53 protein-coding genes and 1 pseudogene (1 of these 54 running past the window's edge) are annotated in these 56,116 nt (G+C 71.5%); 29 read left to right on the top strand and 25 right to left on the bottom strand.

Annotation, left to right across the window (positions count from 1 at the left end; genetic code table 11):
- The 4 genes and pseudogenes from KIS93_RS26440 to KIS93_RS26425 all read right to left on the bottom strand — a co-directional run.
- A pseudogene (locus KIS93_RS26440) lies at positions 1–914 on the bottom strand (class II fumarate hydratase); it reaches 471 nt to the left of the window's first position.
- 55 nt (positions 915–969) lie between these two features.
- A complete protein-coding gene (locus KIS93_RS26435; RefSeq protein ID WP_186404451.1) occupies positions 970–1,449 on the bottom strand; it encodes a hypothetical protein in 480 nt (159 codons plus the stop codon).
- A 425-nt stretch (positions 1,450–1,874) separates the two neighbouring features.
- Positions 1,875–3,017 (bottom strand): serine/threonine-protein kinase, encoded by a 1,143-nt coding sequence (locus tag KIS93_RS26430; RefSeq protein ID WP_186404450.1) that lies wholly within the window; start codon positions 3,015–3,017, stop codon positions 1,875–1,877.
- 35 nt (positions 3,018–3,052) lie between these two features.
- Positions 3,053–4,159, bottom strand: a complete 1,107-nt coding sequence (locus KIS93_RS26425; RefSeq protein ID WP_080045149.1) for a serine/threonine-protein kinase — start codon at positions 4,157–4,159, stop codon at positions 3,053–3,055.
- Between the two features lie 701 nt (positions 4,160–4,860).
- On the opposite strand from KIS93_RS26425, the gene KIS93_RS26420 reads away from it, so the two are divergent.
- Positions 4,861–5,049 (top strand): DUF5999 family protein, encoded by a 189-nt coding sequence (locus KIS93_RS26420; RefSeq protein ID WP_080045150.1) that lies wholly within the window; start codon positions 4,861–4,863, stop codon positions 5,047–5,049.
- A gap of 94 nt (positions 5,050–5,143) precedes the next feature.
- Here KIS93_RS26420 and KIS93_RS26415 read toward each other — a convergent pair whose 3' ends face one another.
- Positions 5,144–6,796 carry a fumarate hydratase gene (locus KIS93_RS26415; RefSeq protein WP_080047487.1) on the bottom strand — a complete coding sequence of 551 codons (1,653 nt, stop codon included), beginning with the start codon at positions 6,794–6,796 and terminating at the stop codon, positions 5,144–5,146.
- Between the two features lie 100 nt (positions 6,797–6,896).
- Positions 6,897–7,784, bottom strand: coding sequence for a DMT family transporter (locus KIS93_RS26410; protein WP_230465788.1), 888 nt, complete (start codon positions 7,782–7,784; stop codon positions 6,897–6,899).
- 68 nt (positions 7,785–7,852) lie between these two features.
- Between KIS93_RS26410 and pdxR the strand changes: the two genes are divergently transcribed.
- Positions 7,853–9,262, top strand: a complete 1,410-nt coding sequence (gene pdxR / locus KIS93_RS26405) for a MocR-like pyridoxine biosynthesis transcription factor PdxR (RefSeq protein ID WP_080045152.1) — start codon at positions 7,853–7,855, stop codon at positions 9,260–9,262.
- Positions 9,263–9,314: 52 nt separating this feature from the next.
- Entirely contained in the window at positions 9,315–10,253 is a 939-nt protein-coding gene (locus KIS93_RS26400) for a Gfo/Idh/MocA family protein (RefSeq protein WP_080045153.1), read from the top strand.
- Between the two features lie 83 nt (positions 10,254–10,336).
- Here the strand turns inward: KIS93_RS26400 and KIS93_RS26395 are convergent, their stop codons facing one another.
- Positions 10,337–11,497, bottom strand: a complete 1,161-nt coding sequence (locus KIS93_RS26395) for an MFS transporter (protein ID WP_080045154.1) — start codon at positions 11,495–11,497, stop codon at positions 10,337–10,339.
- A 94-nt stretch (positions 11,498–11,591) separates the two neighbouring features.
- On the opposite strand from KIS93_RS26395, the gene KIS93_RS63605 reads away from it, so the two are divergent.
- Both KIS93_RS63605 and KIS93_RS63600 read left to right on the top strand, forming a co-directional pair.
- On the top strand, positions 11,592–11,909 hold the full coding sequence (locus KIS93_RS63605; protein ID WP_222107628.1) for a TetR/AcrR family transcriptional regulator: 318 nt from the start codon (positions 11,592–11,594) through the stop codon (positions 11,907–11,909).
- The gene (locus tag KIS93_RS63600) at positions 11,858–12,181 is read left to right on the top strand and encodes a TetR family transcriptional regulator C-terminal domain-containing protein (protein WP_222107627.1); all 324 of its coding nucleotides are present in this window, start codon (positions 11,858–11,860) and stop codon (positions 12,179–12,181) included. The genes KIS93_RS63605 and KIS93_RS63600 overlap by 52 nt, the downstream gene beginning before the upstream one ends.
- On the opposite strand, the gene KIS93_RS26385 is transcribed toward KIS93_RS63600, so the two are convergent.
- Together KIS93_RS26385 and KIS93_RS26380 are read right to left on the bottom strand one after the other, a co-directional pair.
- Positions 12,145–12,909, bottom strand: coding sequence for a DUF998 domain-containing protein (locus KIS93_RS26385; RefSeq protein ID WP_186404449.1), 765 nt, complete (start codon positions 12,907–12,909; stop codon positions 12,145–12,147). The genes KIS93_RS63600 and KIS93_RS26385 overlap by 37 nt on opposite strands.
- Positions 12,910–12,983: 74 nt before the next feature.
- Positions 12,984–13,697 carry an SDR family oxidoreductase gene (locus KIS93_RS26380; protein ID WP_155129076.1) on the bottom strand — a complete coding sequence of 238 codons (714 nt, stop codon included), beginning with the start codon at positions 13,695–13,697 and terminating at the stop codon, positions 12,984–12,986.
- Between the two features lie 74 nt (positions 13,698–13,771).
- Between KIS93_RS26380 and KIS93_RS26375 the strand changes: the two genes are divergently transcribed.
- Together KIS93_RS26375 and KIS93_RS26370 are read left to right on the top strand one after the other, a co-directional pair.
- Complete coding sequence (locus tag KIS93_RS26375) at positions 13,772–14,323, top strand: TetR/AcrR family transcriptional regulator (RefSeq protein WP_080045158.1); 552 nt, start codon at positions 13,772–13,774, stop codon at positions 14,321–14,323.
- 54 nt (positions 14,324–14,377) lie between these two features.
- Positions 14,378–15,028: a DUF1707 SHOCT-like domain-containing protein gene (locus tag KIS93_RS26370; protein WP_186404448.1), complete on the top strand. Its 651-nt coding sequence runs from the start codon at positions 14,378–14,380 to the stop codon at positions 15,026–15,028.
- A 17-nt stretch (positions 15,029–15,045) separates the two neighbouring features.
- On the opposite strand, the gene glpX is transcribed toward KIS93_RS26370, so the two are convergent.
- Positions 15,046–16,080 (bottom strand): class II fructose-bisphosphatase, encoded by a 1,035-nt coding sequence (glpX, locus tag KIS93_RS26365; RefSeq protein WP_080045160.1) that lies wholly within the window; start codon positions 16,078–16,080, stop codon positions 15,046–15,048.
- Between the two features lie 289 nt (positions 16,081–16,369).
- Here glpX and KIS93_RS26360 point away from each other — a divergent pair, with 289 nt between their 5' ends.
- The 3 genes from KIS93_RS26360 (at position 16,370) to KIS93_RS26350 (ending at position 17,918) form a co-directional block, all read left to right on the top strand.
- A complete protein-coding gene (locus KIS93_RS26360; RefSeq protein WP_080045161.1) occupies positions 16,370–16,981 on the top strand; it encodes a TetR/AcrR family transcriptional regulator in 612 nt (203 codons plus the stop codon).
- An 11-nt stretch (positions 16,982–16,992) separates the two neighbouring features.
- A complete protein-coding gene (locus KIS93_RS26355) occupies positions 16,993–17,523 on the top strand; it encodes a DUF4245 domain-containing protein (RefSeq protein ID WP_080045162.1) in 531 nt (176 codons plus the stop codon).
- Positions 17,524–17,672: 149 nt separating this feature from the next.
- On the top strand, positions 17,673–17,918 hold the full coding sequence (locus KIS93_RS26350) for an exodeoxyribonuclease VII small subunit (protein WP_080047488.1): 246 nt from the start codon (positions 17,673–17,675) through the stop codon (positions 17,916–17,918).
- Positions 17,919–17,949: 31 nt separating this feature from the next.
- On the opposite strand, the gene KIS93_RS67605 is transcribed toward KIS93_RS26350, so the two are convergent.
- Both KIS93_RS67605 and KIS93_RS26345 read right to left on the bottom strand, forming a co-directional pair.
- Positions 17,950–18,072 (bottom strand): hypothetical protein, encoded by a 123-nt coding sequence (locus KIS93_RS67605; RefSeq protein ID WP_268966914.1) that lies wholly within the window; start codon positions 18,070–18,072, stop codon positions 17,950–17,952.
- A gap of 205 nt (positions 18,073–18,277) precedes the next feature.
- Positions 18,278–18,691, bottom strand: a complete 414-nt coding sequence (locus tag KIS93_RS26345; RefSeq protein WP_080045163.1) for a nitroreductase family deazaflavin-dependent oxidoreductase — start codon at positions 18,689–18,691, stop codon at positions 18,278–18,280.
- Between the two features lie 91 nt (positions 18,692–18,782).
- Here KIS93_RS26345 and KIS93_RS26340 point away from each other — a divergent pair, with 91 nt between their 5' ends.
- Positions 18,783–19,388 (top strand): TetR/AcrR family transcriptional regulator, encoded by a 606-nt coding sequence (locus tag KIS93_RS26340; protein WP_080045164.1) that lies wholly within the window; start codon positions 18,783–18,785, stop codon positions 19,386–19,388.
- A gap of 7 nt (positions 19,389–19,395) precedes the next feature.
- Here KIS93_RS26340 and xseA read toward each other — a convergent pair whose 3' ends face one another.
- Positions 19,396–20,607, bottom strand: coding sequence for an exodeoxyribonuclease VII large subunit (gene xseA / locus KIS93_RS26335; protein ID WP_080045165.1), 1,212 nt, complete (start codon positions 20,605–20,607; stop codon positions 19,396–19,398).
- A gap of 27 nt (positions 20,608–20,634) precedes the next feature.
- Positions 20,635–21,603 (bottom strand): hypothetical protein, encoded by a 969-nt coding sequence (locus tag KIS93_RS26330; RefSeq protein ID WP_080045166.1) that lies wholly within the window; start codon positions 21,601–21,603, stop codon positions 20,635–20,637.
- Between the two features lie 101 nt (positions 21,604–21,704).
- Here KIS93_RS26330 and KIS93_RS26325 point away from each other — a divergent pair, with 101 nt between their 5' ends.
- On the top strand, positions 21,705–22,670 hold the full coding sequence (locus tag KIS93_RS26325; protein WP_080045167.1) for a 4-hydroxy-3-methylbut-2-enyl diphosphate reductase: 966 nt from the start codon (positions 21,705–21,707) through the stop codon (positions 22,668–22,670).
- 22 nt (positions 22,671–22,692) lie between these two features.
- On the opposite strand, the gene KIS93_RS26320 is transcribed toward KIS93_RS26325, so the two are convergent.
- On the bottom strand, positions 22,693–23,205 hold the full coding sequence (locus tag KIS93_RS26320; RefSeq protein WP_230465790.1) for a DUF6542 domain-containing protein: 513 nt from the start codon (positions 23,203–23,205) through the stop codon (positions 22,693–22,695).
- A gap of 14 nt (positions 23,206–23,219) precedes the next feature.
- The gene (locus KIS93_RS26315; RefSeq protein WP_186404447.1) at positions 23,220–24,476 is read right to left on the bottom strand and encodes a DNA recombination protein RmuC; all 1,257 of its coding nucleotides are present in this window, start codon (positions 24,474–24,476) and stop codon (positions 23,220–23,222) included.
- Between the two features lie 95 nt (positions 24,477–24,571).
- Here KIS93_RS26315 and KIS93_RS26310 point away from each other — a divergent pair, with 95 nt between their 5' ends.
- The 12 genes from KIS93_RS26310 (at position 24,572) to KIS93_RS26255 (ending at position 39,088) form a co-directional block, all read left to right on the top strand.
- Entirely contained in the window at positions 24,572–25,288 is a 717-nt protein-coding gene (locus tag KIS93_RS26310) for a hypothetical protein (protein ID WP_155129079.1), read from the top strand.
- An 11-nt stretch (positions 25,289–25,299) separates the two neighbouring features.
- A complete protein-coding gene (gene ychF / locus KIS93_RS26305; protein ID WP_186404446.1) occupies positions 25,300–26,376 on the top strand; it encodes a redox-regulated ATPase YchF in 1,077 nt (358 codons plus the stop codon).
- A gap of 219 nt (positions 26,377–26,595) precedes the next feature.
- Positions 26,596–26,895: a hypothetical protein gene (locus KIS93_RS26300; protein ID WP_080045168.1), complete on the top strand. Its 300-nt coding sequence runs from the start codon at positions 26,596–26,598 to the stop codon at positions 26,893–26,895.
- Positions 26,896–27,532: 637 nt separating this feature from the next.
- Positions 27,533–28,252 (top strand): conjugal transfer protein, encoded by a 720-nt coding sequence (locus KIS93_RS26295; protein WP_230465791.1) that lies wholly within the window; start codon positions 27,533–27,535, stop codon positions 28,250–28,252.
- 81 nt (positions 28,253–28,333) lie between these two features.
- Entirely contained in the window at positions 28,334–28,585 is a 252-nt protein-coding gene (locus KIS93_RS26290) for a hypothetical protein (protein WP_206066822.1), read from the top strand.
- Positions 28,586–28,639: 54 nt separating this feature from the next.
- A complete protein-coding gene (locus tag KIS93_RS26285; protein ID WP_186404445.1) occupies positions 28,640–31,312 on the top strand; it encodes a TcpE family conjugal transfer membrane protein in 2,673 nt (890 codons plus the stop codon).
- On the top strand, positions 31,195–32,067 hold the full coding sequence (locus tag KIS93_RS26280; protein WP_186404444.1) for a MinD/ParA family ATP-binding protein: 873 nt from the start codon (positions 31,195–31,197) through the stop codon (positions 32,065–32,067). Before KIS93_RS26285 ends, KIS93_RS26280 begins: the two co-directional genes overlap by 118 nt.
- Positions 32,068–32,114: 47 nt before the next feature.
- A complete protein-coding gene (locus KIS93_RS26275) occupies positions 32,115–34,589 on the top strand; it encodes an ATP-binding protein (RefSeq protein WP_080045172.1) in 2,475 nt (824 codons plus the stop codon).
- Entirely contained in the window at positions 34,586–36,985 is a 2,400-nt protein-coding gene (locus KIS93_RS26270; protein WP_080045173.1) for a type IV secretion system protein, read from the top strand. The genes KIS93_RS26275 and KIS93_RS26270 overlap by 4 nt, the downstream gene beginning before the upstream one ends.
- Before the next feature lie 2 nt (positions 36,986–36,987).
- Positions 36,988–37,608 (top strand): hypothetical protein, encoded by a 621-nt coding sequence (locus tag KIS93_RS26265; RefSeq protein ID WP_080045174.1) that lies wholly within the window; start codon positions 36,988–36,990, stop codon positions 37,606–37,608.
- A complete protein-coding gene (locus KIS93_RS26260) occupies positions 37,605–38,699 on the top strand; it encodes a C40 family peptidase (protein ID WP_080045175.1) in 1,095 nt (364 codons plus the stop codon). Before KIS93_RS26265 ends, KIS93_RS26260 begins: the two co-directional genes overlap by 4 nt.
- Entirely contained in the window at positions 38,696–39,088 is a 393-nt protein-coding gene (locus tag KIS93_RS26255; protein WP_080045176.1) for a (deoxy)nucleoside triphosphate pyrophosphohydrolase, read from the top strand. The genes KIS93_RS26260 and KIS93_RS26255 overlap by 4 nt, the downstream gene beginning before the upstream one ends.
- Positions 39,089–39,113: 25 nt before the next feature.
- On the opposite strand, the gene KIS93_RS26250 is transcribed toward KIS93_RS26255, so the two are convergent.
- Positions 39,114–39,752, bottom strand: a complete 639-nt coding sequence (locus tag KIS93_RS26250) for a hypothetical protein (RefSeq protein WP_080045177.1) — start codon at positions 39,750–39,752, stop codon at positions 39,114–39,116.
- 1,236 nt (positions 39,753–40,988) lie between these two features.
- Here KIS93_RS26250 and KIS93_RS26245 point away from each other — a divergent pair.
- The gene (locus tag KIS93_RS26245) at positions 40,989–42,449 is read left to right on the top strand and encodes a hypothetical protein (protein ID WP_080045179.1); all 1,461 of its coding nucleotides are present in this window, start codon (positions 40,989–40,991) and stop codon (positions 42,447–42,449) included.
- Between the two features lie 54 nt (positions 42,450–42,503).
- Here KIS93_RS26245 and KIS93_RS26240 read toward each other — a convergent pair whose 3' ends face one another.
- The 7 genes from KIS93_RS26240 to KIS93_RS26210 form a co-directional block, all read right to left on the bottom strand.
- The gene (locus KIS93_RS26240; RefSeq protein WP_080045180.1) at positions 42,504–43,253 is read right to left on the bottom strand and encodes a succinate dehydrogenase/fumarate reductase iron-sulfur subunit; all 750 of its coding nucleotides are present in this window, start codon (positions 43,251–43,253) and stop codon (positions 42,504–42,506) included.
- Entirely contained in the window at positions 43,250–45,151 is a 1,902-nt protein-coding gene (locus tag KIS93_RS26235; RefSeq protein ID WP_080045181.1) for a fumarate reductase/succinate dehydrogenase flavoprotein subunit, read from the bottom strand. The genes KIS93_RS26240 and KIS93_RS26235 overlap by 4 nt, the downstream gene beginning before the upstream one ends.
- A gap of 12 nt (positions 45,152–45,163) precedes the next feature.
- Positions 45,164–45,949 (bottom strand): hypothetical protein, encoded by a 786-nt coding sequence (locus KIS93_RS26230; RefSeq protein ID WP_080045182.1) that lies wholly within the window; start codon positions 45,947–45,949, stop codon positions 45,164–45,166.
- A 202-nt stretch (positions 45,950–46,151) separates the two neighbouring features.
- A complete protein-coding gene (locus KIS93_RS26225; protein ID WP_080045183.1) occupies positions 46,152–46,592 on the bottom strand; it encodes a response regulator in 441 nt (146 codons plus the stop codon).
- Positions 46,589–47,728, bottom strand: coding sequence for a sensor histidine kinase (locus tag KIS93_RS26220; RefSeq protein ID WP_080045184.1), 1,140 nt, complete (start codon positions 47,726–47,728; stop codon positions 46,589–46,591). The genes KIS93_RS26225 and KIS93_RS26220 overlap by 4 nt, the downstream gene beginning before the upstream one ends.
- A complete protein-coding gene (locus KIS93_RS26215) occupies positions 47,725–48,861 on the bottom strand; it encodes a PP2C family protein-serine/threonine phosphatase (protein WP_080045185.1) in 1,137 nt (378 codons plus the stop codon). Before KIS93_RS26215 ends, KIS93_RS26220 begins: the two co-directional genes overlap by 4 nt.
- A gap of 32 nt (positions 48,862–48,893) precedes the next feature.
- Complete coding sequence (locus KIS93_RS26210) at positions 48,894–49,823, bottom strand: LysR family transcriptional regulator (protein WP_080045186.1); 930 nt, start codon at positions 49,821–49,823, stop codon at positions 48,894–48,896.
- 132 nt (positions 49,824–49,955) lie between these two features.
- Here KIS93_RS26210 and KIS93_RS26205 point away from each other — a divergent pair, with 132 nt between their 5' ends.
- Genes KIS93_RS26205 through KIS93_RS26195 form a run of 3 tightly spaced genes read left to right on the top strand, consistent with a single transcriptional unit; the run spans position 49,956 to position 53,367 of the window.
- Complete coding sequence (locus KIS93_RS26205) at positions 49,956–50,711, top strand: succinate dehydrogenase cytochrome b subunit (protein ID WP_080045187.1); 756 nt, start codon at positions 49,956–49,958, stop codon at positions 50,709–50,711.
- Complete coding sequence (locus KIS93_RS26200; protein WP_080045188.1) at positions 50,708–52,630, top strand: fumarate reductase/succinate dehydrogenase flavoprotein subunit; 1,923 nt, start codon at positions 50,708–50,710, stop codon at positions 52,628–52,630. The genes KIS93_RS26205 and KIS93_RS26200 overlap by 4 nt, the downstream gene beginning before the upstream one ends.
- A complete protein-coding gene (locus KIS93_RS26195) occupies positions 52,627–53,367 on the top strand; it encodes a succinate dehydrogenase/fumarate reductase iron-sulfur subunit (RefSeq protein ID WP_080045189.1) in 741 nt (246 codons plus the stop codon). The genes KIS93_RS26200 and KIS93_RS26195 overlap by 4 nt, the downstream gene beginning before the upstream one ends.
- A 404-nt stretch (positions 53,368–53,771) precedes the next feature.
- Here KIS93_RS26195 and KIS93_RS26190 read toward each other — a convergent pair whose 3' ends face one another.
- Positions 53,772–54,110, bottom strand: coding sequence for a DoxX family protein (locus tag KIS93_RS26190; protein ID WP_080045190.1), 339 nt, complete (start codon positions 54,108–54,110; stop codon positions 53,772–53,774).
- Between the two features lie 149 nt (positions 54,111–54,259).
- On the opposite strand from KIS93_RS26190, the gene KIS93_RS26185 reads away from it, so the two are divergent.
- The gene (locus KIS93_RS26185; protein WP_080045191.1) at positions 54,260–55,729 is read left to right on the top strand and encodes an AAA family ATPase; all 1,470 of its coding nucleotides are present in this window, start codon (positions 54,260–54,262) and stop codon (positions 55,727–55,729) included.
- The last annotated feature ends 387 nt before the right edge of the window (positions 55,730–56,116 follow it).

The following is a 56,116-nucleotide window of genomic DNA, read 5'->3' as shown; positions in this document are numbered from 1 at the left end:
CAGGTTGATCTCCCCGAGCCCGGCGCGCGGCCCCGAGCCCATCCACCGCAGATCGTTGGCGATCTTGGTCAGCGACACCGCCACCACCTTGAGCTGCCCGACAGCTCCACGATGGAATCCTGCGCGCCCTGAGCCTCGAAATGGTCGGCCGCCTCCTGGAACGGGATGCCCGTCGCCTCACGCAGCTTGGCGATGGCCTCCTGCGCGAAACCCTGCGGCGTGTTGATGCCCGTGCCCACCGCCGTGCCGCCCAGCGGCAGCTCCAGCACGTGCTCCAGAGCCGCCGACACCCGGACGACGCCGTGCTCCACCTGCGTGGCGTACCCGCCGAACTCCTGGCCCAGCGTCACCGGCGTCGCGTCCATCAGATGCGTGCGCCCCGACTTCACCACGCCGTCGAACTCGATCGCCTTCTCCCGCAGCGCCGCCGCCAGATGCCTGAGTGAGGGCAGCAGGTGGAAGGTCACCTCCGTCGCCGCCGCCACGTGGATCGACGTCGGGAACACGTCGTTGGACGACTGCGAGGCGTTCACGTGGTCGTTGGCGTGCACCGGGCGGCCCAGCCGCTCCTCGGCCAGCGTCGCGATCACCTCGTTGGCGTTCATGTTCGACGAGGTGCCCGAACCCGTCTGGAAGACGTCGATCGGGAAGTCGGCGTCGTGCTCGTTCTCCGCCACGTCCGCGGCGGCCTGCGCGATCGCCTCGGCCATGTCCTTGTCGATCACGCCCAGCTCGCCGTTGACCTCCGCCGCGACCGCCTTGATCAGGCCGAGCGCGGCGATGTGCGACGGCTCCAGCGGCCGGCCTGAGATCGGGAAATTCTCCACTGCCCGCTGGGTCTGCGCCCGCCACTTGGCGCCGGACGGCACGCGTACCTCGCCCATCGAGTCATGTTCGATCCGGAACTCGCTCATGACTTCCAGTCTGACCCACGAGCCCCCGGACGGCCGGAAGGCCCCCCGGCTCCCTTCAGCTCGAGAACAGGGCCACGATCAGCACGGCGATCACCACGGCGGCCGCGGCGGCCACCGCCATGAGCACCAGCATGCCGTTGCGGTTGCCCGCCGGGCGCTTCTCCTCGGGGCCCGCGATCGCGAACAGGTCCGTACCGAGGCCGTGCCCGCCGAACTGCGGCCCAGGACCGCCCTGCTGCTGCGGCTGGGGGCCCGACGGGGGCTGAGGGTGCGGCTGCGGCGGCTGGCCGGGCGGGGGAGCGGGCACCGGGTAGACCTGCTGGCCCGGCGAGCCCTTCGGGATGCGGGTCGTCGCGTTCGAGCTGTCGTCGGTGAGGTGCTGCGCCGGCCGGCCGCCCTGCTGCTGCGCCCCGGGCAACGGGCCCTTGGGGCGGGAGATGCTGACCGTCCGCTCGGGGTCGTAGTCGCCCTCCGGCTCGGCGGGCGCGCCGGCGTGCGGCCCCTGCGGGTAACCGCCGGAGGCGGCCTGCGGCACGGTCGGCGCGTTCGCCCCACGCCCCGGCCCCTGCGGTCCGGCCGGTCCCGGCGCTCCGTGCGGCCCGGTCGGCCCCTGAGGCCCGGTCGGTCCCTGAGGCCCGGTCGGTCCTTGCGGGCCTGGCCGTGCACCGGGCCCTGTCGCGGCGTGCGGCCCCGATGGGCCGCCGGGCCCTGCCGCCCCCTGCGGTCCGGATGCGGCGCCGGGTCCTGCGGCCTGCGGTCCGGACGCGCCGCCCGGTCCTGCTGCCTGCGGCCCCGTCGGGGCACCCGGGCGCGGTGCGGCCTGCGGTCCCGTGGGGGCGTTCGGGCCTGAGCCGGCGGGGCCCTGGGCTCCTGGCGGCCGCTGTCCAGGGCCGAAGGCGCCCGGCCCGTTGAACGCGTTGGGGCCGCTGAAGGCGTTCGGCCCGGTGGGCTGCGGCCCGCTCATGCCCTGCATCGCGTGCCCCACAGCAGGGCCGCCCGGCCCGCCGGCGCCCGCGGGCACCGGACCGCCCGGCCCCTGCCCAGGACCGCCGGGTCCTTGTCCGGGGCCGCCCGGGCCCTGACCAGGAGCCCCTGCCCGCTGTCCAGGCGGCCCGTAGGGGCCTGCCCGGCCGGGGCGCGGCCTCCGGGGCCCTGACCGGGCGCGCCGGGGCCTGCGGGGCCCTGAGGGCCTCCGGGGTTCTGCTGGGCGGCGAACGGATCGGGCAAAGCGGCCTCCTGCGCCATAAGAGCCTCGGCCGTCAGCACCGGCATCTCGCTCGTCGGGGTGTCGGCGACCATGCGCAGCAGGGTCTCCGCCTTGGCAGCGCTGAGCCGCTGCCGGTAGTCCTTGTTCAGCAGCCCGTTCAGAGCGGGCCTGAGCTGGCCCGCCCGCGTGGGCGGGTCGGCGCTCTCGGTGAGCAGCGCCGCCAGCGTCTCCGCGATGGTGGAGCGCTCGTACGCCGGCCGCCCCTCGACGGCGAAGTAGAGGGTGGCGCCGAGCGACCAGAGGTCGGACTCGGGGCCGGTGTACTCGCCCCTGGCACGTTCCGGGGCGGTGTAGCCGGGTGAGCCGATCACCATGCCGGTCTTCGTCAGCCGGGAGTCGCCCTCGGCCTTGGCGATGCCGAAGTCGGTCAGCACCACGCGCCCGCTCTCGGTGATGAGCACGTTGCCGGGCTTGACGTCGCGGTGGGTGATGCCTTGGGCGTGCGCGGCGCGCAGCGCCCCGAGCAGGTCGACGCCGATCTCGGCCACGAGCCGGGGCGGCAGCGGCCCCTCCTCCTCGATGACCTGCTCCAGCGAGCGGGCCTCGATGAGCTCCATGATGATCCAGGGGCTGTTGTCCTGGATCAGCACGTCGTGGATGGAGGCCACCGACGGGTGGCTGATGCGGGAGGCGAGGCGGCCCTCGCGCACCATACGTTCGCGCAGCTCGGCCCGCTGTTCCTCGGTGAGACTCGAGTCTTGGCGGATTTCCTTGACCGCCACCTCGCGCCCGAGCGCGCGGTCGCGGGCGCGCCACACCGTGCCCATCGTGCCCCGCCCGAGCGGGGTGATGAGCTCGTAGCGCTCCGCGAGCAGGCGTGTCTGCTGTTCCGGCATGAGAAGAAGATATCGATTCTCGCTTGGGAAGTGCTTTACCCTCGCTTGCGAAGTTCTCTTGGCCAGAACCGCCGAGGAAGGCACAACTTTATCACCGTCGCTTTGAAACGGGCATAAGCCGACGGTGCGGGCCGGGGCTCGACGCGCTTCCTGTGGACGCCTTCACCGGCCTTGCGTTCCTGCCGGGGCGGGGGCACGTTCACGGCGCCCGCGGGCGGGTCGGCCCGGTGCAGCCCGCGGTGCGCGGGCCTGCGCACGAAAGGGCCTTGCGGGATGGGGATCGGCGACGCGGGCCTGCGCGGGGTCAGCGGCTCCTCGGCGGAGCCGCCGGCGGCGACCCTGGTCAGCATGAGCGAGGCACGCACGGAGTCGAGCCTGGTGGCGGGGTCGATGCGGAGCAGCGCGTCGAGCACGGGCGCCAGCGGGCCCGCCTTGGTCATCGGGATCGGCTCGCCGCTGGTCAGTGCCGCGAGCGCGGCGGCGGCCGTACGCCTGCCGTGCAGGCCCCTGCCCTCGACGGCGGTGTAGAGGGTCGCGCCGAGCGACCACAGGTCGGCGGCGGGGCTGGCCTTCGCGCCGAGCACCCGCTCTGGAGCGATGTATCCGGCGGATCCGAGAACGATGCCCGCCTGGGTGATGGAAACGTCACCTTCGAGCGCGGCCAGGCCGAAGTCGGTGAGCACCGCGCGGTCCTCCGTCACCAGCACGTTGCTGGGCTTCACGTCGCGGTGCAGGATGCCCTTGGCGTGCACGGCGCGCAGCGCGCCGAGGATCTGCCGGCCGATCTCGGCGGCCCGGCGCGGGTGGAGCGGTCCTTCCTCCTGGATGAGCTGCTCAAGGGACTTGGCGCGCAGCAGCTCCATCACGATCCACGGCCGGTCGTCCTCGGTGACGACGTCGAAGACGGTGATCACGGACGGGTGCGCGACCATCGCGGTCGCGCGGCCCTCGCGCTCGGTGCGCGCGCACAGCTCGGCGCGCAGCTCCTCGTCGAGCACGGTCGGCAGCCGCACTTCCTTGACCGCAACGTCGCGGTCGAGCAGCTCGTCATGTGCCCGCCAGACGGTGCCCATGCCGCCGCGACCGACCGGCTCCATCAGCCGATAGCGCGCGGCGAGGAGGTATCCGGAGGGCGCACGCATGGCAGGCAGCTTACCTATTTGTGTAAACCGACCAGTAGAGGCGGGGCCGATAATTTGTTGCGAACTTAAGTCAACCCGTCTGACTCGTCACGTCAGCAAACCACCTGGCCGCATCCTCCCTGTTGGTGAGGCCATGCGCTTTCGCGACGGACTCTTGGGGCGGACGTTGCGACACCGAAGGTAGTACGCGGGCCGCGCCGCGTCGAGCGGATGCGGTCATCCGGAAGTCCGCACCCGTTCGGCAGCCGTGTTCCCGCCGACCACTCTCAGCGCGTTTCCGCAGCTCATCGGCCGTTTGTGCCGCTCAGCACAACTGCCTGCCGAATATTTGTGCATGATGCCTGGTAGGGGACATTCAGGTGTACGGCAGGCTGACTGACAGGAACCACGGGGCGCCGTCAGCGACTTGTAAGGGTGCCGTAAGGGGACGGGGGCATGGTTAGGAACAGGAAAGAAGGCGAGCTTCCGCGCCGGCCGTCATCCACGAAAGTGTCGGTGGCGAAGGTCAGACTGAGAGCAGCACGCCTGAGGTCCCGACCACTGAAGACCGACCACTGAGGACGTGATGAGGATGCGCCAGACCCAGGTTCGCCGCCGGCCGAAGAAGCCGACCAGAGCCGCCCTGGACCTCCGCACACCGTCAGGGCGCACGCTGCCCTTTTGAAGACCCGCAACCCGGAGCGCAATCTGAGAGGTGCGCCATGTGCAGCCACTACCCCGCTTGCCCCAGTGCCGACTCCCTCGACCGTGAGCGGTCGCACGTGATCTCGGCCCACCCCGACCAGGGCTGGAGCCTTCTCTGCAACGGCGTCGTGCTGTTCGACGACACCGGGCTGCTGCTGCCCGACGGCACCGTCGTGGCGCCGCACCGGGCCCCGGTGGCCGCGTGATCGTCTCTCGGGCCACCGGGCCTGAGCGCAGCCGGGAGACCCCGGCCGGCGGGGTCGAGCCAGCCCCTGCCCCCCACCTGTCCTGCCGCGCCCCTCAGCGACGGCCGATCGTGAGCACCGGCCCCGTCTTGTCGGTGAAGAAGTCGTCACCCTTGTCGTCCACGACGATGAACGCGGGGAAGTCGACCACCTCGATCTTCCACACCGCCTCCATCCCCAGCTCGGGGTATTCGAGCACCTCCACCTTCTTGATGCAGTCTTGAGCCAGCCGGGCGGCGGGGCCGCCGATGGAGCCCAGGTAGAAGCCCCCGTACTTCTGGCAGGCCTCGGTGACCTGCTTCGAGCGGTTGCCCTTGGCCAGCATCACCATCGAGCCGCCCGCCGCCTGGAAGCGCTCCACGTACGAGTCCATCCGGCCGGCCGTCGTCGGGCCGAACGAGCCCGAGGCGTAGCCCTCGGGAGTCTTGGCCGGGCCGGCGTAGTAGACCGCGTGGTCCTTGAGGTACTGCGGCATCTCGCCGCCGTTGTCCAGCAGCTCGGCGATCTTCGCGTGCGCGATGTCGCGGGCGACGACCAGCGGGCCCGTCAGCGACAGCCGGGTCTTCACCGGATACTTCGTGAGCTCGGCCAGGATCTCCGGCATCGGCCGGTTGAGGTCGATCGAGACGACGTCGTCCGACAGGTGCTCGTCGGTGGTCTCCGGCAGGAACCGCGCCGGGTCCGTCTCCAGCTTCTCCAGGAACACGCCCTCCGGCGTGATCTTCGCGAGGGCCTGGCGGTCGGCCGAGCAGGAGACGGCGATCGCGACCGGGCAGGACGCGCCGTGCCGGGGCAGGCGGATCACGCGCACGTCGTGGCAGAAGTACTTGCCGCCGAACTGCGCGCCGATGCCCAGCTTCTGTGTCAGCTCGAAGACCTTGGCCTCCATCTCCAGGTCCCTGAACCCGTGCCCGGACGGCGAGCCCTCCGTGGGGATCGAGTCGAGGTAGCGGGCGCTGGCGTACTTGGCGGTCTTGAGCGCGTACTCGGCGGAGGTGCCGCCCACGACGACGGCCAGATGGTACGGCGGGCACGCCGCCGTGCCGAGCGAGCGGATCTTCTCCTCCAGGAAGGCCATCATGCGCTTCTCGTTGAGCACGGCCTTGGTCTCCTGGTACAGGAACGACTTGTTGGCCGAGCCGCCGCCCTTGGCCATGAACAGCAGCTTGTACTCGTCGGGGTGCCCGTGCGGGTCCTCGGCGTACAGCTCGACCTGGGCCGGGAGGTTGTTGCCGGTGTTCTTCTCCTCCCACATGGTCAGCGGGGCCATCTGGGAGTAACGCAGGTTGAGCTTGGTGTAGGCGTCGTAGACGCCGCGTGAGATGTGCTCGGCGTCCTGCCCGTCGGTCAGCACGTGGCGGCCGCGCTTGCCCATGACGATGGCGGTGCCGGTGTCCTGGCACATCGGCAGCACGCCGCCGGCCGAGATGGAGGCGTTCTTCAGCAGGTCGAGGGCGACGAAGCGGTCGTTGCCGCTCGACTCGGGATCGTCGACGATCTTCCTGAGCTGGGCGAGGTGCGAGGCGCGCAGGAAGTGCGAGATGTCGTGGATGGCCGTCTCCGTCAGCAGGCGCAGCGCCTCGGGGTCCACTTCGAGGAACGTCCGCCCGGCCGCCTCGACCTTCCGCACCCCCTCCGCGGTGATCAGCCGGTATTCCGTCTCGTCGGCTCCGAGCGGCAGCAGGTCGGTGTAGTCGAAGTCGGCCATGTCCATCCTTTCGGTCGCTCAAGAGATTACGCGCACCGGATGGAGGGCAAGGCCGCCAGGTGTTCGGAGGGTCGGCCGGCAGGCGTTCGAGGATCGGCCGTCAGGCTTCGGACGGCCGTACCGCCGCTTTCGCGCCCGCCCGTTCCGCGCTGAGGCCGATCAGGATGCCGGCGACCACGAGCCCGGCGCCCAGCAGGTCGTACGCGCTGGGCATCGCCACCCCGAGCACGGCCCCCGTGACGATGGCCGCCACCGGGATGAGCCCCGCGAACAGCCCGGCCCGCCCCGGCCCCAGCTTGGGCAGCGAGTTGTACCAGAGGAAGAACGCGACCACGGTCACCACGACCGCCAGGTAGGCGAACCCGAGCGCCTCCGCGACCGTCGGCACCCTGAGCATGCCGGTGCCCGCGTCGATCAGCCCGACCACGGCCAGCATGGGCACGGCCAGCGTCGTCGAGTACGCCGACACCCGGATCGGCCCCAGCTTCGGCAGCAGCGGGATGGCCAGCAGGGAGAAGCTCACCTCGCCCACGAGCGCGCCCAGCGCCCACAGCAGGCCCTCGGGGGTGCCGCTGCCGAGCCCCGTGGCCAGCGTCGCTCCGGCCACCACCACGCCGGCCCCGAGCAGCAGCCGGGGCGCCGGACGGCCCCCGGCCAGCGCGAGGGCCAGCGGCACGGTGCCGAGCACGGTGCCCACCAGCGCGGGCCCGGAGGCGCGCGTGGACTCCACCACGGCCACGTTGAAGAACACCAGGCCCAGCAGCGTCAGCCCGAGCAGGCAGAGCACCTCGCGCCCGGTCATGCGGACGAACCGCAGCCCCATCACCCTCGTGATGATCAGCAGGATGACGGCGGCCACGAGATACCGGACCGCCTGGCCGCCGTATATGGGGTAGGCACCGACGAGCCCGGAGACCCCCGCCAGCGTCCCGACCAGGAACATGGCGGCGGCGGCGCCCATGATGCCGTTTTTCATGCCGTTTCTCATGCGATGAAGGCTAGGGAGACAATGGTTCGCGTAAACAGTCCAATGTCCGGCCGGGAGACAGGACCAATATGGCCGACCTCCACATCCAGATAGACCGCGGCAAGGGTGGCATCGCCGGGCAGATCGCCTCCGAGCTGCGCGCCTCCATCCGGGGCGGCCGGCTCACGCCGGGCACCCGCCTGCCCGCCACCCGCGACCTCGCCGCCGACCTCCAGGTCTCCAGGGGAGTGGTCGTGGAGGCGTACGAGCAGCTGGTCGCCGAGGGTTTCCTGGTCTCCAGGGTGGGCGTCGGCACCCAGGTCGCGCCCAAGAGCCCCGTCCCCAAACCACCGCCCGAGCCCGCGCGGCTCCAGGCTCCGCCCGCGCCCCGGCGGGCGCCGATGGGTCAGATCTGCTACTCGTACTACGGCCATCGCCCTACCTCCCCCGACCTCGGCCACTTCCCCCGTGAACGCTGGCTCGCGGCCGTCAGGCATGTCCTGACCACCGTACCTTCGGACGCCTTCGATTACGGGGACCCTGGCGGCGTGCCCGAGCTGCGCGAAGAGCTGGCCGCCTACCTCCGGCGGGTCAGGGCGGCCGACGTGCGCCCGGAGAACCTGATCATCGTCGGCGGCGTGGCGCAGGGGCTGAGCCTGGCCCTGCACGTGCTGACCCAGCAGGGCGCGCTGCGGCTGGCCGTCGAGGACCCGACCAGCCACCGCCAGGTGCCGCTGCTGCGGCGGGCCGGCGCGCACCTGGTGCCGGTGCCGGTGGACGAGCAGGGCCTCGACGTGCGCGCGCTGAGCGGCGACGCCGTGCTGGTGACGCCCGCCCACCAGTTCCCCACGGGGGTGGTGCTCTCGCCGCCGCGCCGGGCCGCGCTCATGGAGTGGGCGTACGCGGGCCACCGGGTCGTCCTGGAGGACGACTACGACGCCGAGTTCCGCTTCGACCGCGACCCCGTCGGCTGCCTCCAGGGCCTGGCGCCCGACCGGGTGATCCTGTCGGGCAGCGTGAGCAAGGCCCTGGCCCCCGGCCTGCGGCTCGGCTGGGTGGCCGCGCCCCCCGACCTGGCCGAGGCCATCCGGCGGGCGCGCGGCGAGCTCGACCTGGGCTCCCCGGTGATCGAGCAGTACGCGCTCGCGCACTTCCTGCGTACCGGCGGCTACGACAAGCACCTGCGGCGCATGCGCAGGGAGTACCGCCGCCGCCGTGACGCCCTGGTCGCGGCGCTGGCGCAGGAGCTGCCGCGGATCACGGTCAGGGGCATCGAGGCGGGGCTGCACGTGTACCTGGAGCTGCCGCCGGGCTGGGACGAGGAACGCACCGCCGAGGCGGCGCGCCAGCTCGGCATGTCGGCCGAGCCGGTCGGGCCGATGCGGCACCGGCCCGGACGCGAGGCCGTCGTGGTGGGGTTCGCCCGGTTGCCGGCGCACCGCGCGGCGGAGGTCGTCCGCGCGTGGAAGGTCAGCATGTCAGGACAAGCAGTTGACTGAAAGAGATCCGCTCCCTTAGAAAGAAGGCCGGACGTCCTGACGGGAGGCGCGCATGCGTGTCGGACTGCTGGGCCTGGGCCGGATCGGCGCCTTCCACGCCGCCACTCTGGCCGCGCATCCACTGGTGGACGAGCTGATCGTGAGCGATCCCGTCCGCAGCTCCCCGTACGGCCGGCCGGGCGACGCGTTCGAGGCGGACGCCGTCGTCATCGCCACCCCGACCAGCACCCACGCGGAGCTGATCACGAAGGCGTGCCGGCTGGGCCTGCCGGTCTTCTGCGAGAAGCCGGTGGCGGGCACGGTCGCCGAGACCGTCGAGGTGCTGGCGGCCGCGGCGGGCAACCGGGTGCAGATCGGGTTCCAGCGCAGGTTCGACCCGGGCTACGTGGCGGCGGCGCGCGCCTTGCGGGCCGGCGAGCTGGGGGAGCTGCACCGCGTGCACCTCGTCACCGCCGATCCCGCGCCGCCACCCGCCGCGTACCTGCCGGCGTCCGGCGGCATCTTCCGCGACTGCCACATCCACGACTTCGACATCCTGCGCTGGGTGACCGGCCGCGAGGTGACGTCCGTCTACGCGCGCGGCGCCAACCGCGGCGCCGCGTTCTTCGCCGAGGCCGGCGACGTGGACAACAGCGCCGCGCTGCTGAACCTCGACGACGGCACGCTGGCCACCGTCCAGGGCTCGCGTTACAACGGCGGCGGGTACGACGTGCGCATGGAGCTGGCGGGCACCGAACGCACCTGGGCCGTCGGCCTCGGCCCGCGCGCCCCGCTCCACACCACCGAGGGCCTGCCCGCCCCGGAGGCTCCGTGGCCGGACTTCGTCACCCGCTTCGAGGCCGCCTACCGGGCGGAGCTCGACGCGTTCCTGACCGGCGACCGCAGCCCGTGCTCGATCGAGGACGCGCTGGAAGCGCTCTACGTGGCCGAGGCCGCCGATCTGTCGCTGCGCGAGGGCCGCCCGGTCGGGGTCGCCGAGGTCCGCCGGTAACCGCGCCCGCCGCCAGGTGCCGGGCGCGGCGGGCGTCCGGTCGTGGGGCGCGTCGGGCGGCGGGCGTCCGGTCGTGGGGCGCGTCAGGTCGTGGCGGGGGCGCGCTTGGGCTCGAAGCCGGGCGCCAGGGCGATGATCGCGGCGGCCAGCACCAGCGGCGCCGCGAACGCCACCCGCATGTCGGCCGCGTCCGCGATGCCGCCGACCAGGGCGGCTCCCACGATGAAGCCGACGTAGTTGAAGAGGTTCACGCGGGCGATGGCCACGCCGGTGCCCGCCGGGTCCAGCCGGCCCGCCGCCGAGAACGACTGCGGCGCCACCACCGACAGCCCGACGCCCGTGAGCCCGAACGCGACGATGCCCAGCGGCTGCGTCGGGGCCAGCACGACGCCGAGGAACCCGACCGTCGCGATCACCCCGCCGATCCTGACGATGGCGGCCGGGCCGTAGCGCCGCACCGCGAAGTCGCCGCCGAGCCGGACGGCCAGCGTGGTCGCCTGGTAGGCGGCGTAGGCCAGCGGGACCACGGCGGGGCCGGCGCCGAGCACGTCCTTCATGAAGACGGTGTTGAAGTTGGACACGGCGGCGTCGCCCACGTACAGGAAGCCCATGGCGAGGCAGAGCGGGATGATCGGCCGCCACGGGAAGCGGCCGGCCGCGGACGTGCTCGCGGCCTCGACCTTCTCCTCCTCGCGCGTGCACAGGCCCGGCCCGGCGTAGAGCGAGCCGGCCACGGCGAGCACCATGGGCACCGCCATGACGACCTGAAGCGGCAGCCCGGCGGCTGCCGACGCCCACAGCGCCGCGGCCAGGCTGAACACGCTCCACACGCAGTGGAACCCGTTCAGCACCTCCACGCCGTACCGGCGCTCGACGGCCACGCCCTGCATGTTCATGCCCGCGTCCACCGCGCCGACCGCCACCCCGAACAGCAGCAGCACCGGCAGCAGGAGCGGCACGTTCGGCGCGAGCCCGGCCAGCACGACCGCGGCGGCCACGGCCGGCTGGGCGATCCGCAGCAGCAGCTTGCTGCCGAACCGGGCGGCGAACGTGCCCGCCGCCACGCTGCCGACCCCGGCGAACACCGGCACGACCAGCAGCAACATCGTCAGCGAGCCCTCGTCGAGCCGATGCCTGGCCTGGAGGTTGGCCACCTGGATGAGCAACGAGGCGAAGGACAGGCCCTGCACGGCGTAGACGACGTACGTGGCGACGCGGGCCTGGCGATCACGTGCGGACGGCACAGTGGCCTCCTGATCGGGGGGTCATCAAACGTGAGGCGCGGTCAGGTTAACGGCTGCCGAAGCCCCCGCGCCAGCACGAGATAGGCTGCGCCGGGTGAGACGGGGCTACGCGACCGGTGCGGCGCGCAGGGAGCGCATCCTGGCCACCGCGCTGCTGGAGTTCGCCGAGCACGGCTATCGCGGCGCGTCGCTGGCCCGCATCGCCGAGCGGGCCGGGCTGTCGCAGGCCGGGCTGCTGCACCACTTCAGGAACAAGGAGCTGCTGCTCATCGCGGTGCTCGACTACCGGGACGAGCTCGACGCGCGCACGTTCGACATCGAGGGGCCGGCGGTGTCGACGCGCTGCGCGCCCTGGCCCGCGTGGTCGAGCACAACTCCCGGGTGCCGGGCCTGGTGCAGCTGTTCTCCGTGATCAGCGGCGAGGCCGTCACGCCCGGCCACCCCGGGCACGACTGGGCGCGGCGCCGCTACCGGCGGCTGCGCGAGACGGTGGCCGCCGCGCTGCGCAGGGGCGTCGAGCGCGGCGAGTTCAGGGCCGGGCTCGACGCCGAGGCGCACGCCGACCGGCTGATCGCCATGATGGACGGCCTGCAGACGCAGTGGCTGATCGACCCGGAGCGGGTGGACATGGTGACGGTCTTCCAGGGCTACGTGGACGACCTCATCGCCACGCTCCGCCCCTGACCACCGGCGTCCGGCCGGCCGCCGACATCCGACTGGCCGCCGACATCCGACTGGTCGCCGACGCCCGGCTGGGCGGCGGCTTCCGGCCGGCCGGCGGCGGGTTGCGGCGGGTCCAGGCGTTCGGCGGCGGCCCACACGCCGAGCGCCAGCAGCGCCGCCACCTCCGTCACGGCCAGCCCCCGCTCGACCAGCCCGAGCGGCATGACCCGGTACCAGGGCAGCCCGCTCTCGGCCCCGACGAGCACCGCCGCGCCGATGCCCACCACCCACAGCACCGAGCAGATCCCGAGCCCGAACGCCACCAGCGTGGCCCTCGACCGCTCCCGGTGCCGCCACGGCCGGGCGATGATCACTGCGGCCAGCGGCAGGCTGAGGAAGGCGATGAAGCTGCCCGCCCGGTGGATGCTGCCGCTCAGGCTCGGCCCGACCGACCAGTCGTGCTTCTCGAACCAGGCCGTGAGGAACAGCCCGACGCTCCAGCCCGCCAGCGCGAGCGTGCCGACGACCCCGGCCAGCCTCTTGCGCGCCAGCGACACGCCGATGGCCAGCGAGCCCGCCGCCAGCAGCCCCACCCCGAGCCCGAAGATCCAGCCGTCGGGCCCGAGGCCGTGCTCGCTGATGGTCCTTCTGAACGGGTTCGTCTCGTCGAAGCTGGTCAGGTCGAGGCCCAGAACGACCGCACTGCCCACGCCTGCCGCGCCCAGACCCCATCGCGCCGGTTGATGCACGCCCACCTCCCTGTGTCCGGGACAACGGCCGTGCGGGGACGGAGATTCCTAAGAAAATCGTGAGAAACCGGCCGTCACGCGGTCTTCAGCCGCCCTCCGCCGTCGATCGTCAGGACGGTGCCGGTCAGGAACGAGTTGCGTACCGCGTACTCGATGGTGAGGGCCACGTCGGCGGGCGTGCCGACGCGGCCGACCGGCAGCGTCGCGGCGGTGCCCGCCAGGAACGCCGCCCGCGCCTCGTCCCCGAGGCCCTCCCACCAGTCGGTGTCGATCACGCCGGGGGAGACCGCGTTCACCCGGACGGGCGCCAGCTCCACCGCCAGGCCGGGCACCGTGGCCTCGATGGCGCCGTTCACGGCCGCCAGCAGGGAGACGCCGGGGTAGGCGGCGCCTGCCGACGCGGCCGACACGAACGTGATCGAGCCCTGCCGGCTCAGCCCCGCCGCCAGCGCGGCCTGCGCGGTCATCAGGTGCGGGATCAGCTTGCCCTGCACGGCCTCGGTGATGCCGCCGGCGGTCAGCTCGGCCAGCGGCGCGGCGCCGCCGCGGCCCGTCACGGTGACGACCAGGTGGTCGAACGCGCCGACGCGCTCGAACAACGCCCGCAGGGCCGCCCCGTCACGGGCGTCGGCGGCCTGCCCCTCCGCGTGCCCGCCCAGCCGCTTCAACGCCGACTCCAGCCGCTCCTCGGAGCGGCCGGTGATGAAGACCTCGGCGCCGCTCTCGACCAGCCGCTCGGCCGTCGCCAGGCCGATGCCGGTGGTGCCACCCACGATCACAACTCGCATGACTGCGTTCCTCCAAATACGAGACATCCTGCCTCGAATATAAACGAGGCACGGTGTCTTGTAAAGTGGCGCCCATGGTTGGCAGACCACGCAGCGAAGAGGCCAGGAAGGCGATCCTCCGGGCCGCGCTCGACCTGTGCGCCCGCGACGGCTACCAGGGCGTGACGATGAAGGGCATCGCCGAGGCGGCCGGCAGCGGCAGGCAGACCGTCTACCGCTGGTGGCAGACCAAGGCGCAGGTCCTCCTCGAAGCGCTCACCGACGTCCTGGCCGAGCAGGTCGCCCCGACACCCGACAGCGGCGACCCGCGGGCCGACCTCGTGGCGTTCCTGGAGCAGACGTTCACGCTGGCCCGCGGGGTCGCCGGGCAGATCGTCGTCGGGCTCATGGCCGACGCCCAGTCCGACCCCGAGCTGTCCGCCGACCTGCGCGCCCGGATCATCGGGCCGCGCCGCGCCGCCCTGCGCGCCGTCCTCGCCCGCGGCGCCCTGCCCGCCGACGTCGACCTGGAGCTCGCCGTCGATCTCGTGTTCGGGGTGATGTGGTACCGGTTGCTCAACCGCCACGCCGACGTGAACGAGGACCTCGCGGAGGAGATGGCCGCGCTGCTGGCCAGAATCCGCTGACACCGGGTCAATCGGCACGAGCGAACTGGGCCAGAGCCGGATATCGTCAGAAGTGTGAACGAACGCGCGGGATCGTGGTTGCCCAAGCTGCAGGAAGTCGGCGAGCGGCTGGCCGAGGAATGGGTGTCCGCTCGCCGTCCCCAAGCGGCCGGCGACGTGCCGCAGCCCCACCAGCTGCGCGCGTCCGACGCCGACCGCGAACGCATCGCCCAGGTGCTCCAGGACGCCCACGCCGACGGCCGGATCACCCTCGACGAGCTCGAAGAACGCCTCGGCGTGCTCTACTCCGCGCGCACGCTCGGCGAGCTGGCCGCCCTCACCACCGACCTGCTCCCCGCCGAGGAGCAGCCACTCAACCTCGACGGCCGCCCCGTCGCCGCCATCTTCAAGAAGGAGCAGCGCGGCGGACGGTGGGTCGTGCCGGCCGAGCTGGGCGTGACGGCCATGTTCGGCACCACCCAGCTCGACTTCCGCGACGCCATCCTGCAGAACCGGCGGATCATCATCAACGCCACCCTCGTCTTCGGCGGCCTCGAGATCCACGTGCCCGAAGGGCTCGAAGTGATCAGGGTGGCCAAGGACAAGACGGTCCGGCTCACCAAGCAGCCCACCGAGCCGGGGGCGCCGGTCGTGGAGGTGCGGACGACGAACTTCGCGGGCGAGGTCAAGGTCAAGGAACCACCCCGCCGCAAACGCCGCCGCTGACGACCCTCCGCCTTGGGTCAGCCCGCGGTGTCGAAGTTGATCGCGCTGTAGGCGCGCAGCTTCCAGAGCTGGTGCTCGCTGTCGATCTTGCGGATGGTGCCCGACCGGCCGCGCATCACCAGCGACTGCGTCACCGCGGAGCCGGCGCGGAACCGTACACCCTGCATGAGCTCACCGTGCGTGATCCCGGTCGCGGCGAAGAACACGTCGTCGGAGCGGACCAGGTCGTTGGTGGTGAGCACCTGGCTGAGGTCGTGCCCGGCGTCGACGGCCTTGGCCCGCTCGGCGTCGTCACGCGGCCACAGCCGGCCCTGGATCACCCCGCCCAGGCACTTGAGCGCGCACGCCGCCACGATGCCCTCCGGCGTGCCGCCGATGCCGAGCATCAGGTCGATGCCGGTGCCCGCGCGCGCCGCCATGATCGCGCCCGCCACGTCGCCGTCGGTGATGAACTTGATCCGCGCGCCCGTCTCCCTGATCTCCTTGACCAGCCGCTCGTGCCGGGGCCGGTCGAGCACGACCACGGTCACGTCGGACGGCGAGCAGTGCTTCGCCCTGGCCACCGCGTTGATGTTGTCGGCCACGGGGGCCTCGATGTTCACCACGTCGGCCGCCTCGGGGCCGGTGACCAGCTTCTCCATGTAGAACACGGCCGACGGGTCGTACATGGAGCCGCGCTCGCTGACCGCGATCACCGACACCGCGTCGGGCATGCCCAGCGCCGTCAGCCGGGTGCCGTCGATGGGGTCGACGGCCACGTCGCAGTCGGGGCCGCTGCCGTCGCCGACCTGCTCGCCGTTGAACAACATGGGGGCGTGGTCCTTCTCGCCCTCGCCGATGACGACGACGCCGTTCATCGACACGGTGTTGATGAGCTGGCGCATGGCGTTCACGGCGGCGCCGTCGGCGCCGTTCTTGTCACCCCTGCCGACCCAGCGGGCCGCCGCCATCGCGGCCGCCTCTGTGACGCGGACGAGCTCCAGCGCCAGGTTTCGATCGGGGGCGTGCTCGCTCGTGGCGAGCGCCGGTGGCACGGACGTCTGGTCGGACATGATGAACGGCCCTCCTCGCGGGATCTCCCTCGATGGTAGTTGCCGGTCTCTGCCCGGCCGGAGTGGCGTTGAACGGCGCCGCCCAGGCGCAGGTGGAAGCCGGAGTACGCGGACGTCGGGCGAGAAGCGAGCCTTCACCCGGCAACGGGTGACTTACCGAGAATCGCCGGAGATTCAGCGAACGGATAATCTGCTGAGGGAGAACGCGGATTTGCGTCATACCCTGTGCGCGCCAAGGATCTTGCCTCCAACATGGAGCGTGGCGCCCCCGCCGTGGAGGAGATCCCGAATGAGCCCTGATGTGGAGAACGCGGTCGCCCAGCCGCGTACGTCCGAGCGTGGCGCCGCCACGCGCAGCTCGCTGCTCGCCGCCGCCAGAGAGGTCTTCGTCTCGAAGGGGTTCGCGGAAGCGGGCGTGACGGACGTGGTGTCCAGGGCCGACGCCAGCGTGGGCAGCCTCTACCACCACTTCTCCGGCAAGGCCGACCTCTACCTCACGCTGTGGGAGGAGTTCCAGGCCAGGCAGACCCAGCGGACCAAGCAGGCGGTCCGCGCGGCCCGCGCCGAGGGCGAGAGCGACCCCATGCGGGTGTTCGTCGGCGCCGCCCGCGCGTACCTGGACGGCTGCCTGGAGGAACGCGAGACCGCCGCGCTGTTCCTGCGCGGCGACGGGCCGCCCGGGTTCGAGGTCGTCATGCGTGACCGGCTGCGCAAGTGGGCCCAGCGCAACGCGGCGCTGTTCGAGAACGAGCCCGCCCTCGTCGTCGTGGTCACCGGGGCGCTCGCCGCCGCCGTGTCCGAGGTGGTGCGCTCCGGCGACCGCGGGCTGGCCGAGGAGGTGCTGGCCATCATCGGCCAGATCCGCCCGGCCACTTCGGCGACCACACCCTCCAACGGGTAACCTCGCCAACTGTGCGACGGTTCACCCAAGGTCTGTACGGCTACGCGGTAGCCCTTTTCGTGTGCCTCGCGGGAGCCGGGCTGTTCCTGCTGGTCGCCCCGCAGAGCCGCGAGGAGCACATCCCGCGGCTCGACTACTCCATCACCGTCGCCAACTTCGGCCACACGGTGCCCTTCGGCGTGTGGGCCCCCCGCCAGGACCCTCCCGGCTGGGTGCCCAACAGCAACCGCATCGCCAAGGGCGAGGGCGGCGCGCAGGTCCTCTACCTCGGCTACGCCACCGCCAAGCGCGAGCACGCCATGTTCGCCCAGAGCAACGAGCAGCCCGCGGCCGGCTTCGCCAACCGCATGACCAACACCGACAAGACCCAGGGCACCCGGCAGATCGGCGGGGCGACGTGGGAGCAGCGCTACCGCGAGGACAAGAAGCAGCGCTCGCTGGTCCGGGTCCTGCCCGACGTGACGCTCGTCATCACCGGCACGGCCGACTGGCCCGAACTCGAGCAGCTGGCCACCCAGCTCCAGCAACGCCCCAAGGGCTGACCGCCGGGACGCCTGGCCACGCTCCCGGGCTGACCGCCGGGGTGTCCGGCAGCGCTCGCGGGGGGTGAGGGCCGCTGTGTCCGGCCGCGCCCGCGGGGCTGACGGCCGCTTGTCCGGCGGCGCTCCCGGGGCGGTCTAGGGTGGTGGCCGTGGCAGACGAATCAGGCGAGAAGACTCCGTCTTACGAGCAGGCCCGCGAGGAGCTCACCGAGGTGGTGCGGCGACTGGAGACCGGCGGGCTGACGCTGGAGCAGTCGATCGAGCTTTGGGAGCGGGGGGAGAAGCTGGCGGCCGTCTGCGAGGAATGGCTCCAGGGGGCCCGCGTCAAGCTCGCCGCCGCCATGGCCCGCCGCTCCGACCCGTCCTCCAGCCACCCCAACGACGCACCCTTCTAGCCCGGCCCCGGCCCGCGCCCGCCCAGTCACCTCACGCCCGCGCAGCACCCCGCTTGCGCCCGCGCAGCACCCCACTCAGGCCCGGCGCGCCCCGCTCGGGCCCGGCGCGCCGCAGCTGCGGCAGGTCGTGCCGGTCGCGGGCTGTGGCCGCCATGCCATGCGGGACCGTGTGAGGTGCCTGGCGCGGCCACCTCGCCTCGCCAGGTCGCGTCTCACGCCCTCGCACCTCACCCCCTCGCCCGCCCCCGCACCCCTCCGCGTAAGGTGCGGGGCCGCGTTCGGTGTCCTGGGCGGGTGGCGCGCAACGTACGGGCGAGGACGTGCGGGCGCCGCCGGGGGCGGCGGGGGCGGTGGGGACGTCAGGCGGCGGTGCGGTACAGGGCGACGACGGGGATGCGGCGGGTGGTCTTGGCCTCGTACTCGGCGAAGCCGGGCGCCTGGGCGACCATGCGGGCGTAGAGCTGGTCGCGCTCCTCGCCCTCCACGAACTCGGCCTTCACCTGGAACGTCTCCGTGCCGATCTCGGCCGTCGCCTCCGGGTTGGCGCGCAGGTTGTGGTACCAGGCCGGGTGGTTGTCGGCGCCGGCGTTGGAGGCGATGACGATGTAGCGGTCCCCGTCCGCGAGGTACATGACGGGGGTGGTGACGGGCTTGCCGCTCTTCGCGCCCGTGGTGGTGAGCAGCACCAGCGGGGCGCCTTCGAACATGCCCCCGACCCGGCCCTCGTTGGCCCGGAACTCGTCGATGATCTGCTGGTTGAAGTCGCTGGGCATCCTGGGCTCCTCATGGTCGAAAATCGGAGAGTTCTCCGCTTGAGCAAGATTAACCGGAGAGTTCTCCGGTTACAACCGGTATGCTGCGCGCGTGCGCGAACGTCGATCTCTGCCCGTTCTCGGGCAACCCCCACCGGAGCGGGCCGATGCCGCGCGGAACCGGCAGAAGATCATCGAAGCGGCGTCCCGCATGGTCGCCGAGAGCGGCGCCGGCGACCTCTCGCTGGACGAGGTGGCCCGCGAGGCGTGCGTCGGCGTGGGCACCGTCTACCGGCGGTTCGGCGATCGTACGGGGCTGCTGCTGGCGCTGCTCGACGAGCGGGAGCGGCGGTTCCAGGCGGCGTTCCTGTCGGGGCCGCCGCCGCTCGGCCCCGGGGCGCCGGCCCGCGAGCGGATCGTGGCGTTCCTGCACGCGCTCGCCGATCGGATCCTGGCGGACGAGGCGTTGTTCCTGCTGCTGGAGAAGGGGGCGGCGAGGCGCTTTTCCGGGCCGTACCGCGTGCACCACGTCCACCTGGCCACGTTGCTCGCGCAGGTGTGCCCGGGGGCCGACACCGTGTACCTGGCCGACGCGTTGCTCGCGCCCGTGAACGCGCACCTGATCGCCTGCCAGCGGGAGGAGCGCGGCATGACGGTCGAGCGCGTCAAGGCCGGGCTGGAGGCGCTGGTCATGGCCGTCACCCGCCCCACGCCGTGAGACACGGTCAGGCTTCGGGGTCCTCCGCGCGTACCGTGACGCGGTCGTCGGTGAGGCGGATGGTCAGGAGGGTGCCGGGCGTGACGTCCTTGGCCAGGCGGACGACCTCGCCCGACGGGTGCTGCACGATGGCGTAGCCGCGTTCCAGCGTGGCCGCGGGCGACAGGGCGACGAGGCGGGCGCGCAGGTGGGCGAGGTCGTCGGCGGCGCGGTCGAGGGAGGACGACAGCGAGCGCCTGGCCCGGTCGCGCAGCGCCTCCGCCTGCTCGGCCCGGCGCTCCAGCTCGCGTACGGGATCGGCCAGCGCGGGCCGCGACCGTACGGACGTCAGCCAGGACATCTCGCGGTCGAGCCAGCCGCTCATCACCCTGCGGCCCCGGTCGCGGAGCTGGCGCACGAGCGTGAGCTGCTCGCCGACGTCGGGCACGACCTTCTTGGCGGCGTCGGTCGGCGTGGAGGCGCGGACGTCGGCGACCAGGTCGAGCAGCGGGCTGTCCTGCTCGTGGCCGATCGCGCTCACCACCGGTGTACGGCACGCGGCCACCGCCCGTACGAGCGTCTCGTCGGAGAAGGGCAGCAGGTCCTCAAGCGAGCCGCCGCCGCGGGCGACGACGATGACGTCGACCGAGGAGTCGGCGTCGAGCTTGCGCAGCGCCTCCGTCACCTCGGTCACCGCGTACGGGCCCTGGACGGCCACTTCCTCGACCTTGAACCGGACGGCCGGCCAGCGGCGCCGGGAGTTCTCCAGCACGTCGCGCTCGGCCGCCGAGTCGCGGCCGCAGATGAGCCCGATCGTGCCCGGCAGGAACGGCAGCCGCCGCTTCCTGTCGGCGTTGAACAGCCCTTCGGCGGCCAGCAACTGCCTGAGCCGCTCCAGCCTGACCAGCATCTCGCCCACGCCCACCGGGCGCATCTCCAGCGCGGTGAACGCGAACGAGCCTCGGTTGACCCAGAAGTCGGGCTTGACGTGCAGGACCACCCTGGCGCCGTTCGACGGGCGGGGCACCGTCGCCTCGTAGACGCCGCGCGGGGCGGTGACCCTGGCCGACACGTTGGCGACCGGGTCGCGCAGGGTCAGGAACACCGTGCCGCCACGCGCGCTCAGGTCGGTGATCTCTCCTTCGACCCAGACCGTGCCGAGTCTGCCGATCCAGCCGCCCACCATCTGCAGGACCGTGCGGATCGGCAGGGGAGACTCAGGCGTGGTCTTCGAGGTCATGGCGGAAGACTACGCGGTGGGGGTGACCTATTCGCCGGCCTGCAGCTTGGCGAGACGGTTCTCGAACATCTTGATGACGTCGGGACGCGCGGTCGTCGCCTGCTCGTACGCGAGGAAGTCGCCGATCTGCTCGGCCGTCTTGCCGCGCATCCTGGCGCGCAGGGAGGCGACGGTCAGGCTGGGCCAGCCGGGCAGCGGCTCGGCCAGGTTCACGCCGGCGGGGGCCACGGCCGGCTCGGACGCGGCGGCCGGCTCGGGCGCGACCGCGGGATCGAGGGCCGCGGCGGGCTCGGCGGGCTTCGCGGCCTTGGGCTTCCTGGCGGCCTTCGGCTTGGCGGCGGGCTCCTCCACGGCGGGCTCTTCCACCGCCTTGGGGGCGGCCGGGGCGACCTGCGCCTCCTCAGCGGCCTTGGCCTCAGCGGCCTTGGCCTCAGCGGCCTTGGCCTCGGCGGCCTGCGGCTCGGCGGGGGCGGCCTCGGGCTCGGCGATGGTGTCGGTGGCGGCCTTGCTCTCGGCGGCCTTGGGGGCGGCCTCAGGCTCGGCAGCCTTGGCGGCCGGCTCCGGCGCCGGCTCCGGGGCGGGCTCCGGGGCGGGCTCGGGCTTGGCGGGCGTGAAGATGACGGGGTCGGGCTTGGTCTTGGCGACGCCGTTCGGCTCGGCGGGCTTCGACCGCGGCGCGAAGATGACCGGCTCCTTGCGCGCCGGCTTCTCCTCCGCCTTGTCCTCGGCGGTCTCGGAGGGAGCGGCGGGAGCGGCGGGAGCGGCGGCGACCTGCTCGGCGGCGGTGGGCCGGGAGTCGTACTCCTCTTCGCGCTCCTCCTTGCTGCCGAGCCCCTTGATGGAGTTCTTCACCCGGTCGACGACGAGCAGGGCCTGCCCGGCGGCGCTGAGCGTGGTCTGGACGACGAGCAGCGGCAGGTCCTTCGCCTTCTCCTTGAGCTCGTCCTTGTTGGTGACGGTTCTTGCGATGTTGCGTATCACGTCGCTGAGGGACATGAACGTCTCCCTGGGAGGTCAGTATGGGACGGCTAGTCTGGCAAACCGTGGGCAACCACGCACGCGCGGGCCAGATGGCCGCTCCACGTAGCATAAGAAGTATGGAGCCCCAGACCCCCTCTTCCCGCCGAGTCCTCGTAGCCAAGCCGCGGGGCTACTGTGCCGGAGTCGATCGAGCCGTGGTTGCGGTCGAGAAGGCCCTGGAGCAGTACGGCGCCCCTATCTACGTCCGTAAGCAGATCGTCCACAACACGCACGTCGTGAAGACGCTCGAGGCCAGGGGCGCCATTTTCGTCGACGAGACCGAGGAGGTGCCGGAGGGGGAGATCGTGGTCTTCTCCGCCCACGGTGTCTCGCCGGCGGTGCACGAGGAGGCCAGGCAGCGCGGCCTGCGTACCATCGACGCCACCTGCCCGCTGGTGACGAAGGTACACAACGAGGCCAAGAGATTCGCGGCGAACGACTACGACATCCTGCTGATCGGGCACGAGGGCCACGAGGAGGTGGAGGGCACCTCCGGTGAGGCGCCCGACCACATCCAGCTCGTCGACGGCCTCGACTCGGTCGACAAGGTGCAGGTGAAGGACCCGAGCAAGCTGGTGTGGCTGTCGCAGACCACGCTGTCGGTCGACGAGACGACCGAGACCGTGGCCCGGCTCAAGGAGCGCTTCCCGACGCTGATCGACCCGCCGAGCGACGACATCTGCTACGCCACGCAAAACCGGCAGACGGCGGTCAAGGAGATCGCGGCCGAGTCGCAGCTCGTCATCGTCGTCGGGTCCGAGAACTCGTCCAACTCCAAGCGCCTGGTCGAGGTGGCGAAGGACTACGGCGCGCAGGCGTCGTACCTTGTGGACAACGCCGACTTCATCCGCGACGAGTGGTTCGATGGCGTCACCACGGTCGGCGTCACCAGCGGCGCCTCGGTGCCGGAGGAGCTGGTGGAGGAGGTGCTTGCGAAGCTGGCCACGCACGGGTTCGGCGACGTGACGGAGGTCGAGCCGGTGCAGGAGAGCATGCGCTTCGCCCTGCCCCACGAGCTGCGCAAGGACCTGCGCGCGTCCTGATCCTGCGCGCGCCTCCTGAAAATCAGTCCTCGCCGCGCGGGGTCCCGTACACCTTGGGCTCGAAGTACCCTTCGGGCTCCGGCACGAACGGCTGGCGCGGGCGCGACACCTCCGCGCCCGCCTTCAGCTCCTCGCGCAGCTCCCGTACGTTGTCGCGCAGCCCGCGCCGCCACGCGACGCCCAGCACCAGCGCCGAGCCCGCGAACAGCCACGGCGCCCCGCGCGTCATCGACGTGTAGAGGCCGAGCGCGAGCGACTGCACGATCGACACCGAGCCGAACGCCCGCCCGAGCTCCACGAACAGCGTCGCGCAGAAGAACACCAGCGGCGGCGTCACGACCAGCGACAGCAGCTCGCGCCGGTTGACCAGCACCACCCCGAGCACGCTGGCCAGCACGAACGCGGCCCCGACGATCTGCTCCACCCCGAACACGGCCGCCAGCACGTAGCCGGCCAGGGTGGCGACCAGGGCGAGCGCGATGGCGCCGCGTGCCGTCAGCCTGACCGCCGAGCGCCTGCCCTTCTCACCCACCACTGCCCCACCCCCATTTACTGCGACCCGCCTGCCAACTTACCGTTCGCGTGGGTTATCAGAGATGAGGTTTCGAGCAGTTCGGGGGAGGCCAGCGGCCTGGGCAGCCCTTCGAGCATGTCGGGCGCGTCGAGGTCGCCGTCGACGACGCCGAGATCGTGCAGCTTGCGCGCCGTGACCAGGACGCGGCTTTCGAGCGATCCGACCGACTTGTTGTACGCCTCCACGGCCCGGGTCAGCGCCTTGCCCAGCGATTCGACGTTCCTGCCGAGGGACGACAGCCGCTCGTACAGCTCCTTGCCCAGCTCGAACACGGCCCGCGCGTTCTCGCTGAGCGCGGCCTGCTGCCAGGCGTAGTGCGCGGTGCGCAGCATCGTGATGAGCGTGGTGGGGGTGGCGATGTGCACGCGCCGGGTCATGGCGTACTCCAGCAGCCCGGGGTCGCGTTCGAGCGCGGGCGCGAGGAACGCCTCCCCGGGGATGAACAGCACCACGAACTCGGGCGACGGGTTGAACCCCTGCCAGTACGACTTGGCCGCCAGCCGGTCGATGTGCTCGCGTACGTGCCGGGCGTGCGCGTCGAGGCGGACGCTCGCCAGCGACTCGTCGGACGCCTCCGCGGCCTCCAGGTAGGCCGCCAGCGAGACCTTGGAGTCGACCACGATGTTCTTGCCGCCGGCGAGCCGCACGACCATGTCGGGCCGCATGGAGCCCTCGGTGACCTGCTCGTCGAAGTCGCAGTAGCGCTGCATGCCGGCGATCTCGGCGACCCTGCGCAGCTGCAGCTCCCCCCACCGGCCGCGCGCCTCGGGCCGCTGCAGGGCCCGCACGAGGGCGGTGGTCTGGGCGCGCAGCTGCTCGTGGCTCTGGCGGACGAACTCCATCTGCTGGGCCAGCTCCGCCCGCGCCGCCCGCTGCCCCGACTCGGTGTCGCGCAGCTGCGACTCGACCCGGGCCAGCGCGTCCTTCAGCGGCTCGACCAGGTGCTCGACGGCCTGCTTGCGCTGCTCCAGGTCGCCGGCGGCCTCCGCGCGGGTGGCCGCGAGCCTGGTCTCGGCCAGCTCCAGGAAGCGGATGTTGTTGACGTCGAGCGCCCGCGTGGACAGCGCCTGGAACCGCTCGGCCAGCTGCTCCTCGACGTAGACCAGCTTCTCGGCGGCGGACCTGGCCCGCGCGTCGGCCTCGGCCACGCGCACCGCCGCCCGCGTCCTGGCCACCAGGAACCCCACGAGCAGGCCGACGGCGAGACCGATGAGAAGCGACACGACGTCCACTCCAACGATGATCGCAGGATGCCGGGCGCGATTCTTCCCGACACGCTTGGGCGTTCCGCTTGTGCGCCATGTCACCAGTCACGCACAGTACGGGGATGGATACGGTACCGAAGCTCGCCGCCGCGGGTCTGGCCGTGACGGCGGCCCTGGTCGCGCTGGCCGGCGCGGTCATCGCGGCCTCGGGGAAGGCGACGCAGCCCCGCCCGGTGCTGCGCTGGACGCCCGGCGCGTGCGTCACCGGCGAGCTGGCCCTGACCGCCTGCAACGGCGGCGACTCCGAGGTGCTGGCCCTGGCCTCCGACCCGCCGGGGCCCGGCGAGTGCCCGGCCGACACCGACGCCGTCCTGCGGGTCGGCGCGGGCCGCACGGCGTGCGTGCGCAACTTCCTGGAGCCGCATCCGGGCGATCCCGGCCGCGGCGGTGGCGTGCTGCGGCCGGGCGACTGCGTCACGCTCGACGGCCGCGAGCGGGCCTGCTCGCGCCCCGGCTGGTACGGCAGGGCGCTCGCCCTCGCCGTCGAGCCGGCCGGCTGCCCCGACGGCACCCTCGACACCCTCGACGGCGAGTCCCAGGTCGTCTGCCTCGGGCGCGGCGGCCAGGTGCTCGACCGCGGCTCGTGCGTGGCCGAGCCCGCCACCGACGTGATCGCCCGCTCCGCCGTCACGCGCGTGCCCTGCGACTCCCCGCACGCCTGGGCGAGGGTCCTGTCGTTCGAGGTCGCGCCCGCCCGCTGCCCGCCGAGCTCGCGCCGCTACCTGCGCGCCGACGAGGGCTACCGTCCCGTGACCTGTCTGGACGTGCTCAGCAAGTAAACTCGCTGTCCGTGAGTCTCTCCATCGGCATCGTCGGCCTGCCCAACGTCGGTAAGTCCACGCTCTTCAACGCGCTGACCAAGACCGGCAACGCGCTCGCGGCGAACTACCCGTTCGCCACCATCGAGCCCAACGTGGGCATCGTCGGCGTGCCCGACGACCGGCTGCCCGTGCTGGCCGAGATCTTCGGCTCGGCCCGCATCCTGCCCGCCAAGGTCGAGTTCGTCGACATCGCGGGCCTGGTCAAGGGCGCCTCGGAGGGGCAGGGGAGGGGCAATCAGTTCCTCGCCAACATCCGCGACACCGACGCGATCTGCCAGGTCATCCGCGTCTTCAGCGACCCCGACGTGACGCACGTCGACGGTGAGATCTCGCCGAAGCGCGACATCGAGACGATCAACACCGAGCTGATCATGGCCGACCTGCAGACGGTCGAGAAGGCCGTACCGCGCCTGCAGAAGGAGGCGCGCAACAACAAGGACAAGAAGGCCGCCCTGGAGGCCGCCGAGGCCGCCCTGGCCGTCCTGGAGACCGGCAAGACCATCTTCGAGAGCGGTCTCGACCGCGACGAGCTGCGCGAGCTGCACCTGCTGACGGCCAAGCCGTTCCTGTACGTGTTCAACCTCGACGCCGACGAGCTGACCGACACCGCGCTCAGGGAGCAGCTCTCGACGCTGGTGGCCCCGGCCGAGGCCGTGTTCCTCGACGCCAAGATCGAGTCGGAGCTGGTGGAGCTCGACGAGGAGGAGGCGCTGGAGCTGCTGCAGTCGGTGGGCCAGGAGGAGTCGGGGCTGCGCCAGCTCGCCCGGGTCGGCTTCGAGACGCTGGGCCTGCAGACGTACCTGACGGCCGGGCCGAAGGAGACCAGGGCCTGGACGATCCGCAAGGGCGCCACCGCGCCCGAGGCGGCCGGCGTCATCCACACCGACTTCCAGCGTGGCTTCATCAAGGCCGAGGTCGTCTCCTTCGACGACCTGGTGGAGGCCGGCTCGATCGCCAACGCCCGCTCGGCGGGCAAGGCGCGCATCGAGGGCAAGGACTACGTGATGCGTGACGGCGACGTCGTGGAGTTCCGCTTCAACGTCTGACGGGGGGCGGGGCGACGCGGAGCCCGCCGTTCGTCCAATCACGTAGCGCGAGCCTTCGCTACGGTAGGTTACCGACGGCGGACGGCGGCGAAGCCCCCTGAGACGTCTGACTCCCCGGAAGTGACTGAACGTTTGCTGCCGGGACAGCTGACGCGTCAACCACTTTGGGCCCCCGCGCGTCGAATCGTCACGGCGTTCACGCTGACTCGGGAGGCCCTCATGTTCCGTCGCATCATCAGGAAGCGGCGCTCGTCGCCCACGCTCGCGGGCATCAGCCTCGAGGAGGAGCTGGCCCTGATCAGGGTCGAGCTCATGTACGGCCTGCGGGTCAACCGCGAGGCGTACCTCCGCAGGAAGGTGGACGAGCGCATCGAGATGGCGACGCGCATGCGTGAGCGCGAGCCCGCCGAGATGCTGGCCGACCTCCGCGGCTCGCTGGAGCGATCGGTGCGGCCGACCGTCGTCGACCTCCACAGCAGGCGCCCGGCGCGCCCGACCCAGGATCCCGAGCCGGCCTGACGAACCTCCGATGATTCGACCTGTGCCGATCCCATGCCGATTCCGCAGGTCGAGACAGGTCCATGCCTGTTTTGGACAGGAATCCGTGGCCGCCGAGCTATGCGATTTTAGGCGTCTGGCCTGGTCAAAAGCCGATTCCAACGGGGACTGATAGGAATCGGCACTGTGGCCTGTCATGCGGGCCCGGTTTGCCGGTGGGGAGGGTCATGCCGCAGCATGGGCGTGGCTTTCTCGGAACAATGGCGGAGACCGGATAGGGTGACTACTTCACCGCGGATGATGAGGATCGGCAACGGACGACACCGCGCCAGCCGGGGGGATCGGCGCGAGCGGAGGCGTGATGGCTCGTAGGTCTACCGTCCAGCACGATCCTCGGATCGCTGACGGGCCCGGGCTTTCCGCAACCCTTGACACGGCTGACTTCGAGGCGCCGCCGCCCCGCCGGCCGCGGCGCGGCGGCTGGTCGGGTGGCGGCGGCCGGTGGCTGGTGTGGACCGGCCGCGTCATTCTCTGGGCGCTTATTGTGGTTATCGTGGTGAATGGGATTCGTGCCCCATTTGAGCGGTTTACGCAGCAAGAGCCTGCTTCGTCCAATGTCGCCGCGCAGGCCGACAAGGGATTCCCCACGGACCGAGGCATGGCTTTCGCCGCCCAGTTCGCGGGGGTCTATCTGAATTTCAGTCCTGAAGACGCGGCCAGCAGGTCCAACAAGCTCGCGGCGTTCCTCGCCGAGGGCATGGACCCGCAGATGGGCTGGGACGGCTACGGCAAGCTGGCCGCCGTCGCGATCCAGCCGTACGACATCGAGCCGAGCGACGCCCACAACGCCGTGGTCAGCGTGGCCTTCCAGTCCGGCCCGCGCCGGATGCTGCTGTCGGTGCCGATCTACTACTCCGGCGACGACGCCGGCCGCCGCTTCGTCGTGGCGGGCCGCCCGGCGATCCTGCCCGCCCCGGCCCCGGCCGACCTCCCCCAGGTGGCCCCGCCCGAGACCGACGACGCGGCCGCCGCCGAACTCAAGCCCCAGCTCGAAGGATTCTTCAAGGAGTACGCGTCCGGAGACGCCAACGCGCTGCAACGCTACGTCGCCGCCGGCAAGAGCCTGCCCAGCTTCGGCGGCGCCTTCACCTTCTCGCAGCTCAAGGAAATCGTGGTGCCTGTGGGGGGTGCCACCAGAGAGATCCAGGCGGTCGTGGTGTGGGCCGTGAACAACGGCGACGCACCGCCCACTCCCAACGCCACCGACCCGGCGGCGGTCGGCGGCACGCTGGAGCAGGTCTACCGCCTGACCGTGGAAAAGCAGGGCGACAAGTGGTTCGTCGCCGACATCCGCGGTGGCGGCCGCGTCGCCGGATAGAGGCACGGCCGCGCCGCCGCCAGGTACCCCCCGGGAGGACAAGAAGTGACCTTGAAGACCGTAGTGCTCACCTTGATCGAGATGTCGCCGACACCGACCCCGGTGTCGACCGGCATCGACACCGGAGGGCTCGCCAACTTCCTGCGCGCCTTCTTCGCCCCCTTGTTCCTCGTTGTCGTCTCCGTGGTCGCGCTCTTCTTCCTCTTCACCCGCGAGATCACGCGTTTCGTGCAGTTCCTGATACTGGCCGTGGCCATCGGAGTGATCTTCTACGTGCCCAACATCATCGAGGTGACAGCGCGGGCCATCGCGGGCGCACTGGGCATCAAATAAGGGTTGAGACCGCTTCGCGGTGGTCATGAACGAGCGGGTGGAGAGGAGGACCGTGTGGACCTGCCCACATATACGAACATCTGGCGGATAGAGAAGCGGCTGTACAAGCTGTACGACCTACGGCTCCCGATGCCGCTGCCCATCGTCTGGATCGGCGTGTTCGTCGGGGTGTTCGTCCCGTGGTCGCTCCTGCTGGTCCTGGTGGGCGTGCCGGTGCAGATGCCCTGGCACGTGCTGTTCCTGGTGCCGCCGGGCATCGTGACGTGGTTGTCCACCCGTCCCGTCATCGAGGGCAAACGACTCACCGAGCTGCTGGAGTCCCAGCTTCGCTACCTGGGCCAGCCCAAGGCGTGGTACCGCCTGGCGCCCAGCTCCGAGCCCGAGGTCGTCACGTTCTCCGGCCGCGTGTGGCGCACCGCGCCCGCCCGCGCCAAGGCGAAGGCGCCCCGCAAGGCCCGCCAGCCACAGCGCAAGCGCGACAGCCAGCGGCTCACCGGGCCCCGCCAGGTCCGCCCCGCGGTCGCCGCCGCCGCCGCCGCAGCCGCCGCCGCCCAGGCCCCCGTCGCCGAGCCGCCGTCCCGCACCGGCTGGGGCACCCGCCGCGGCACCGCCCCCGCCCTCAAGGGCCGGGTACGCCAAGGCGCCCCCGCACCGTCCACGTGGCTTGAGGAAGGGAGTGCCGGGCGGCCGGTGTCCCTTCTGGACGAAGCGGTCGGCACCGCCCACGGATCGCCCGGCACGCAGTACGTCGACGCGGACCTCGTCGAGCGGGAGACCCCCGATGAGGGTGCCGTTGACACAAGCGAAACGGCTGCCGAGGACACGGGCGCAGGGGGCGCGGTCACCGAGCAGAAGCCCGACGCAGATCCCTTGGGCGCTCATGAGGAGCTGAGCGCGGAGACGGTGGCCGCGCGCGAGGCTGGCGTGCCCATCAAGACCGCGGAGAGCCGCAAGCCCGCGGCCGGCAAGCCCATCGACACCGAGGCACTGCGCCGGCTGCGCCGCCTCGCGGCCAGCGCCGACGCCCCACCCGAAACCGCCGCCGAGCCCGAGGTGCGCAGGAGGCCGGGACGGGGCGAGGACGAGGTCGCCAGAGACCAGCACAGAAAGGGCCAGCCACCCCGGCTGCCCCAGACGGGCCTGGTGCTTCCGGGTGCGTCGCCACGCGTCTGGCCCCCACTCAACCCGAACGCCAAGCCCCTGCCCCGGCCTGCCACGCGGGGGGCTGCAGGAGATCGCGAGCCCACCGCCCCGGCACCGTCGCACCCGGCTCCGGACGACGTGGCGAGCCCGGGCGAGGCGACGATCTCGGGCAAGGCGACGGGCTCGGGTGGGGCGTCGGGCTCGGGTGAGGCGGCGCACGACCAGCCGCAGGCCGCCGCACCGGAGGCGCCCGCCGAAGCCCTGACGGCCCCCGAGGCGATCGACGAGGCCCAGGAACCGGAACCGGCCACGGAGGACAGCAGCCCCGCACCGGCGGCGGACGGCGACGTGGCGGCGGCCGACGACCTCGACGCCACGGCGGCAGGAGAGCTCGACGCCACGGCGGCAGGAGACGACGTAGCGTCGACGACCGACGAACCCGGCGACGAGGCGGCGAGCGGCCGTGAGGCGGCGCCTGAGGTCCGCCCGGCGGCGGCCGAGCACAGGCTGCCCCCCGCGCCCGAGGCCGGGCCGTCGGCGGTGGTCGAGCGTGAGGCGGCTCACGAGGGCACGCGCCCGGCTGAGGAGCGCGAGGCAGCGAGCGACCGCGACCCGTCGCCAGCGGACCGCCTGGCCGCGCCCGGTGATGGCGAGGTCCAGGAGCGGCGCGAGGCGGAGGGCGGCCACGAGGCGGCACCTGAGGAGCGCCCGGCGGCGGCGGCCGAGCACAGGCTGCCCGCCGCGCCCAAGGCTGGGCCACCTGCGGCTCACAAGGGCGCGCGCCCGGCTGGTGAGCGCAAGGCGGCGCCCGCTGACCGCCTGGCCGCGCCCGGTGATGGCGAGGCCCAGGAGCGGCGTGAGACGGCGGGCGACCGCTCGGCGGCGCCGGAGCACAGGCTGTCCGCCGTTCCCGAGGCTGGGCCGCCTGCGGGGGGCGAGGATGCACGCCCGGCTGGTGAGCGTGAGGTGGCGAGCGCCCCCAGCGCGGAGGCGCCTGCCGATGACGTGTCCCAGGAGCGGCGTGAGGCGGCGAGCGTTCGCGACGCCGGTAGGCCCGGTGCTCGGGCAACCCGTGCAGCGCGCGGGCCGGTGACGGAGCGGGCCGGTGCGGTACCGATGCGTGCCGGCGCGGAGCCCGGACCGAGCGATGCGGAACCCGGACCGACCGATGTGGCGTCTGAGCCGACTGGAGTAGCGCCCGGGTGGGCCGAGGCGGTGCCCGGACCGAGTGGCGTGGCGGCCGAGCGGGCTGATGCGCCGCCCGAGCGGGCCGACGTAGCGCACGAGGCGACCAGCGTGGCGCACGAGGTGACCGGCGCGGGGCGGGGTGGGCAGGCTGGGGATGTGGTTGCGCCCGTGCCGGGGCCCAGGCCCGGTGAGGGGAAGGTGCGCAGGGTCGAGTCCGTCGTGGGGCGGGACTCCGGTGGGTGGCGGAGGATCGCGCAGGTCGTCGTGGGGGCGGCGGGGTGCGGACCGACGGGTCGGAGATCGACGAGGCGCGCGCCAGGGGCGTGTTCAGCGGCGGCCGGCGGGTCGTCGTGCTGGGGTGTACGGGCGGGGCCGGGCAGACGACGACGGCGCTGATGCTGGGGCACACTCTCGCCCAGGTGCGTGACGACAGGATCGTGGCCGTCGACGCCAACACCGGCGGCGGCTCGCTGACCAGCAAGATCCAGCCGGAGACCCCCGAGACCCTGACGTCGTTGCTGTCGGGGCTCGACCGGGTCAGCGGCTATCTCACGATGCGGGGTTACACCACGCGGACCGCCTCCGGCCTGGAGGTGGTCAGCGCGGACACCGACGCGGGCGCCGAGCAGCGGCTCGCGGATCGGTCCTTCTTCTCCGACCACCGGCTCGGCGAATCCATGCGCCTGCTCGACCGCCACTACAAGCTGGCCGTCATCGACCCGGCCGCCGCTCTGGCGGCCCGGTTGTTGCCGTACGCGGACCAGCTCGTCCTGGTGGTTCCGGCGAGCGAGGAGGCGCCGGAGGCGGTGGCGATGACGTACGAGTGGCTCGACGGGCACGGCTGCGCGGAGCTGCGCAGGCGGGCGGTGATGGTGGTCAACGGCGTGAGCAGGCGTTCGATGACCGACGTCGAGCAGGCGGAGTCGGTGGCCAGAGGCCGGTGCCGGGCCATCGTCAGGGTCCCCTGGGAGGACGATCTGGCGCCCGGTGGCGCCGAGGTGGTCGATCCCGGGCAGTTGCGCGCGGCCGGGCGGCGGGCCTATCTGGCCCTCGCCGGGGTCGTGGTCGCGGGCTTCGCGGCGCAGACCGTACGGACGAGCGAAGAGGAGTTGGCGAGTGACCCCCCGGGCACGAGAATCGGTGAACGTTAAGTGAACAAGCGAGCAGGTCTGGCCCGTTCATGCGCCGAGGGGGCGGCATGAGCAGGGCGTCCCGAGCGCACCAGCGCCTCGCGGTCCGCTACTTCGACGACCGCATCCTGCTCACGGACACCTGCGCATGGGCGTATTTCCGGCTCCCGACGGTCAGCTACGAGTTCGTCACGCCGGAGGAGCGCGAGGCGCTGGCCACCAACATCACGATCGCGCTGGCGGCGATCAGGATGCCCGACGCGGAGGTCCACCTGAGGGTGGCGCACCGCACGTATCCGGCCGCGGAGTGGGCGATGGCGCTGAACGCCACGTCCGACGAGGGGCCGGGCTGGCGCGACTACCTGGAGGAGATGTACCGGCACGTCTGGGCGAAGGACTTCTGGACGAAGGAGGTCTACCTGGGCGTGCGGCTCGGCCCGCGCGGCAAGCAGCTCGGCAGCGGCGTGTTGTCGCAACTGTTCGGCTTCTACCAGAAGACGGAGCGGGTGCTCGGCATGGAGGACGACCACGTGCCCGACAGCGAGATCGGGCGGTGGACGGAGCAGGCCGAGCGGCTGGGCCGGGCGCTCGCGTCGAGCGCCTTGTACGCCCGTCACGCCACCTCCGTCGAGGTGGCGTGGCTGTTCCAGCACGCGGCGGCCGGGGCGGTGGGCGATCCGCCGCCGTCGGCGAGCCCGCGCCGGCGGTGGGGCAGGGGCGAGATCGAGTCGCTGGTGGAGGGGGAGATCCACAACGGCAGGTCGTTGTTGCGGATCGTGCAGCCGCAGGGCGACTCGTACGTGGCGTACCTGTCGTTCGCGAGGTTCCCCGACCTGATGCCGTTCCCCGACGGTGAGCCGTGGATGCACTTCGCGGACCAGTTGCCATTCCCGGTGGAGATCTCCTCGCGGATGCGGCTGATCCCGCCGGTGAAGGCGTCCAAGGACGTGGCGCGCAAGCTGGCGCACGCCCGCGACATGGATCACCACATCCGGGAGGCGGGCGCGGAGGCGCCGCTGGCGCTGGCGGAGCAGATCGACGCGGCCCGCATGCTGGAGCACGGCATCACGAAGGAGCGGCTGCCTTTCGTGTACGGCTGGCACCGCCTGATCGTCTCGGCCCCGACCGAGGACATCTGCGTGCAGCGGGTGGAGGCGGTGGTGGAGCACTACCGCGACATGGGCATCGACGTGGTGAACTCGACCGGCGACCAGTTCTCGCTGTTCTGCGAGTCGCTGCCGGGCGAGAAGGTGCGCCTGAACGCCTACGCCCAGCGGCAGCCGTTGCGCACGATCGCGGGCGGCATGGCGACGGCCACGGTCGATCTGGGCGATCGGCTGGGTGAGGGCAGCGAGGGCTGGCTGGGCCCGTACATCGGGGAGACGGTCGGCAGGGCGCGCAGCATCGTGCACTTCGACCCGCTGGTGGCGGCGACCCGCAACCGGCCGACGGCCATCGCGATCACGGGTGAGCCGGGCGGCGGCAAGACCACGCTCGCGCTGCTGATGATCTACCAGATGGCGTTGCGCGGCGTGACGGTGGCGGTGATCGACCCGAAGGGCGACGCGGAGTCGCTGGTGCGGCTGCTGGAGAAGCGGGGCCGCAAGGCGCGGGTGATCCCGCTGGGGTCGGCGGCGCCGGGGCTGCTCGACCCGTTCTCGTTCGGCGACGACATCGCGGCGAAGAAGACGATGGCGACGGAGACGCTGCGGCTGCTGCTGCCCCGCATGTCGGAGGAGCGCGAGTCGGCGATGATCCAGGCGGTGGCGGCGGTCTCGAACGGCGCGGACCCGTCGCTGGGCAAGGTCGTGGACTTCCTGGAGCAGGCCGACGACCCGGCGTCGAAGAACCTGGGCGCGGTGCTGCGCTCGATGTCGGAGATGCACCTGGCCCGGCTGTGCTTCGACCCGTCGGGCGGTGACCAGATCGACACCGAGGGCTGGACGACCGTGTTCACGCTGGGCGGCCTGACGCTGCCGGACGTGGCCACGAGCAGGGAGGACTACTCCTACGAGCAGCGGCTGTCGGTGGCCCTGCTCTACCTGGTCTCCCAGTTCGCGCGCAGGCTGATGAACGGCCTCGACCGGCGCGCCCCCAAGGCGATCTTCCTGGACGAGGCGTGGGCGATCACCTCCACGCCCGAGGGCGCCAAGCTGGTGCCCGAGGTGAGCCGGATGGGCCGCTCCCGCAACACCGCTCTCGTGCTGGTCTCGCAGAACGCGGGAGACCTGCTCAACGAACAGGTGACCAACTGCCTGTCGTCCGTCTTCGCGTTCAGGTCCACGGAACGGGTGGAAGTGGACCACGTCATGTCCCTGCTCGGGGTGGAGCCGTCGGAAGAGCACAAGGCCGTGCTGCGCTCGCTGGGAAACGGCGAATGCGTATTCCGCGATCTGGATGGCAGGGCGGGCCGGATCGGAGTAGACCTGATCTCCGAGGAGCTGCTCCGCTGGCTCGACACGAATCCAACGCACGACAAACCCGATGGCACCGGGCATGATCTTCAAGGGGGCGTGGGCAGGGCGCAGGAGGTACGGTCATGAAGGTCCGGCTATCCCGACGGCTGGCACTGGTTCTCGCGCTGATCGGCGTTGTCCTGGTGGTGCCGATGGTGCTGGGCGCCACCTCCACCCCCGCCGCGGCGGCTCCCTGCGACCTGTCGGGCCCGCTCTACCCTGAGCCGGTCGGCAGCGGCGTCGACGGCCTGATCCAGCCGCCGGTCGTCGAGAGCGGCCCGCAGCCGGCGACCACGAACTACGACCAGTTCGGCATGAGCGGCCAGTTCTGGCACACGCACGAGCTGAGCTGCTCCGACTACGTGGCCGTGCTCGGCAACATGTGGGCCAACGGCATCTTCACCGCGGCCAAGGCGGTCGACCGGCTGACGATCACCACGTACCAGGCGGCGGCGACGGAAGGGCCGCTGCAGTCCATCAAGGACGTGGTCGACGACATCGTCACGAACCTGTCCAACGCCATGTACTGGCCCTACCTCCGTCCGATCGTCATCCTCGGCGCCATCTGGCTGGCCTGGTACGGCCTGATCCGCAAGCGCGCCACCACCACCGCCGAAGGCGTGATCTGGATGGTGCTGGCGGTCACGGTGGCGGTGTGGTTCTTCAGCCGGCCCGGCGACTTCACCGGCCTGGGCAAGGTCGTCACCGACAAGACCGGCGAGGTGGTCAACTCCGCCTTCTCCGGCCTGCCGGGCGCGGGCGGCGCGTCCTGCCTGCCGCCGCCCGGCAACGCCAACCCGCAGGTCAAGGCCGGCGGGTACGCGCAGAGCGGCACGCCCGGCGTGGACCAGAACGCCGACGCGCTGTGGTCGACGCTGGTCTGCAAGCCGTGGCTGGTGGGCCTGTTCGGCACCGCCGACCCGCAGCAGCCCGTCGTGCGCGACTGGGGCCGCAAGGTGCTGGAGATGCAGTCGATCCCGCAGCCCGTGGCCGGCCAGCCGGCCCCCGACGTGGGGGCGAGGCAGTCGGAGTACGCCTCGCTCGCCGACAAGCTCAGGAACGACCCCCGCTACGCCACCTTCTCCGGCCGTGACTGGTCGAACCGGCTCGGCGTCGCCGTCGGGGCGTTCATCGCGGCCATCGTGGCGGGCCTGCTCATCTTCCTCGTGGCGGTCTCGCTGCTGGTGCTGAAGGTGGGCTTCCTGCTGCTGCTCATCCTGGGGCCGATCTTCCTGCTCATCGGCGTGCATCCGGGCAGCGGCCGGATCATCGCCATGCGCTGGGTGGAGATGCTGGTCGGCACGCTGCTGCGGCAGGCGGTGCTGACGATCGTGCTCAGCGTCCTCGTGTACGGGTACGCGCTGATCATCTCGACGGCCATGCCGTGGGGCATGCAGGTGCTGTTCATGGCGTTGCTGACGATCGCGGTGTTCTTCTACCGCCGGCCGTTCCAGCACCTGTTCGCCTCGATGAGCGGCCACACGGTCACCACCCGCATGCTGGGCGAGGCCGCGAGCTCGTCCGTGCTCGAACGCTCGGCGGGCGCGCTGCCGCCGGTCGCCTCGGCCAGGATCGGCCGGTGGGGGCTGCGCAAGGCGGAGCCGCTCATCAGGGCGGCCGCGGCGGGCAACCCGGTGGGCGCGGCGACCACGGCGGCGGCCGGGCAGCTGCGGGCGCGCGGCGAGGAAGGCGAGGGCGTCTCGGCGGGCACCCGCATCCCGGCCACGGCCGCGCCGCTCGACACCGACCAGCAGGGCGGCAAGGCGGCCGGACGCGCCACGCTCGAACCCCGCAGGGGCACCGCGCCGCCGCTCAACCTGGGCGGCACCCCGGCCCGCACGCGCGGCGGGGTGGCGGGCGGCCCCAGAGCCGCCTCCTCCGGCACCGGCGGCCTGGCCTCGGGCTCGGGCGGCTCCGGTTCGGGCGGCGGTTCGGCTTCCGGCGGCTCGGGTGGCGGCTCGGGTGGCGGTTCCGCCTCGGCGGGCGGCTGGTTCGGCGGGGCGTCCGGCGGCGGCTGGGCGCGCCGCGGCGGCTCCGGCGGCTCGGCGGGCGGCTCGCGGAGCACGGGAGCGCGCACCTCGCGCTTCGGCGGCTCCACGAGCTCGGGCGGCTCACGTTCCGGCGGGTCGGGCGGCTCACGTACGGGCGGGACGCGCTCGCGCGGCGGCTCGGGCGGCGGGCTGTTCGGCGGCTCGGGCTCCGGCGGCTCCGGTGGCGGCCTCTTCGGCGGCGGGAACGGATCGCGCAGGTCAGGCGGCTCGAACGGCGGCTCCGGTGGCGGCCTCTTCGGCGGCGGCAACGGGAGCTCCAGGTCTGGCGGCGCGTCGTCCGGCCCCCGGATCTTCGGCTCAGACGAGCCGTCGTCCCGCACCTCCGAGGCGCCCCCGCTCTGGCTGCGCAGCAGCCGCGACGGCGGCGGCTCCGGAGGTGACAGCCCCGACGTGCCCTTCTGGCTCAAGCCGAACAACGCGGACAAGGACTGAACATGGCGCAGCCGGGTGACAGGCGGGGGGTGGCCTTCGCCGCCCTCGTCGTGGTCATCGCAGCGGTCGGCATCTACCTGACGATGTGGCCCGACTCGGCCGAGCAGGCCGCGCCGGAGCCGGCGGCGAGCGTCGCCACCAGCTCCGCCGTGGCGTCGAGCACGCCGCTGGCGACCGCGAGCGCCGCGCCGTTCGACATCTACTCGTACCTGCCGATGAAGAAGGAGCAGCTGGCCGCGGCGGCGGATCTCGCCGAGCGGTTCACCGCCGCGTACGGCACCTTCCGCTACGACGAGGACCCCGCGGCGTACGCGCAGCGGCTGAAGGTCTTCACCACGCCCGAGCTGGCCGGCACCCTCACCAGGACGGTCACCTCGGTGGGCTTCGTCGAGCAGAACCGGAGCGACCAGACGGTCTCGACGGCCACGGCTCACCTGAAGGAGATCAGGCAGGTCGAGAAGTCCTCCATCGTGTTCGTGGTGGCCGCGAACCGGCAGGTCACCGCCAAGAGCGGCAACAAGGTGGCCACGGAGGAGTACGCGGTCACCGTGAGCCAGCTCGGCGCCGACTGGCGCATCTACGACATCCTGCCGTCCGACGAGGGCCAGGAGGGTGACCAGTGAAGCTCTCCAAAGCCCGGCTCGCGCTGATCATCGGCGCGGCGGGCCTGCTGCTCCTGGTGGCGGTCGTCGTGTCGCCGCTGCTGCTGATGTCGATGCCGTCGTTCCTGTCCAGCGGGGGCACGAGCGTCGACTGCAATGACCAGGCGCAGGTGGAGGAGGTCTCCGACTCGGCCGCCTCCGACATTCCCGCCGAGTACCTGGAGCTGTACAAGGAGTACGGCAAGAAGATCGGCGTCCAGTGGAACATCCTGGCCGCCGTCGGCAAGCGCGAGACCGACCACGGCCGCTCCACCCTGCCCGGCGTCCAGAGCGGCACCAACGCGGCCGGCGCGGCCGGGCCGATGCAGTTCCTCATCTCCACGTGGGGCGGCAAGGCCAGGATCGCCACGTCGTCCACGGTCAACGGGTACGCCTCCGACGGCGACGGCGACGGCGTGGCCGACATCTACAACCCGGCCGACGCCATCCTCGGCGCCGCCAAGATGCTCAAGCGCAACGGCGCCCCCGAGAACGTCCGGCAGGCGCTGTTCGTCTACAACCGGGCCTGGTGGTACGTCGACCAGGTCGAGGAGATCGCCAGAAGGTACGCCAAGTCCGGCGACGTCAAGGTGCCGCCGCAGGCGTCGGAGGAGTGCGACGAGCCGCTGGTCGAGGCCGCGCCGAGCGACCTCGTGGCCAAGATCCTGCAGTTCGCGCTGGCGCAGCGCGGCAAGCCGTACCTGTGGGGCGGCACGGGGCCGGACGCGTTCGACTGCTCGGGCGTCATCTACGCGGCCTACAAGGCGGCGGGGCTGAAGATCCCGCGCACCACGTTCACGCAGTGGCCGTTCGGGGTGAAGGTGTTAGAGGGTGAGGAACAGCCGGGGGACCTGGTGTTCTTCAACGCCGGGCCGGGCACCTCGCCCGACAGCCCCGGCCACGTGGGGCTCGTCGTCTCGAAGGGCAAGATGCTGGAGGCCAGGTGCCGGCTGTGCGGGCCCATCAAGGTCACCAGCTACCAGGCCCGGGGCAACCGCGTGGGCTTCACCCGTCCCCTGCAGAACCCCGACGTCCTCGAACAGATCAAGAAGCTGCAGAATCCCACCCTATGAGCATTGTGGTCGTTGCCGCGGTGATCGTCGCCGACGGCGGGCGGGTGCTGGCCGCCCAGCGTGCCCAGCCCGCCGCGCTGGCCGGCGGCTGGGAGTTCCCCGGCGGGAAGGTGGACCCGGGGGAGAGCGAGGCGGCGGCGCTCGTCCGGGAGTGCCGGGAGGAGCTGGGCGTCGAGGTCTCCGTCGGCGCGCGCGTCGGCGGTGACTGGCCGCTCGCCGAGGGGTACGTCATGCGCGTCTGGCTCTGCACCCTGGCCTCCGGCAGCCCCGAGGCGCGCGAGCATCTGGCGCTGCGCTGGCTCGGGCCCGGGGAGTACTACGACGTCGAATGGCTGGGCGCCGACCTGCCCATCATGAAGACCGTGGAGAATCTGCTCCACCGCGATTAGGACATCCCTCTCTGTGACACAATGATTACTGTGCGTAATTTGTCGCGGCGGGGGAGTGGGGAGCCATGCGGAGGAGCTGGGTCGTCGCAGGGGTGCTGATCCTGGCGGCGGTGCCCTCCGTGCCCGTGGCGGCGGCCGGGGTGTCGCTGGTGCTGGAACGGGTGAACGGGGCCGAGGGGATCGGCAGGTGGGTCAGGACCGGAGACACGCAGCGGTTCCGGGTCCGGCTCAACGGGATGGCGCGGGGGGCGCGGGTCGCGGTCGCGGCCAGCCCCGTCGAGGCGCTGCAGGAGGTGTCCTGCCTCCCTGCCTCTGCCCCTGCGGCTTCCCCGGTCGGTACGGCCCCCGTCGCCGGTGCGGCACCGACGCGCGGAACGACCCCCGACCTCGGCATGGCGGGGACGCTCACCATGCGGGCGCTGGCCGTCGTCGGCCGGCCGGCCACGAAAGCGGCGCCCCCGCCCGGGACGCGGATGTGCGCGCTGGGCAAGGTCTCCGGCGAGCGCTCCGTGGACGTCACGCTCCGGACGCCGGCGGGGGCGCGGGAAGTGGTGCTCGCGGCGGTCGCCCGGGTGCGTGACGTCGAGAGCGGCGGGCTGACCACCATGAGCCGCACCGCCGCCGTTCGGGACGGGGAGGTGGTCGCGGGCGAAACGACGACCATCCCGGCCCCAGTCCCAGCCCCAGCCCCGGCTGCGGCCCTGTCGCAAGCCGCGCCCGCGCCTGTGCCCGCTCACGCGCATGCCCGGCCCGCGCGCACGGAGGCGGCGCCTGGACGGGTGCAGGCGGTGCCCCTGCCTGCCGGGGCCGTGCCCGGCCGCGCGCAGGCGGCACCAGCGCGCACGCCGGCCGCGCCTGTACGCACGGCGGCCGCGCCCGCACACGTCGCGCCCAGGCGCACGGAAGCCGCCCAGCCGCAAGCTGCGCCCGCGCGCACGCAGAGTGCCCTGGTGAGCGCCGGAAGGGCCACTCCACGGGCACAGGTGGGGCCGCACCGCCGCTCGCCGGGTCCTGGTTCCGTAGGCCCTAGCGGCGTGAGGCCGGGCGTCGTGGGGCCAGCCGGTGTAAGGGGCGGGCTGTGGACGCTGCCGCAAGCTCTGCCGCAACGCACGCAAGCTGCACCGCAGCGCGCGCATGTTGCGCTGCCCGGTGCTCAAGCTGCGCCGCGACGCACCCAGGCCGCGTCACAACGCGCCCGAGCCGTGCCGCGGCGCGCCCACGCGGCGGCTGCGCCGGTGCCGGTGCCCGGGGTGGGTGGGGCGCTCGTCATTCCGAGCGCGATCCCCAGCGTGGTGCCGAGCGCGGCGCAGGGGGCCACTACGGGCGGGAACTTGAACGCGGTCCCCGGCCCCTCCGCGAGCGCCGTCCCGCAAGCGACCGGTGCCGTGCCGCAAGCGACCGGCGGCGCCCCGCAAGCAACCGGTGCGGTGCCGCAGGTCACCCCTGGTGTGCCGCAGGTGGCCGGCGGGGGCCGCAGGTGGCGGGCGGGGGCCGCAGGTGGCGGGCGGGGGAGTGCCGCAGGGGCCGGGGGGCAGGCGCAGGTGCCCGGCGCGGGAGCGCCGTTGCCCTTGCCGGTCGCCACCGGAAGCTCCCCAGGTCAGGCCGGGGCGGTTGACTCGTTCCAGGCGGAGGCAGGCCGTGGAGAGGCGCCGTTGCCGTGGGGGATGGCGGTGTCCGTGAAGCCCGTTGAGCGGGTGCGATGGGCCAGCCCGATCGACGGTCCGGGGGCGTTGCCCATGGTGGTCGTGGGTATCGGAGTACTGATGGCGGCCCTTTCGGCCGTTGTCACGGTACAACGCGGACGTAACCGTAGAAAGGTGTTGTAATTCCGTCTTTACTGTTACTTTTACCCGGCTAGTATTCCCTTGACCATGGTTACGGGACCACGCGGAGGGCACCGGTGGCACGCACACGGGCGACGGCCGTGTCCGCGATCGTCTTAGCGCTCGGGCTCACGGCTGTCGGAGCGACGCCGTTCATCGTGCAGAGCGCGAGTGCCTCCGTGTTACTCGACCCGGTCGAGCCGTGCGATCCCGACGTGACGCTGTGCGGCGACGTCACTCCTGAGACCACCATCACGGTGACCGTCACCGACGGCTCGCCGACCCCGACCACGCCGGACGAGGCGCCGGAGACGACGGTCACCAAGACGGTCACGGCGAGCCCGCCGAAGGCCAGCAAGACCCCCAAGGCGCCCAAGCCCAGCAAGACGACGTCCGCCCCCGCGCCGACGCCCACGCTCACGCAGACGCCGCCGCCGCAGAACCCGCAGCCGCTGCCCACGCAGAGCGTCGAGGTGCCGCCGGTGACCTCCACGACGCCCACGCCGGAGCAGTCGGTCGAGATGCCGGCCATCGCGCCGTCCGACACGCCGACGGCGAACACGCTGCCGAGCGAGACGCAGGTCGCCTCCAGTGAGGAGGTGCCGCTGGAGCTGCGCAGGGCGGCGCCGGAGTTCGACCAGACGGAGCTGACGCGCAAGCTCAGCATCCCGGCGCTGGTGCTGGTGCTGCTGGCGCTGTTCGCGGTGCTGATCTTCGAGGGCAGGCTGCGCCGCATGGCGCACGCGGCGGCGGTACGCAAGGCGGGCCCGCAGGCGATGACGACCCCCATGACGAGCCCGATGCCGGGGCCTGACCCCTACGCGGCCGGTGGTGGTTACCCGGCGGGGCCCGGTTACGCCGCCACCGCGGGGGGCTTCCCGGCGCCGGCGCCGTCCTATCCGGGCGGTACCGCGTACGCGCCGATCATCAGCTTCGTGCCGGTGCAGACCTATCCGAGCGGCCCGCCCCAGTACGGCTACCAGGAGCCGCACCCGTACCCGCCGCAGGGCTACACGCAGGAGCCGCCTCCAGCCGAGCCCGAGCCGGTGGTGCTGCACCCCGACGAGTTCGACTCCTACAGCGAGCCGCCGAAGCCGCGCGAGCGCGACCTGTTCGAGCCGCTGGTACCGCCGGCTCCGGTGCCGCAGGACATCCCGCCGGGCGGCGCGGCCCCGTTCGACGGCGGTGTGGACCAGCCTCTCGGCCCGGCCTCGGCGGCCGAGGCGGGCGACTCGGAGCCGTGGGGGCAGGAGCGGCCGGGCTCGCTGTTCCAGCCGGCCCGCGACCGGACGCCGGGCGACACCTACGAGCCGCCGGCTGGCGATGGCTACGAGCCGCCGCCGTACCGGCCCTCGGACGACCGCGAGCCGCCGTCCGGCCGGGCGCTGGGCGACGACTACGAGCCGCCGCCTTACTTGGCTCCTGACGCGGACGTGACGGCCGTGCAGCCGCTGCCGCCGCCGCCCGCGCCGCAGGAGCCGACGAAGGAGATGCCGGACGAGACGCGCAGGCGGTTCGGCCGGCGGAAGAAGAAGTAGCGACCAACGAAAAAGCGGGGGCCGGTGAGAGAACCGGCCCCCGCTTTCGCGTTTCTACTTGCGCCTGAAGATCTTGTTGCCCAGCCACACCAGCGGGTCGTACTTGCGGTCCACCACGCGCTCCTTCATGGGGATCAGCGCGTTATCGGTGATCTTGATGTGCTCGGGGCAGACCTCGGTGCAGCACTTGGTGATGTTGCAGTAGCCGAGCCCGTGCTCCTCCTGGGCCGCCTCCTGCCGGTCGGCCACGTCGTACGGGTGCATGTCCAGCTCGGCGATCCGCATGAGGAAGCGGGGACCGGAGAAGTTGGTCTTGTTCTCCTCGTGGTCGCGGATCACGTGGCAGACGTTGTTGCACATGAAGCACTCGATGCACTTGCGGAACTCCTGCGAGCGCTCGACGTCGATCTGCTGCATGCGGTACTCGCCCGGCTGGACCCCGCTCGGCGGCGTGAAGGAGGGGACCTCGCGGGCCTTCTGGTAGTTGTACGAGACGTCGGTGACGAGGTCCTTGATGACGGGGAACGTCCGCATCGGCGTGACCGTGATGGTCTCGTCCTCGGAGAAGGTGGACATCCGGGTCATGCAGCCGAGCCGCGGCTTGCCGTTGATCTCCATGCTGCACGAGCCGCACTTGCCGGCCTTGCAGTTCCAGCGCACCGCGAGGTCGGGGGCCTGGGTGGCCTGGAGGCGGTGGATGATGTCGAGGACGACCTCGCCCTCGTTCACCTCCACCGTGAAGTCCTCGAGCCTGCCCTCGCCGCCCTCACCGCGCCAGACCTTGAACTTTGCCTTGTAGCTCATGACTTCGCTATCCCGTCGAACTCGGCCATCTCTTCGTCGGTGAGGTACTTCTTCAGCTCGTCCCGGTCGAACAGGGTGATGAGGTCGTCGCGCATGGGCGGCTGCACCTTCTCCTCGACCTTGACGGTGGAGCCGTCCTCGGTGGAGCAGACGAGCAGCTTGCGGCGCCATTCCGGGTTCATGCCGGGGAAGTCGTCGCGGGTGTGCCCGCCGCGGCTCTCCTCGCGCATGAGCGCGGCGCGGGCCACGCACTCCGACACCAGCACCATGTTGCGCAGGTCGATCGCGAGGTGCCAGCCGGGGTTGTAGATGCGGGAGCCGCCGGCGCCGACCATGCGCACGCGCTCCTTGAGCTTCTCCACGACGCCGAGGGCCTCGGTGATCTCCTCGGCCTTGCGGATGATGCCGACCAGGTCGTTCATGGTGCGCTGGAGCTCGTGGTGCACCTCGTACGGGTTCTCGCCGGTGCGGCCCAGCGGCGCCAGCGCCTCCTCTCTGGCGGCGTCCACCTGCTCGGGCAGCACCTTGGGCCGGGCCTTGAGGGCGTCCACGTACGTGGCCGCGCCCGCGCCCGCCCGGCGCCCGAACACCAGCAGGTCCGACAGCGAGTTGCCGCCGAGCCGGTTGGAGCCGTGCATGCCGCCGGACACCTCGCCGGCCGCGAACAGCCCCGGCACGGCCGCCGCGCCGGTGTCGGCGTCCACCTCGACGCCGCCCATGATGTAGTGGCAGGTCGGGCCCACCTGCATGGGCTCGGCGGTGATGTCGACGTCGGCCAGCTCCTTGAACTGGTGGTGCATCGACGGCAGCCGCTTCTTGATCTCCTCGGCGGGCAGCCGGGTGGAGACGTCGAGGAACACGCCGCCCTGGGGTGAGCCGCGCCCGGCCTTCACCTCGGCGTTGATCGCGCGGGCCACCTCGTCACGCGGCAGCAGCTCCGGGGGGCGCCGGTTGTTGGCCTGGTCGGTGTACCAGCGGTCGCCCTCCTCCTCCGTGGTCGCGTACTTGTCCTTGAAGACCTCGGGGATGTAGTCGAACATGAAGCGCTTGCCCTCGGAGTTGCGCAGCACGCCACCGTCGCCGCGGACGGACTCGGTGACGAGGATGCCGCGCACGGAGGGCGGCCAGACCATCCCGGTGGGGTGGAACTGGATGAACTCCATGTTGATCAGGTTCGCGCCGGCGAGCAGGGCCAGGGCGTGGCCGTCGCCGGTGTACTCCCAGGAGTTGGAGGTCACCACGTACGACTTGCCGATGCCGCCGGTCGCGAGCACCACGGCGGGGGCGTCGAAGAGCACGAAGTTGCCGGTCTCGCGCCAGTAGCCGAACGCGCCGGAGATGGCGTCGCCGTCCTTGAGCAGCCGGGTGACCGTGCACTCGGCGAAGACCTTGATGTAGGCCTCGTAGTCGCCGTAGTTCTCGTAGTCCTCCTGCTGGAGGGCGACGACGCGCTGCTGCAGGGTGCGGATCAGCTCCAGGCCGGTACGGTCGCCCACGTGTGCGAGCCGTGGGTACTCGTGCCCGCCGAAGTTCCGCTGGCTGATCTTGCCGTCCTTGGTGCGGTCGAACAGCGCGCCCCACGCCTCCAGCTCCCACACGCGGTCGGGAGCCTCCTTGGCGTGCAGCTCGGCCATGCGCCAGTTGTTGAGGAACTTGCCGCCCCGCATGGTGTCACGGAAGTGCACCATCCAGTTGTCGTCGGGGTTGACGTTGCCCATCGCGGCGGCGGCGCCGCCCTCGGCCATGACCGTGTGCGCCTTGCCGAACAGCGACTTGCAGACGATCGCCGTCCTCTTGCCCTGCTGGCGGGCCTCGATGGCGGCGCGCAGCCCGGCGCCGCCCGCGCCGATGACGACGACGTCGTACTCGTGGCGCTCTGTGTTGTGCGTGTTTTCCACTGGAAGCTGTCCTTACGCGTACGGGAAGGCGATGATGCCCTTGGCGACGAGGCGGACGTAGAGGTCGGCGCCCATGACGGAGAACATCGAGGCCCACGCGAGGGGTTGGTGCTTGGCGTTGAGCTTGGAGACGAACGTCCAGGCCCGGTACCGGAGCGGGTGGCGGGAGAAGTGGTTGAGCCTGCCCGCCGTGATGTGCCGGCAGGAGTGGCACGACAGCGTGTAGGCGTTGATGAGGACGGCGTTGACGACCAGGATCCAGGTGCCCAGGCCCGTCGGCTTGTGGACGAGCGCGAGGACGGCGTCGTAGGCCAGGATGAGGCCGATGACGATGGCCGCGTAGAAGAAGTACCGGTGGATGTTCTGGAGGATGAGCGGGAAGCGCCGTTCGCCGGTGTACTTGCCGTGCGGCTCCTGCACGGCGCACGCGGGCGGCGACAGCCAGAACGAGCGGTAGTAGGACTTGCGGTAGTAGTAGCAGGTCAGCCGGAATCCGCCGGGCAGGCCGAGGATCAGCAGGCCGGGGGGCAGGGCGTACCAGTCGCCGAACGGCGCCCAGCCGAACAGCCGCGCGCCCTCAGGGCAGGACGTGGCCAGGCAGGGCGATGCGAAGGGCGCTATGTAGGGATCGACGAAGTAGCTGTTGTCGATGATCGCCCATATACCGTAGACGAGGAACGAGCTGAGCCCGAGGAATGTCAGGAGCGGGACCAGCCACCATCTGTCTGTGCGCAGAGTGCGCACTTTGACTTGCGCACGCTGCCGTCGGACCGGAGCGTCGGGCGTCGTCTGGGTCATCGCGGACCTCTCCACCTCCCGCGGACCCTTCTGCGCAGGGGGTCCGTGGTTTCGTTTCGCTGGGCGCGCTCGCGCGGCGGCATCCGCCTCGGCGCGCGTTGGTGGGGGATACGTTACGACGACAGGATCGAAATTTGTGAGCGGGGTCACTCACTTTTTCGATGACTGACTGTGATTCCTGTCACGTACGCGCGTCAGACCGCTACCCCTGCACCGGCAACTTCACCACAGTGACGAAAAAATCATCGATTTGCCGGACAACTCGGATAAATTGCTCGAAATCCACCGGTTTTGAGACATATGCGTTGGCGTGCAGCCGGTAGCTGTGCAAGATGTCCTCCTCCGCCTCCGACGTCGTCAGGATCACCACCGGGATCGTGCGGAGCATGACGTCCGCCTTCACCTCCCGCAGCACCTCCATCCCGCTCATCCGCGGCAGGTTCAGATCGAGCAGGATCAGGTCGGGGCGCGGCGCGTCGGCGAAACCCTCCTCCTGGCGCAGGAACGCCATCGCCTGCTCGCCGTCGTTGACCACGTTCAGCCGGTTGCGCACCTTGTTGAGATCGAACGCCTCCTTGGTGAGCAGGATGTCCCCCTGGTCGTCCTCGACCAGGAGCACCTCGATGGGGCGCCAGCCGTTCATCCCTCGCCTCCCACCATGGGCAGCGTCCAGCGGAACGTGGCGCCGTCGCCACCCTCGCCGTCGAGCCAGAGCTGTCCCCCGTGATACTCGACGATCTTCCGGCAGAGGGCCAGCCCGATCCCCGTGCCCGGATAGACGTCTCGGGGATGCAGGCGCTGGAAGATCAGGAAGATGCGGTCGGCGTACTTCGGCTCGACCCCGATGCCGTTGTCGGAGCAGCTGAACTCCCACATGTCGCCGTCGCGCCGCACCCCGATGTGCACCCGCGGCGGCGCCTCCGAGCGGAACTTGACCGCGTTCTCGATCAGGTTCTGGAACAGCTGGGTGAGCTGCAGCTCGTTGCCGCTCACCGGGGGCAGCTCGTCGCGGGTGACGGTCGCCTCCGCGTCCTCGATCGTGGCCGAGAGGTTCTCCAGGGCCCGGTCAAGAGCCGCGCCCGAGTCGACGACGCTCCTCTCGCCGGTCACCCGGCCCACCCTGGAGAAGTCGAGCAGGTCGTTGATCAGCAGCTGCATGCGCTTGGCGCCGTCGACCGCGAAGTGGATGTACTGCCGGGCCCGCTCGTCGAGCTGCGGGCCGTAACGCTGCTCCAGCATCTGCGTGAAGCTGGCCACCTTGCGCAGCGGCTCCTGGAGGTCGTGGCTGGCCACGTACGCGAACTGCTCCAGCTCCCCGTTCGACCTGCGCAGCTCCTCCGCCTGGTCGGTGGCCACCCGCCAGGCCGAGACGATGCGGGCCCGCATCGAGTCGATGTGGCTGGACAGCTCCGCCAGCTCCGCCGGGCGGTCCACGTGCAGGTCGTGGTCGAAGTCGCCGCCCGCGACCGTACGGACCTGCGCGGTGAGCTGGTCGATCGGCTTCAGCACCGCGTAGCGCACCGTCGCCACCAGCCCCACGCCCAGCCCCAGCAGCAGGGCGAACACCACGATGAGGGCCGCGTTCAGCCGACTGAGGTGGGCGGCCAGGTCGGGGCTCGGGTTGAGCGCCGCGGCCTGGGTGCTCATCGTCAGGACGATCACGACCCCCGCGACGAACGTGACGGCCGCCAGCACCCCGAGCAGCACGAACCACTGGGCGACCGGCAGCCTGCCCAGCCCTGTGGGAGCTTTCGGCGGAGGCAACGGGTGAATGCTCATTCTCTTCTCCTCCGCAGCATGACCACCGCCAGGTCGTCGCTCAGCGTGCCGACTCGGGTGATGAGCCGGTCGAGGTCGATGGAGCCGTGCTCGCGTACGAGGCCGACCAGGCCGTCCACGCCCAGCAGCCGGGCCGGCTCGCCCACGGCCGCCTCGATCAGGCCGTCGGTGTAGAGCATCATCGACCAGTCCTCGCCGAGCGGGACGTCGAGCACCGACCAGGCCGCGTCCTGGAAGATGCCCAGCGGCGGGCCCGACGGCGTGCCCTGCACCACCTCGACCACGCCGTCGCGCACCAGCACGGGCGGCGGGTGGCCGACCACGCGCATGCCGGCGGAGGTCAGGTCGGGGCTGATCGTGGCCATGCACAGCGTCGTGAAGATCTCCGGCGCCTTGCGCTCGGCCCGCAGCAGCGTGTCGAGCGTCCGCAGCAGCGGGTCGCCCGTCTGCCCCGCCAGCACCAGCGTGCGCCAGGCGATGCGCAGCGCCACCCCCAGCGCCGCCTCGTCGGGGCCGTGCCCGCACACGTCGCCCACCACGACGTGCACCGCGCCGTCGGGCGTCTGCACGGTGTCGAAGAAGTCGCCGGCCAGCGTGCCGCCGCTGCCCGGCAGGTAGCGGGTCACGTGCTCGATCGCGGACGTGCGCAGCAGCGGATCGGGCAGCAGGGCGCCCTCCAGCCGGGCGTTCTCCTTGGCCGTCAGCTCCGCCTGGACGAGCTTGAGCTGCGCCAGGTCGGCGCGCTTGCGTTCCATCGCGTACCGGATGGAGCGGGCCAGCAGGCGCGCGTCCACATCGCCCTTGACCAGGTAGTCCTGAGCGCCCGACTGCACGGCCGAGACGCCGACGTGCACGTCCCTGAGCCCGGTGAGCACCAGCACGGCCGTGTGCGGCGACGCCACCGCCAGCACCTCGTCCAGCGCCTCCAGCCGGCTGGCGTCGGGCAGCGACAGGTCCACGAGCACGCACTGGATCTCGGGCGTCAGCTTGGCCCTGGCCTCCCTCAGGCTGCGCGCCCGATGGATCTTGGGGGGAGCCACGGCCTGCTTCAGCAACTCCTCGACGAGGAAGGCGTCTCCGTCGTCGTCCTCGATGAGGAGCAGCGTCAGCGTTTCCGAGAGGTTCGCCGTCAAAACACCCCTTCGGGGAGTCGGACCCTTGCTGCTCATTCTGCGATGAGCGCCACCCCTTGTGGAAGCGTGCCCTCATGACCGGCCTCGACGACGAAGGCCAGCAGCGTCTCCCTGAACGCCTGCGCGGCCCTGGTCGGCTCGACGTCCTTGCGGTGGGCCAGCGCGATCGTCCGGCTCAGCCCCGGCGGCGCCAGCGGCGTGCCCAGCAGGCCGGGCCGCCCGTCGAGCACCATCGACGGCACCACCGCCACCCCCAGCCCCGCCTCCACGAACCGCAGCACAGCGTCCATCTCGCCGCCCTGCACCGCGAACCTCGGCTCGAACCCGGCGTGCCGGCACGCCGCCAGCGTCGCCTCGCGCAGGTCGTAGCCGCGCCTGAACATCACCATCGGCCGGCCGCGCAGCTCCTCGATGCGCAGGTACGGGCCCTTGATCTGCTCGTGCGACGGCGAGACCACCACGAGGTTCTCGCGCAGGATCTCCTCCGTCACCAGCGCCGGGTCGTCGCTCTGCAACGGCATGATGATCAGCGACAGGTCGAGCTGCCCCCTCGCCAGCGCCCTGACCAGGTCGCGCGAGCCGCCCTCCTCCACCAGCAGCTCGATGCCCGGGTACGCGCGGTGGAAGCGGGCCAGCGCGTCGGCCAGCAGCCCCGCGCACAGCGACGGCGTCGCCCCCAGGCGCACCCGGCCCCGGCGCAGCCCCGCGAGCTGCGCCACCTCCTGCCGGGCGGTGTCGGCGTCGGCCAGGATGCGGCGGGCCAGCGGCAGCAGCGCCTCACCGGCGGCCGTCAGCGTGACGTTGCCGCGCGCCCGCGAGAACAATCGCGCGCCGAGATCGTCCTCCAGCGCCTTGATCTGCTTGCTGAGCGACGGCTGCGCGACCCGCATCCGCTCGGCCGCCTGGGTGAAATGCCGGGTCTCCGCCACCGCCACGAAGTACGCGAGCTGCTGAAACTGCATGTGATTTTCCTCGCACCCGCGCCGCGTAAGCGGCCTGTAAAAGCCGCGCCTACCCACATCATAGCCAGGGGCTATCGAAACCAAGCCCATCATGACTTGGACGGATCATCGCTGGATACCTAGCGTTTAAACGTGACTGCCACGATAGAGCGCGGCTCCGCCACCGCGCCTGTTAACACCCCTGCCTCCAAGAAGACTCCAACGCCGAAGAAGCAGGGCGGGTTCCTGACCTCGTCCAACGGCAAGAAAGTCGTCATGGCCGTCACGGGCGCCGTGATGGTGAGCTTCCTCGTGCTCCACATGCTGGGCAACCTGAAGATCTTCTTCGGCCGTGAGTCCTTCAACGAGTACGCCCACTGGCTGCGCACCCTCCTTGAGCCGTTCGTGCCGTACCGCACGGTGCTGACCATCCTGGAGATCGGCCTCGTCGTCTCGGTCGTCCTGCACATGTGGGCGGCGATCTCGCTGTCCCGCCGCGCGGGCAAGGCCAGGCCGGTCAAGTACGTGGCCAAGAAGTCGCAGGCGAACGGCTACGCCACGCACATCATGCGCTGGGGCGGCGTCACGATCGCGCTCTTCGTGATCTGGCACCTGCTCGACCTCACCTTCGGCGTCGTCAACCCCGCGGGCTACAACTCGTCCCCGGCCGACCGGATGATCGACGGCTTCGACCCGTCCCGCTGGTGGGTCACCCTCGTCTACGTCGTCGCCGTCGTCATGGTCGGCCTGCACCTGCGCCACGGCGTGTGGAGCGCCTTCCAGACCCTCGGCTGGGCCAACAAGGACCGCAACAAGGCCCTGCGCGCGACCGCCGGCCTGCTCTCCATCGTCCTGGTGCTCGGCTTCCTGGTCCCGCCCCTCGCGATCACGTTCGGAGTTGTCAAGTGAAGTACACCGAAGGCCCCGAGATCAGGGACACCAAGGCGCCCTCCGGGCCCATCGAGGACCGCTGGGAGAAGCGCAAGTTCAGCGCCAAGCTGGTCAACCCGGCCAACAAGCGCAAGCTCAACGTGATCGTCGTCGGCACCGGCCTGGCGGGCGGCTCCGCCGCGGCGACCCTGGGCGAGCTGGGCTACAACGTCAAGTCCTTCTGCTACCAGGACTCCCCGCGCCGCGCCCACTCCATCGCCGCCCAGGGCGGCATCAACGCCGCCAAGAACTACCGCGGCGACGGCGACTCGATCTACCGCCTCTTCTACGACACCGTCAAGGGCGGCGACTTCCGCGCCCGCGAGTCGAACGTCTACCGCCTCGCCCAGGTCTCCGTGAACATCATCGACCAGGCCGTCGCCCAGGGCGTGCCGTTCGCCCGCGAGTACGGCGGCCTGCTCGACACCCGCTCCTTCGGCGGCGCCCAGGTCTCCCGCACCTTCTACGCCCGCGGCCAGACGGGGCAGCAGCTCCTGCTCGGCGCGTACCAGGCGCTGGAGCGGCAGGTCGCGGCCGGGACCGTCGAGATGCACACCCGGCACGAGATGCTCGACCTGATCGTCTCCGACGGGCGGGCCCGCGGCATCATCGTGCGCGACATGGTCACCGGCGAGATCGAGCGCCACCTCGCCGACGCCGTCGTGCTCGCCACCGGCGGCTACGGCAACGTGTTCTTCCTGTCCACGAACGCCAAGGGCTGCAACACCACCGCCATCTGGCGCGCCCACGAGCGCGGCGCGTACTTCGCCAACCCCTGCTACACGCAGATCCACCCGACCTGCATCCCGGTCTCCGGCGAGTACCAGTCGAAGCTCACGCTGATGTCGGAGTCGCTGCGCAACGACGGCCGCGTCTGGGTGCCGCTGCGCAAGAACGACGACCGCGCCCCCGGCGACATCCCCGAGGACGAGCGCGACTACTACCTTGAGCGCATCTACCCGAGCTTCGGCAACCTGGTGCCGCGCGACATCGCCTCCCGCGCCGCCAAGAACGTCTGCGACGAGGGCCGCGGCGTCGGCCCCGGCGGGCTCGGCGTCTACCTCGACTTCCGCGACGCGATCAACCGCCTCGGGCGCGACGCCGTCGAGAAGAAGTACGGCAACCTCTTCGAGATGTACGAGCGCATCACCGGCGAGAACCCGTACGACGTGCCCATGCGCATCTACCCCGCCGTGCACTACACGATGGGCGGCCTCTGGGTCGACTACGACCTGCAGTCCACCATCCCCGGCCTGTTCGTCATCGGCGAGGCCAACTTCTCCGACCACGGCGCCAACCGCCTCGGCGCGTCCGCCCTCATGCAGGGCCTGGCCGACGGCTACTTCGTGCTGCCCACCACGATCGGCGACTACCTGGCCAACGGCCCCTACGGGGACGTGGACGAGGAGGCCGTGGCCGAAGCCGAGATCAAGGTCCGCACCAAGATCGACCGGCTGCTCGCCGTCAACGGCACCCGCACCCCCGACTCCTTCCACCGCGAGCTCGGCAAGCTCATGTGGGACTACTGCGGCATGGAACGCACCGAGGAGTCGCTGCGCAAGGCCCTCGAGCGCATCCCCGAGCTGCGCGAGGAGTTCTGGCAGAACGTCAAGGTGTCCGGCACCGCCGAAGAGCTCAACCAGGTGCTCGAGAAGGCCGGCCGCGTCGCCGACTTCTTCGACCTCGCCGAGCTCATGTGCCTCGACGCCCTCGTCCGCACCGAATCCTGCGGCGGCCACTTCCGCGCCGAATCCCAGGACGCCGACGGCGAAGCCCTGCGCGACGACGAGAACTTCGCGCACGTCTCAGCCTGGGAATACTCCCCGGACGGGCCGATCCTGCACAAGGAACCGCTCGAATACGAGTACGTCAAGATGACCCAGCGGAGCTACAAGTGAACCTGACCCTGCGCGTTTGGCGTCAGAGCGGCCCCACGGACAAGGGCCGCATGGTGACGTACAAGGTGGAGGACGTCTCCCCGGACATGTCGTTCCTGGAGATGCTCGACGTCCTCAACGAGAAGCTCATCCTCGAAGGCGACGACCCCATCGCCTTCGACCACGACTGCCGCGAAGGCATCTGCGGCATGTGCGGCATGGTCATCAACGGCGTCGCCCACGGCGAACAACGCGCCACCACCACCTGCCAGCTCCACATGCGCCACTTCGAGGACGGCGCCGAGATCACCATCGAGCCGTGGCGCGCCGCCCCCTTCCCGGTCGTCAAGGACCTGGTCGTCGACCGCAGCGCGTTCGACCGCATCATCCAGGCGGGCGGCTTCGTCTCCGTCCCGGCCGGCTCCGCGCCCGACGCCCACAGCGTCCCCGTCCGCAAGGAGGACGCCGACGCGGCGTTCGACGCCGCCACCTGCATCGGCTGCGGCGCCTGCGTCGCCGCCTGCCCCAACGGCTCCGCCTCCCTCTTCACCGCCGCCAAGATCACCCACCTCAGCCTCCTCCCGCAAGGCCAGCCCGAACGCCTCTCCCGCGCCAAGGCCATGGTCGACCAGATGGACGCGGAAGGGTTCGGCGGCTGCACGAACACGGGTGAATGCACGGCCGTGTGCCCGAAGGGGATCCCGCTGGACACGATCGCCCGCATGAACAGCGACTACCTCAAGGCCAACGCCAAGTAGCCCCACCCACCCACCCGTTGCCCATCTGGGTGGTCAACCGTCTGATGCCCGCCCCGCGCGAAAAGGGCTTCGCTCATGAAGCGCTTCGCGCGGGCGGGCTCAGGCTGTTCTTGTCTTAGGCGCCTGACGGCGCACCCCACGCCTCCGGCACTCGTGCCCACCCCTTACCCGAGTAGGCGGTGGGCCGTGAATGCCCACCCCGACCAGGGAGGCAGCGGGCCGTGGAGCCGTTCGTGCTACCCGAGGTCGTGGGCCGTGAAAGCCCACCGACGGTCACCCGGGACGATGGCACCCGGGATCCGGGGCTGCGGTGGGCCGTGAATGCCCACCCCGACCAGGGAGGCGGCGGGCCGTGGAGCCGTGCCTGCTATCCGAGGTCGTGGGCCGAGCTCCGGCGTGGAGCCTTACCGCGCGATCAGGCTCGTGACGAGCGAGGCCACGCTCAGCACGAAGTACACGGCCCATGGGCCCATCCGCAGGGGCCGCGCCCGCACCTCAGGGATGAACGCGACAGTGAAATAGGCAACGAGGCAGGCGGCGGACACCGTTCCGAGCACTGGCACGGCCAGCCCCACCAGCAGCCCGACGGCCCCGGCCCCGAGCACGAATCCGAGCGGGACCTGCCAGGAGACCGGAACACCTTGCCTTTCGGCCTGAGCCCGCCCGTAGGAATGCCGGGCGAGGTTGGCGACGGCGGCCAGGCCGACGAGCGTGGCCGTCAGCAGCGTGATGACGACATACATGCTGCAAGGACGATCCGCCGCGCCCTGTCGTGACAGACGGTCCGTGGTGCAGGGCGCTTATGCACCCTCGCTCGCGGCAGGCGAAGCGAGCCGGAATGATAGCTGCAGCTATGATAGTTCCAGCTATCATTCCTGAGAGGCGCCGCCCCATGCTCGACAAACCACTACGCTTGTACGGCCGGGACGCCGAGTGGGAAGAGCTCACCGACTTCGTCGGGTCCGGCTCGAACGGCGCCACCCTGGGCCTCGTCTACGGTCGCCGCCGCCAGGGAAAAACCCTCATGCTCGAACTCCTCGCCCAGGAGACCGGCGGCCTGATCTTCGCCGCCACCCAGCAGACCGAAGCCCAGAACCTGGCCGACCTCGGCGCCGCCTACGCCCGCCATCTCGGCCTCCGGCGCCCGGTGTCGTTCGCCAACTGGCGGGAGGGACTGGATGAGCTGCTCCGCCTCGGTGAGCAGCGTGCGGTGCCGGTCATCATCGACGAGTTCCCCTACCTGGTATCGGCCACCCCGGCGTTGCCGTCGTACCTCCAGCAGGCGCTCAACCCGACGGGATACGCCAAGGAGCACACCCGCACCCGCCTGATCCTCTGCGGCAGCGCCCTGACGACGATGGCGCAACTGCTCGGCGGAGGCGCGCCCCTGCGCGGGCGGGCGGTCCTCGAACTCGTCGTCCGGCCCTTCGGGTTTCGTGACGCGAGCGCGTTCTGGGGGCTGTCGGAGGACCCTGAGCTGGCGTTCCGGGTGAACGCGCTCGTCGGTGGTACGCCCGCGTACCTGGAGATGTCGGGCGGATCAGGGCCGGCTGGCATCGACGACTTCGACCGATGGGTGCAGCGGCGGCTGCTGAACCCGGGCTCGGCCATGTTCCGCGAGGGCGGGCTGTTGTTGCGGGAGGAGCCGTCGATCTCCGATCCCACCTCGTACGCCGCCGTGCTGGCCGCCATCAGCGCGGGCAACCACCGCCGCTCCGAGATCGCCGCCGCCCTCGGACGACCCGTCAGCGCGCTCGGCCACCTGCTCGCCGCCCTGCAGAGCATCGGGCTCGTCGAGCATATGGAGGACGCGCTGCGGCAGAAACGCAGCGTCTACAAGATCACCGAGCCGATCGTCCGGCTCCACCAGCTCATCATCCAACGGCGCGAGCCGGAACTGGTCGCCGGCCGGGCCGCCCGCGTCTGGGACGCGGGCGCCGACACGGTGGCCTCGAAGATCTACGGCCCGCACTTCGAGGACCTCGCCCGCGAATGGTGTTTCCTGCACGCCTCCAGCGACACCCTCGGCGGGTACGCCAGCGCCGTACGTCCCAGCGAGCTCTCATGCCGCGCCCACCGCCAAGGGCACGAGCTCGACATCGTCGTGTCGGAGACGAACGCGTCCGCCCCGGACCGGATCATCGCGATCGGCGAGGCCAAAGGCACCCTGTCACCCATGGACGTCGCGCAACTGCAGCGGCTGGAACACCTGCGCGCACTCCTGCCCGACACCCAGGTGGAGGCACCGCCGAAGCTGCTGCTGTTCGCCCGGGCCGGATTCAGCGATGAGCTGGCGCGGGTGGCGCGTGGTCGTGCCGACGTGGAGCTGGTGGACCTGCACCGGCTCTACACGGGCGACTGATCCACCCAGCGGGGTAGGTGGGCTCCGCTCCCACACCCTTCGCCCAGTCAAGTGGTCGGCCGTCCGACGCCGCCGCCCAAAAGGGCTTCACTCCTGGAAACGCTTCGCACGGGGGCTCAGGCTGTTGGGCCAAGAAGGCTCGTCCGCGGCGGTCGTCGTCCTCCGGTTACTCAGCCTGCGGAGCCGCCGCCCGCTCGACTCCCATCTCCCTGCGCTCTTCGGGTGTGGTCACGAAGCTCCCCATCCCGGGCTCCGTACGGATCAGCCCGTCCCGGCGAAGGGCGCGCGCAGCTCGACGGGAACGTTCGATGACCGCACGCGCTACGGGAGCGCCGCGCATGGCCATCAGGATCAGCACCGTCGAGCCCGCGGAACCGGCGGCGTATT

This window comes from [Actinomadura] parvosata subsp. kistnae (assembly GCF_900323885.1).
GTDB classification, from domain to species: Bacteria; Actinomycetota; Actinomycetes; order Streptosporangiales; family Streptosporangiaceae; genus Nonomuraea; species Nonomuraea composti.
The sequence above is the reverse complement of the archived record's forward strand: the minus strand, read 5'-3'. Positions and strand labels throughout refer to the sequence as shown.

Coding starts and splice junctions, on each gene's coding strand:
- KIS93_RS26375 (WP_080045158.1), top strand. CDS start 13,772: ATGGTTGGCAGACCACGCAGCGAAGAGGCCAGGAAGGCGATCCTCCGG.
- KIS93_RS26275 (WP_080045172.1), top strand. CDS start 32,115: ATGAGCAGGGCGTCCCGAGCGCACCAGCGCCTCGCGGTCCGCTACTTC.
- KIS93_RS26360 (WP_080045161.1), top strand. CDS start 16,370: ATGAGCCCTGATGTGGAGAACGCGGTCGCCCAGCCGCGTACGTCCGAG.
- KIS93_RS26300 (WP_080045168.1), top strand. CDS start 26,596: ATGTTCCGTCGCATCATCAGGAAGCGGCGCTCGTCGCCCACGCTCGCG.
- KIS93_RS26410 (WP_230465788.1), bottom strand. CDS start 7,784: ATGAGAAACGGCATGAAAAACGGCATCATGGGCGCCGCCGCCGCCATG.
- KIS93_RS26325 (WP_080045167.1), top strand. CDS start 21,705: ATGGAGCCCCAGACCCCCTCTTCCCGCCGAGTCCTCGTAGCCAAGCCG.
- KIS93_RS26425 (WP_080045149.1), bottom strand. CDS start 4,159: ATGCGTGCGCCCTCCGGATACCTCCTCGCCGCGCGCTATCGGCTGATG.
- KIS93_RS26240 (WP_080045180.1), bottom strand. CDS start 43,253: ATGAGCTACAAGGCAAAGTTCAAGGTCTGGCGCGGTGAGGGCGGCGAG.
- KIS93_RS26400 (WP_080045153.1), top strand. CDS start 9,315: ATGCGTGTCGGACTGCTGGGCCTGGGCCGGATCGGCGCCTTCCACGCC.
- KIS93_RS26380 (WP_155129076.1), bottom strand. CDS start 13,697: ATGCGAGTTGTGATCGTGGGTGGCACCACCGGCATCGGCCTGGCGACG.
- KIS93_RS26220 (WP_080045184.1), bottom strand. CDS start 47,728: ATGAGCATTCACCCGTTGCCTCCGCCGAAAGCTCCCACAGGGCTGGGC.
- KIS93_RS67605 (WP_268966914.1), bottom strand. CDS start 18,072: ATGGCGGCCACAGCCCGCGACCGGCACGACCTGCCGCAGCTGCGGCGC.
- KIS93_RS26330 (WP_080045166.1), bottom strand. CDS start 21,603: ATGTCCCTCAGCGACGTGATACGCAACATCGCAAGAACCGTCACCAAC.
- KIS93_RS26430 (WP_186404450.1), bottom strand. CDS start 3,017: ATGCCGGAACAGCAGACACGCCTGCTCGCGGAGCGCTACGAGCTCATC.
- pdxR (WP_080045152.1), top strand. CDS start 7,853: ATGGCCGACCTCCACATCCAGATAGACCGCGGCAAGGGTGGCATCGCC.
- KIS93_RS26250 (WP_080045177.1), bottom strand. CDS start 39,752: ATGGTCGTCGTTTCGCCCGCGACCACCTCCCCGTCCCGAACGGCGGCG.
- xseA (WP_080045165.1), bottom strand. CDS start 20,607: ATGACCTCGAAGACCACGCCTGAGTCTCCCCTGCCGATCCGCACGGTC.
- KIS93_RS26290 (WP_206066822.1), top strand. CDS start 28,334: ATGTCGCCGACACCGACCCCGGTGTCGACCGGCATCGACACCGGAGGG.
- KIS93_RS26420 (WP_080045150.1), top strand. CDS start 4,861: ATGTGCAGCCACTACCCCGCTTGCCCCAGTGCCGACTCCCTCGACCGT.
- KIS93_RS26270 (WP_080045173.1), top strand. CDS start 34,586: ATGAAGGTCCGGCTATCCCGACGGCTGGCACTGGTTCTCGCGCTGATC.
- KIS93_RS26415 (WP_080047487.1), bottom strand. CDS start 6,796: ATGGCCGACTTCGACTACACCGACCTGCTGCCGCTCGGAGCCGACGAG.
- KIS93_RS26210 (WP_080045186.1), bottom strand. CDS start 49,823: ATGCAGTTTCAGCAGCTCGCGTACTTCGTGGCGGTGGCGGAGACCCGG.
- KIS93_RS26345 (WP_080045163.1), bottom strand. CDS start 18,691: ATGCCCAGCGACTTCAACCAGCAGATCATCGACGAGTTCCGGGCCAAC.
- KIS93_RS26310 (WP_155129079.1), top strand. CDS start 24,572: ATGGATACGGTACCGAAGCTCGCCGCCGCGGGTCTGGCCGTGACGGCG.
- KIS93_RS26255 (WP_080045176.1), top strand. CDS start 38,696: ATGAGCATTGTGGTCGTTGCCGCGGTGATCGTCGCCGACGGCGGGCGG.
- KIS93_RS26190 (WP_080045190.1), bottom strand. CDS start 54,110: ATGTATGTCGTCATCACGCTGCTGACGGCCACGCTCGTCGGCCTGGCC.
- KIS93_RS26265 (WP_080045174.1), top strand. CDS start 36,988: ATGGCGCAGCCGGGTGACAGGCGGGGGGTGGCCTTCGCCGCCCTCGTC.
- KIS93_RS26225 (WP_080045183.1), bottom strand. CDS start 46,592: ATGAACGGCTGGCGCCCCATCGAGGTGCTCCTGGTCGAGGACGACCAG.
- glpX (WP_080045160.1), bottom strand. CDS start 16,080: ATGTCCGACCAGACGTCCGTGCCACCGGCGCTCGCCACGAGCGAGCAC.
- KIS93_RS26185 (WP_080045191.1), top strand. CDS start 54,260: ATGCTCGACAAACCACTACGCTTGTACGGCCGGGACGCCGAGTGGGAA.
- KIS93_RS26295 (WP_230465791.1), top strand. CDS start 27,533: ATGGCTTTCGCCGCCCAGTTCGCGGGGGTCTATCTGAATTTCAGTCCT.
- KIS93_RS26230 (WP_080045182.1), bottom strand. CDS start 45,949: ATGACCCAGACGACGCCCGACGCTCCGGTCCGACGGCAGCGTGCGCAA.